Genomic DNA, 57,671 nt, shown 5'->3' with positions numbered 1-57,671 from the left:
AGCCAGCGAGCTAATACCACTCGCTCCAGTGCTGTCCAAAGCGTCGTGCAAGCCAGATAGATGGCAGCTGCCAAGGGCACGAAGAGCGCAGTGAGCAGCGTGAGATAGGGCAACCATTGCAGCAATCCACTGATTCTTGCCGGTGCGCTGGCGCTGAGCTGTTGCTGCTTAGCTCGACGTCGATTGAACTCGGCAACCGCAGCAATGATGCCGAGTACGACAAGAAAAATTCCGAGTGCTGGCCAGAGCCCTAGTGGATTGTTCGCTAGATGCAATAGTGACTGCCCGAGCGGGGCGCCAAGGAAACTTGTGCTGAGCAGCGCATTGCTATGGCCGGCGATCTGGTTGAGCACAAAGAGTCCATAGACCACCATGAGCACTGGAGCCTGAAGTAACGCCGGTCCGATGCCGGCGAACATCGAGACACCTTCAGCCTTATAGAGGGCTAGCGTTTTCTCACTGAGCTGGCTCGGATTCTTGCGGTATTTCTTTTGCAGTGCGGCGAGTTGTGGGGCAATTCTGCGGCGCCCCAGCTCTCCGCGCAGCTGAGAGACACCGACCGGGATGAGTAACAGGCGGATCAGCGCGGTGAGCAGCACGATGGCCAGGCCAGCTGAGGCTACTCCGCCTAGAGGCTGTAGCGCGCTGCTGAGCCAGTGCAGGAACTGGTAGCCGAGTTCTAGCGCCCAGGCAAGGGGCGCGAAGTCATAGATATTCATTTTTTTCCTCGCTAAATGATGGTGAGTGCCGAGAGATCCGGCGTGATCATTGAGCGCAGCGAGGAAGCTACTGAATATGTTCTGGCATTTTGTCTTAGCTTCCCGCTACGCAGCGCGGCAGGAAGCGGGCGCTCGCGGTCCGGGACGCCCGGAGAGCAGCGGGTCGTCGGCGACTCGGAAACGTTCCGGTCCCGGATAATCGGTGCGCGCCAGTCGCACAGCGGCAGGGCGTGCCGCAGAGCTGATCAGCACGAAGCTCAAAGCGCTGCTGAGGGCGGCGACGGTGGCAGTGGCAATTAATGCCGCGGACAAGTTTTGTTGCCCGAGCAGCGGCACCATCAGGAGTGAAAGCCCCAGTGGCAGGAGCAGGGTCAGAACGGCAACAAACCCTCGACGTTGGACACCCAACGTCATCTTGTTCTGTTGCGCTGTGTTGTATTGCGCTGTGTTTCGTTGCGCAATGCTGCGGCTCGCAGTGTTCCAGGACCCCACGTTTTTAGCGTAGCCAAGGGAATTCTTGGTAGCTAGCTTGTTCGCCGTGAGCACACCGGCAAACTGTCAGCTTTTTCCCGGGGTTTTTTCGGATAAGGCCCCCTATGCTGCTCTGAACCGGTTAAGTGAACCGTGATCCGTCGTTTGAAGAGGGAGTACTAATGCATTCTTACTGGAAATCTCGGGGCGTACGTCAGCTGGCAGCTGCGCTAGCCACCGGAGCGGTAGTGCTGGCGGCTGGGATGACCCCGGCGATGGCCGCTGGACCGCAACAGCCTGCCGGCTCACCACAGGCACTTTCATCACTGATGAAGTCGGTACTCAATCAGGCCGAAAATCAGCTGCGCAGCCGGACACCGGAAGCCGTGGGCGGCGTCATCGTCCCGGTGGAAATTTCCACCTCACCCGGAAAGCTCAACACCGTGAAGTCAGCCCTGATCAAGGCGGGTTTGACTGATGTTGAGGTGCTCGCCCAAGGCGCATTGCCAACTATCTACGGCAAGGTCAGTACCAGTAACCTGGCAAAGTTCACCGGCATCTCAGATATTCGCAGAATCAGTCCGGCGAACTGGGGCTCCTTTACCGACGCTGGCACGGTGCAATCTCAGGGCGACGCAGTGGTCAATGCTCCCGCGGCACGTACCGGAACGAGCAGTCAACCCGGGGTAACCGGTGCCGGGGTCAAAGTGGGAGTGATTTCGGACTCGATCAACCGAGTCGGTCAAGGCGTGGCGGGTTCACAGGCGACGGGTGACTTGCCCGCAAGCGTCGACGTGCTGACCGATGGTTCGGTCGGTTCCAGTGATGAAGGTCTGGCAATGTCTGAGATCATCTATGACGAAGCCCCCGGAGTCACCGAGATGGCTTTCTCAAGCGCGACTTCGCAGAAAAAGGCTCAAGCTATCAGCCAGTTGGTGAACGCGGGAGCCAAGGTGATTGCGGACGATATCTACGACATCACGGCTCCGGTCTATCAGAATGGCCCGGAAGCAATCGCCGTCAAGAACGCGGTGGCCTCGGGTGTCACTTATTTCTCTTCCGCAGGTAACCGAGGCTCAAAGTCGGCTTGGGAACAGGCTTCGGCTTTTGTTGCGGACGCCAGTAGCGGGATTGAGTATCAGAACTTCGGCAATGGCGTGACCAGCAAGAAGATCGCCACCATCGCCGCTTCGGGCACTCAGTATTTCGATTTCCAGTGGCAGGAAGCATGGGGGCACGCCAGCTCCGATCTTAACGTCCAGCTGGTCGACAGCACCGGCAAGGTGTTGACGCAGTCTAGCGATGACAATATTGCCTCGGGAATTCCGCAGGAAGATCTGTCCTACAAAAATACTTCCAGCTCGGCGAAGGACGTCTACCTGCGAGTGATCCACAAGGCTGGCACCACCCCCGCAGTCTTCCGGATCCGCTCCAACGGCAACCTCACCGCGGGCCTGGGGAACGTCACCACGGTCAACGCTGGAGCAAGCTCATCAGGAGCATCGCTACCGGTGGCGGCGTCGAACTGGTCGACCCCGACCGTCCCCGAGAGCTATTCTTCACGAGGCGCGGTGACTCACTACTTCGATGACGACGGCGCTGTTCTTGCGCAGCCCTGGGTAATGCCCGGGCCGGCCGTGATGGCGCCCGACTGCGTGGCAACCACCGTTCAGGGCTTCAGCTCCTTCTGTGGCACCAGCGCGGCAGCACCAGCCGCGGCAGGGGTAGCGGCACTGGCCATTTCTGCGGTTCCGACGACAACGCCGACAAAGATCCGCGCTGCCATCGCTAGCGGCAATGCCACCGTGGCGGCTGCCGCTGGGTATGGCGCCGATACTGTTGGCAGCGGCCTGATTCAGGCCGATAAACTCATTGCTCAGCTGAAGAGCGCTGGCTAGTCGAGCGGCTGCCCATTCAGCCGATGGACTGAGGGCTTAAAGCTGAAAGGGTGGTTCCGGGACATCCCGGAACCACCCTTTCAGCTTGTCTGGCTTAGAGAGACTTGAAGTCGTCCTCATTGACTGCCGGTGTTGCTGCCGGAGCGGCTGCTGCCGGGTTCGCTGCCGGAGCAGCCTGCGAAGCATTGATCGCAGCGGGGGAGCCGCCGGTCTTCAACGCCGCAAGTCGAGCCTCAACCTCGGTCTGCTCGCCCAGATCCTCAAGGCTATTGAACTGGGCGTCCAGACTGGAGGAAGCCAGTTCCTGCTGGCCACGGACCTTGGCCTCTTCGCGACGAATCTTGTCCTCGAAGCGGCTGACTTCGCTGGTTGGGTCCAGGATATTGATGCTGCCAATAGCGTCGTTGACTTGGGACTGTGCCTGCGCGGTCTTGGAGCGGGCAACCAGTTCGTTTCGCTTGGAGGACAGCTCGTTGAGCTTGCCCTTCATCTGGTTCAGGCCGTTCTTCAGCTGCTCGACGACGGCTTCCTGCGACTGGATATTGGGCTCTGCCGATTTAGCTTCGTTCTCCGAGGTGATCTGTCGCTGCAGAGCCACCTTGGCCAGATTGTCGAACTTCTGTGCATCGGCGGCATTGCCAGCAGTGCGGTACTCATCGGCCTTGCGGCTAGCGGCGAGTGCCTTATTTCCCCAGTCCTGGGCGTTCTTGATGTCTTCGTTGTAATCGTCCTGCAGCATCCGCAGGTTACCGATAGTCTGCGCAACCGCCGACTCAGCCTCGGCGATGTTATTGGTGTAATCACGAACCATCTGATCGAGCATCTTCTGCGGATCTTCGGCCTGATCAAGCAGCGCGTTGATATTGGCCTTGGCCAGCTGTCCGATGCGGCCAAAGATTGACTGCTTTACCATCGTGGTACCTTTCGTCCTGCTATTGATGAACAATCTCACCATCCCCATGGATGGAGTTCTGTTGTAGGTAGATTCTCAAAGTTCTACCGTCTTGGCTAGAGCTAAGCGGAAGTTAGAAACTTCCGTCGCCCCCGGAATCGCCCCCGAAGCCGCCGAAATCGCCGCCGCCACCGAAGCCGCCGCCGTCGCCTCCTCCGCCGTCGCTCCAACCGCCGAAGCCGCCGCCACCCCAGTTGGAGTTGTTGTGACCGCCACCGGAGAGCATGCCGCCCAGGATGCCACCCAAGATAGCGCCGCCGAAGCCGCCGCCGAAGCCGCCTCCGCCGCCACCCCCATAGCCGCCGCGACCGTAACCAGAATCGGCATAGCCAAAGCTATTGACGTCCGACTGGGCGTATTGAGCGGCTTGCTGAGCCAAGGCAATTGCCTGGTTAGCGTAGGCCAGGGCGCTCACCGGATCGCTGCTCTGAATGGACAGTGCGTAATCGAGATTGCGCTGTGCCTCGGCGATTCTGGTGCGAGCTTCGGCGCCCACCCCACCGCGGCGCGCAGCAATATAGTCCTGAGCCGAGGAAATCTGCGCCTGAGCACTGGAGATTGCCTGCTGCAAGGCAGCTTGCGCGCGTTGCGCTTGCTGTTGCTGATCGCGGATGCCGGTAAGTAACTGATCGAGATTGCTGTGGGCAGTCTCTACCTGTTGTAAGAGCGCACTCGGGTCTGTTTTCCCAGCGGCAAGCTGCCCCTGCACTTGGTTCAGTACTGCTTCGACGGCGGCGACCTGCCCACTCGCCGCTGCGTCCTGTCCCGAGGAGACCATTGCCTTGGCCTGTAGCAAATCGTTATTGGCTTCGGCCAGAGCACTGGGCAGCTGGCTTGCCGCCGCCTGGATATCGGCGGCGACCTTGCCAATCGCGTCTTCGAGCAATTTCGCCTGGTGCAGTGACTCTTCCGCGGCGCGGACTGCCACCGCCGCCCCGGCAGCGTCCTGAGAACTCAGTTTCTGAGTGGCATTTTGCGAGGCGGTGTCAACGAAGCTCAGGCGCTCCTCGGCCTGGGCAATATTGTCCTTAATGGTCGCCGTGGCGGAATCCGCATAGCGACTCTGGAGATCGGCCAGGGTGGCTTGAACGCCCGCCAAACCGGCTCGTACTTGCTGAGCTTCAGCACTCACCGAAGCGAGTGCTTGCGGAGCATTCTTCTCCAGCTCACGCAATGAATCAAAACTCTGCTTTTGCTCGGCTAGCGCCTTATTGGCGTCCTCGGAGCGACGGATGATCTCGCCGTACCAAGCGCGTTGCTGCTCAATGGTGTCGGGGATTTCGTCATCGAGTTGTTGTTGCAGCTTGAAGGATTCATTGAGATGATTCTTGGCCTCGGCCAGGGCAGCCTGGAATGGTTTGACCGAGTCATCGCCGTAGGCTGCCTGGGCGAAACTGATCTCCTGCTCGCTCGACTTAATCGCATCATCGGCGGCGATCAGCAAGGATCCGGCTCGGGTTTTGAGCTCCTCGACGCTGGTGCCAGCCATCGGATCGAGTTGCTCGCCGCTCGGGCCGATGCCACTGGCGGTATCGGCGACGGCTTTCTGTTTTTTGCGTCGGCGGAACACTAAGAATGCCACCACCGCCGCGGCCACTAGGACAAGGAAAATCACTGTGCCCACAATTCCTCCGGTCGGGTTGGGTACTGATCCGCTGCCGCCTCCGGCCGCGTCACCAATGGCCGCGGCAGTGTCTATTGCCGCTTGGGCATAGTCTTTTTTGCCATTGGCCAGATTTGGATTGATCGCATTCTGGATAATGCTGTCGCGCTGGGCGTTGGTGATCTTTGAGTTCTTTGCCTTCTGCAGGCTGAACTTGCCTTGATCGGTGGCGATGGCCAGCACCAGATCGAAATTGCCCATGCCCTTATTGGTGGCGACTTGGGTGGCCCAGTCGGTAGCCGAGCTGGGGTTCTCGAAGTTCTTCACCGTGACGAAATAGAAGTTGTACTTCTTATCGTTGAGCAACTTGGTAATGGCGGCCTGCACATCAGCTTTCCGGCTGCCGAGTACATTGGCGTCGTCAACGATGTTCTGGCCGGAGGGAATGCTCACCGGCGGCTCGGCCGGTAAAGGGGCGGCCTGCGCGGTTGCGGTAGGCAACACCAGCATGGCGCTGAGGCTGAGGGCGGTAAGAATCCGGCCGAGCGGTTTAGCCGCAGAGCGGGCGAATTGTGATCGCATGGACATCCTTCGTCAGTGCGAGATCGCCACGGCCGATTGGCCCCTGCATCCCGCGGTCAACCCTTTTTTCCATCCTATGGGTGTATCTGACAGACCGTCCAACCCCGGGGCTATGCTGTTGGCGAAACACAGCTCGGGCATAGGGTTTGTCACCAGCTTTCTCACAGCCTGCCTTCAGTAAATACACCTATCTGGCTTAAGTGTTGCGGCAATAGTTGAACCAAGAACAACCGATGAAGAAGCAGGAAGCGCAATGTCAGAGCAAACACCCGGTTCGCAGCCAGAACCGCAGAATCCTGAGCCACAACACAACGAGTCGCAGAGCATCGCGCCAGCAGGCCCGGTGGGTCAGCCGACGCCTAGTGAGGGTTCGACCGGCACCCCCACGCCGCATCCGCAAGGATGGTGGCAGAGCGCAACAGCGCAGGGCAGAGCGGCGCAGGAGAACCCCAATCAACGGACCCCCGGTCAACAGAGCCAGGGCCAGCAAACTCAGACCCAGCAATCTCAGGCCCAGTCCAGCGGGAATGCCGGTGAGACAGCGCCGATCTCGTTGAATGAGACTCAGCCGCTCACCACGGCACCGGGGTATCCTTCGCCAAACTTTCAGCCTTCGACGCCAGCAGCGGAACAGCCTCGTTATGCTCACCCGCAGAGCACCCACCCGGGTAATTCCTTTGGCGCCCCGACGCCGCTGCCACCCGCGGCCGGTGCTGCCAATGGCGCGACGGGAAGCGGTCGGAAGCGTTTCGGTACCGGTGCCTTGGTTGCCGGAATGGTGATCGCCGCGGTGATCGGAGCCGGTGCCTCGCTGGGCACCACCGGTTTGCTGGCCGGCGGTCAAAGCAACGCCGGATCGGTACAACAGAGCCAAAACTCGCCAGTCATTGTCAATAATGCCGAATCGGTTAATGCGATTACCGGGGCGGCGGCGAAAGCTTCACCCTCGGTGGTCACCATTGGGGTTAACTCGGGAAGCGCCGGTGGCACCGGTTCAGGCATCATTCTCGACAGCAGTGGCAATATCCTGACAAATACTCACGTCGTCACCCTTGACGGCAAAGCCGCTAATCCGACGATTCAGGTCAAGCTCAATGACGGCCGGGTCTTCAGCGCCAAAATCGTTGGTACCGATCCGCTCAATGACCTCGCCGTGATCAAAATTGATGCAACCGACTTGAAGCCCGCCGACTTGGGGGATTCCAGCAAGGTCAATGTGGGTGATACCGCAATTGCCATCGGTGCTCCACTCGGGCTCAGCGGCACGGTGACCGATGGCATCGTCTCCACTGCCAACCGGACAATTTCGGTGGCTTCCTCTGCGGTACCGAAGCAGCAAAGCGACTCCTCGCAGAGCGAGAACGGTGGTAACGGTGGCTTCAACTTCGCACCGCCGGATGGCTCCTCGCCCAACACCAGCGCCCAGGGGTCAATCAATATCAATGTGATTCAGACCGATGCGGCGATTAATCCGGGTAACTCCGGTGGTGCTCTGGTTAACTCTTCGGGCCAAGTCATCGGCGTCAACGTCGCTATTGCCGGTACCGGTTCGAGTTCGAGTGACAGCAGCAGCGGCGGGAACATTGGCGTCGGCTTCTCAATTCCGATCAACACCGCAAAACGGATTGCCCAGGAGCTGATCTCGAGCGGCAAAGCTAGTCATGGTCAGCTAGGGGTGAGTGTGCGACCCCAATCGGCTGGCAGCGACCAGGAGCAGCAGTCTAGTTCTTCCTTCACCGTCGGGGCGGTGGTGGCCCAGGTAACCAGTGGATCTGCCGCCGAAAAGGCAGGTATCAAGGTGGGTGATGTGATCACTAACCTCGGCAGCCGGGTGATTGACGATGCCTCCTCGCTGACCGCGGCGGTGCGCGAACAAGCTGCAGGCAGCACCGTTAAGGTGAGCTACCTGCGTGGCGGCAAAACTCAATCGGTGGACGTCACCCTGGGGGCGGCAAGCGAATAAGCACCGTGAGCGCTGACTAGTCGCTGAGTTTCAAACAGCAGAGCGCCCCGGCCCTATTCCCAGGGGGCCAGGGCGCTCTGCTGTTGCTCAGACTCTTTCGGCCGAGCTCAGGGTCTTGGACATCACCGGTGCAGTGGCCTTCAGGCTCAACCAGACCAGCAGGATGCCACCGAATAAGCAGGCTAGCACCAGCAGAATGGTGACCGGGTTCATAAAAACCGAGAGTGCAGTAAGCGGAAACACCAGCACCGCAGCAATCAGTGCTGAACCGAGTGAGACAATCCGCAGCGGTGACATGACAGCCCTGCTGCGGGCTGCTTCAATCACTTGCCGCGGCGCACCCAGACGATCCAAACTGACCAGGATTTCGGCTCGATCCAAGATCTGTGATGCTTGATTTACGCCAATCGAGCAGGCCACCATAATGAAGGAAATCACTAGCGTAATGATCACCCCGGTGCGGGTGTCACTAATCAGGAAAGCATCTTGTCCGCTCGCGCCCGAAGATTCAGCGTCACCCACTATCGATAAGCCGACCCCGCAGAATACCGCCATGAAACTTGTCATTGCCACCCCGGAGACCTGGCGCCAGGCGGCTTTCGGCGATTCAAGGATCTGTCTGCTGGCCAGTAGCTTGACCGGCGTTTGAGCACGTCGCCATTGTCGTTGGGCCAGCATCCCCAGGATTGCCGGTCCCATCAGGTTGAGCATCGCTATTACGCCACCGAAGCCCAGCAGCATTACCAAGGCGATGGCAGCGACCGAGCCGAAGGCGCCAATGTTCGACATCGCCAGGTAGACCCCCAGCAAGAAAACAGCACCGATAATGATTCTGAGCACCGCGACTTTAGGCGGATTCTGCCGGGTCCGTACTCCGAGCGGCGAAATATTGACTCGACGCAGACCAATTGCCGCGCTCACTATGGCCAGCAATACAACTGCCAGCACGACGGCGACGATCAGCAGCGGGCTGAGCCATAGTGCGCTAGCTCCTAAAGCCTCACCACGGAAGTGAATCAGACCGACCAGGGGAGTGAGCAGCAAATAGCCGAGTACGCCGATCACTGCTCCACCGAGTGCTAGCACGCTTGACTCCAACACCGTCATGGCGTTGACGGTGGCCGGAGTGGCGCCCAATAAGCGGAGCGTGGAAAGTTTATCGTCGCGTCGCCGCGCCGATAGCCGGGCTGCAGAGCCGCCCAAGGCCAGTAGCGGAACCACCAATAAGGCAACTGCAATTGCTGCCAGGGTCTGATAAAGGCCGCTGTATTCGTCCTGCCAGCGGAAGAAGGATAACGTTCCAGCGAGTACCACGAGCAGCAAGGTGGTGGTGAGCGCGAAGGCGACCACTGGTAGCACGAGAGTGCTACCCGCTATCCCGCCGCGCGCGGTCAAGAGGCTCAGCCGGATGACGGTGCGCAGTCCTGAAGCACCCCGTTGTTTGGTGTTCGGGCTTAGCTGGGGCAGCGGCGGATTGAGTATTGCACTCATCAGGCCACCTGCGTTGTACGCGGCTGAGCGTGCCCGGTCTGGGGCTGAGCCGGCTGCGGCTGGCTAGCTGTCTGCTGGTCGGAATGCCCGGGCTTGGCCGCGCTGTCGCTGATGATCCGGCCGTCTTGCAGCCGTACCAGCCGTCCACAGCGAGCGGCAACAGCGGCGTCATGGGTCACCAAAATCAGAGTCTTTCCCAGTCCAACTGTGCTATTGAGCAAGGCATCCATCACCTCCCCGGACGTCTGTGAATCGAGTGCCCCAGTGGGCTCATCGGCAAAGATCACGCTCGCTCCGGTGACCTGGGCGCGTGCTATAGCAACCCGCTGTGCCTGGCCGCCAGAGAGCTCGCCGATTCGGCGCTGTTCCATTCCGGCCAAGCCAAGACTGGCTAGCCACTGCTGAGCATAGTTTTCTGCCTGGCTACGAGGTGTGCCACCGAGCATCAGGGCGAGCGCCACATTTTCCAAGGCGGTTAGCTCGGGGAGCAGCAGGCCTTGCTGGAAGACGAAACCGAAAGATTCACGCCGCAATCGGGAGCGCTCGGTTTCGCGCATCACCGAGATTGTTTGGGCGCCGCGGGAGCTGGCAAAACCAACCATGCCGGCATCCGGAGTGATAATTCCGGCTAAGCAGTGCAGCAGAGTCGTTTTCCCAGAGCCCGAGGCGCCCATAATGGCCACGGATTCACCGCTGCGCAGATCGAGATCGACGCCAGCGAGGGCCATTGTGTTGCCATAGCTCTTCTGCAGGTTTCGGGTACTGAGGATATTTGTCATGTCTTCAGCATCGCGAATCAGCGCTTAGCTGGGCATCGGCCGCAGGCAGGATTCTTTCTTGGCATGACTCATACTGTGGGCTGAGCCAGCTTCATCAACTAAGCTCCAAGACAGGGCTTGCAGCAAATTTGCGGCCAAAAAGGAGTGTGGAAGTGAGCGAATCCGAATTGTCTCCGCTGACGATTGCGGTTTTGGTGAAATACGTGCCGGACACCCAGTTCGATCGGCATCTGGCGGCCGGGGACGGGCGCCTGGACCGGTCCGAAAGTATCTTATCTGAACTGGACGAGTACCCTCTGGAGGCGGCTTTACAGCTCGCCGAGGAACGAGGTGGGGAGGCGGCTGGGAATCGGATTATCGCCGTGACGATGGGGCCGGAGGCGGCGGTAGGCGCGGTGAAGAAGGCTCTCCAGATTGGCGCCTATGAAGGTGTCCATCTCACCGACCCGGCGCTGGCCGGATCGGATCTGGCCGCCACCTCCTTAGCCCTAGCCGCGTTGATCAAAAAGCTCGGTTCAGTCGATTTGGTGCTCACCGGAATGTCCTCCACCGATGGCGAAACCGCGCTGCTCCCCGCCCTTTTAGCCGGCCGATTAGATCTGCCGCAACTGACTTTGGCATCGTCAATCGAGATCTCAGAGCGCAGCATCACTGTGCACCGTGACGGGGATGCCTATACCGAGGTGATCGAAAGCGTGCTGCCAGCCGTGGTCTCGGTGACCGATCAGATTAATCAGCCGAGGTACCCCAATTTCAAGGGCATTATGGCGGCGAAGAAACGCCAGATCAGTGTGCTGTCGCTCGCTGATCTGGAACTGAGCGCTGAACAGGTCGGCAGCGCCGGGTCCTGGACTGAAGTTCAGCAGGCAAGGCCTCGACCGGCACGGAGCGCCGGAGTGGTGATCACCGATGACGGCGATGCCGGGCTGAAACTTGTTGATTTCCTCGCCGAACAGAACTTGCTTTAGGAAGGCCCGCTGATGAGCACAGTAGTTGTTTTTATTGATTTGCTGGTCGCAACTCCGGCTCCGAACGGAGGGCTGCCGAAGTCTAGTCAGGAGCTCTTGACCTTGGCCGCTACCCTGGGCGAAGTTGCTGCGGCGGTAGCCGGGGAACCGAGCAGTGAGCAACTTGAGGACCTCGGCCGTTACGGGGTTCAGCAGCTGGTAAAGAGTTCGCAGCCCGAGCTTGCTGACTATTCGGTGCTGCCGAAGGCCGAGTTTCTGGCGCAGGCAGCCGAGCAGCTGGCCGCCGATATAGTGCTGGCGGATAACTCCGGCGAAGCCAAAGAAGTGGCAGCTAGAGCAGCCTTGTTGCTGGACGCCGGGGTAGTGTCCGATGTGGTTGGCCTCAGCCCTGAGCTGATCGCTGAAAAATCGGTGCTGGCCGGTTCCTACTTGGTCTCGGCGCGAGTGACCTCTGCCCGGTCGGTATTCACCGTGAAAGCCAATTCACTCGAACCGGTGCCCGCAGGAAGTAGCGTTGAGCCGAAGGTACAACAACTCAGTGTGAACTTCTCCGAGCGGGCGCTCGCGGCGAAGGTAGTGCAGCGTATTCCTCGCGCGATCAGTAGTCGTCCAGAGCTTACCGAGGCACGTATCGTGATTGCCGGGGGCCGTGGGGTTAACGGTGACTTCGGGCCGTTGGAGGCGCTTGCGGACGTGTTGGGTGGCGCCGTGGGGGCATCCCGAGCCGCTACCGATGCGGGCTGGATCGAACATTCTCTGCAGATCGGCCAGACCGGCAAGACGGTTTCCCCTCAGCTGTATGTTTCTGCCGGAATATCGGGTGCAATCCAGCAGAAGGCTGGCATGCAGACCTCGAAAGTGATTGTCGCGGTGAATAAAGATCCGGAATCGCCGGTTTTTGAGATCGCTGATTTTGGCATTGTCGGCGATCTTTTCGAGGTGCTGCCGCAAGCCGTCGAGGAAATCAAGCGCCGTCGCCAATAAATGCTGGTCGAGTGTCGAGATATGGGGCTTAAAACCGTGAAATAAACCCGATATCTCGACACTCGACGCTGTAGTAGGTGGTTACTGGGTGGTGGGAAAGGAAGCGGAGGCGGGACGTTGGCTTAGAGATTTTCTGCTGCGTAGACCTTCATCGCCGCCAGCAGGTACTCCGGTGTGGCCCCCACCTTTTCGAAGTTCCTTCGGAACCGGTCGTCGTCAATGTAGAGCTGTCCTAGGCCGAGGTAGCTCTCAGCGGTTGGTGTCCAACTCAGCTTGATCCACCGATAGTGCCGGGCGACGGCAGCCTGCACTCTCTCGTCCTCGACGGCCAGCCCGGCCTGCTGGCAGTCAGCCAATTCGACATTGATCGCCTCGGCTTCGGCCAGCGCTGCCTCGCGCTCGTTGCCCGACATCTTGGCCCAGCTGGCATTGGCGCGTTCCACCGCTTCTTCTCCCCAGCGCTGAACTGCTTCCTCTTGATAGGGGTTCTTATCGAACCCTTCGAACATCTTCGCTGCGTTCATGATTCCTTCCTTACGGTAACTTTCCCCTCCGGTGAGGGAGGTCATCGTGCTCTGCACGGTCTGCGCGAGTTGAGACATCCGATCGCGCTCCGCAAGCAACCAGCGGTGGTGGGTGCCTAATGCCTCAAGCTCGTCAGTTTGCCCGCGCAGCACCTCGGCAATGGTTTCCAGCCCCAAGTCAAGCTCGCGGAGCAGTAGAATCCGCTGCAAGCGAATCAATTCTGGCTGCTGGTAGTAGCGATACCCATTGGCCGCCGTCCAGGCAGGTTGCAGTAAACCGATCTGGTGATAATGCCGGAGCGTACGCGAGGAGACCTTCGACATCTTGGCTAGCTCAGCAATTGACCAATCAGTTGCTGACATGATGCCCTCACTTCCTGAGCAACTAACTTCTTCCCAAAGGGGAGATGGTGTGCCGGGATTTCCGACACAGCATAAGCCTAAAAGTTGACGTTACGTCAAGGTCAAGTGAGAGTTTCTGCTTTCCTCAGAGGCTGATCGGGGCGACCATCACTGGCTTCGTGGTCGGCTCAGCGGAACCACCAGCGGGTTCGACAGTGATCGCCAAGGTCTCGCCAGTTTTCACGTTCTGCACCAAAGCCGGTTTACCGAGGTCATCGGCAGAACTCATCAGACCGAGTGATGAAGGCTTGCCACCACCGACCGGAATCAACCACAGCTGATAAGTACTTCCACTCTGCGGCGCTGGCACATCGCTCATTTGCAGCACGGCTGCCTGTCGCGAACTGGAAAGATTGATCTTCGCCTCGCCGCCACCCTGCACCGGAACTGTACTGATTCGGCTGTCTGCGGCACTGATCACCTGATGGATCGGATCCTGAGCCTGGATCAAAGAACTCACCCCGAAGCTGCCCGCCACGATCACTGCGGCTGCGGCAACCGCACCGATTAGCCAGCCCCGCAAGGACCGTGCGGTGCGTTTGCTGCGACGAGCGGCGAGTTCGTCAGTTGCGGCGGCGCGGCCCGGAATTGCGCCCTGGGCCGCATCGGCGTCCGAAAGCGAACCTGGAATTGCTTCTGATTTGAGTTGCTCCGGCGGCGTGGTCGCCGGATCTGGCAGTTGAACAGTATCTGCCTGCACCGAGTTCGCTTGGTCAGCGATCTTGGACTGAATTTGGTCCCATAGCCCTTGCGGTGGCTCTGCCTCGGCAGTGGCATAGGCCTCGGCTAGGGTCTCTTCTGTCTCACGAACCCTGCGCGCGAAGTCTTGACGTACGGCTTCATCGGCGGACTGCAAATGATCGTCAATCAATGCCCGTTCGGCGTCATCAACAGCGTTCAGAGCCACCAACTCAGCTAGTTCGAGTACGCGGCCTTCGGCGAGGTCGCTTCGAATCTCTTCAGCAAAATTTTCGTTCATCTCAGCGCACCTCCAAACATGACTTCAAGCGCTGCAATCCATCTCTAATTCGTGATTTCACCGTCGGCACGGCGGCCCCCAATTTTTCTGCGACCTCCCGGTAGGTCAGCCCACCGTAGTATGCCAATCTGACCGATTCTTGCTGCGTATCGGTCAGATTGCCAAGACATTTCAGCACTGCTTCGGCATCAAGACGATCGCTCACCGTTTCGGCCACTTCGTCGTGCTCCATGGATTGGCTGGCCGCGCCATAACGTGCTTCGCGATTGACCGCGCTCTGGTTTGAACGGACTTTGTCCACCGCTCGACGGTGCGTTATGGTCATCAGCCAGGCCATGGCTGAGCCAGAATTGCGGTCGAACCGGGCGGCGTTCTGCCAGACCTGAAGATAAACTTCTTGGGTGGTGTCCTCAGCGAGCTCGGCATCAATCAGTATCCGCCGAGCCAGACCAAAAACTTTACGCGAGGACACTCGATAAAGCTCAGCGAAGGCTTCCTCGTCTTGGCGCGCGGTGGCATTGATGAGATCCGCTAGCTGAGGCTGAGCGTGCTCAGCACCGTCGGGAACATCAACTTCTTGTGGGGTATCCATTAGCCTCAAGTTTAGGTGCATTCGGGCCTGGCTGCTTGGCAGCCGGACAGTGTCGATCATGATTGACACCCGGCCACCCCCTGACAGAATCACGACTAATGCCTGTAACACTTGGTATTCGGAGCCGTAGCCTGGCTGGATGGCTCAGTGTTCGCTGATTAGTTGCCGGTGAGTTCAGCCTTTGCCAGCATGGGTTTTGCTTGCGCTGGTTTTAGTCGCATTGGCGATCAACGCATCGGCGTGAATGCTAAGGCCTGCCAGCTCAGGGCTTAGTCGTTCGCGGAGCTTAGCTAGTGCGGCCGGCTGTTGAGGCAGTGAGGAACTCAGCAAACTGCCTTGTACGAATTGCCAGCCGGAGTCAGCGTCGAGCTCCAGACGGTGACGCACCGAAGTCAGTTGAATCTCGCCGAAACCTGCAACGTTGAGCAACTCGCTAAGTTTTGCGGCGGAATTCATTGCGCCGATATTGCGGACTTCAGGGCTGGCACGGACCGTGACGCCCTGCTCGGCCAAGGCCTCGACAACGATGCTGCTGAGCGGTTCGAACGGTCGGTTCTGCCAGCTGCTCATCACCAGCCGACCGCCGTTTCGCAACTGTGCGCTAAGCAGTGCCAACGCCTCGTTTGGGCTGCCCAGGAAGAACAGCCCGAACCCGCAGAGCACGGCATCATAGCTTCGGATGGCCGAGCAGCCCGTGAGGTCGCCGACCGCGAAGCTCAATTGCGGCAGCGGCGGCCAACTCTCTTGAGCTAGATCAATCATCGATTTCGACAGGTCGACCGCCTCAACCCGGCCCGATTCCCCAACCGCAAGTGCTGCCGGGTAAGCGGAGCTGCCGGTACCACAGCAGGCGTCGAAGACATGCTCGCCCGGTTTCAGTCGTGCTTGAGCCACTAGCTGATCCGCTAGCGGCTGCCATAGTTCGCGCTGCCAGTACGCGAAACCGCTAGAAGCCTGATCCCAGAGCGACATCACGTTAACTTGAGCGCTTAGGGCTTGATCGCGGTGGCGACTAAGGTGTCCGAGTTAAAGGCCACCGGTTCGCCTAGTTGTAGTACCGAGGAAATGAAATTCTGACGTACTCGAGCAATCGCCTCGGGGTCCCGGGGCAATAGGGTGCGCCAGCCGCTGCCCATTACCAGTGCCCAGGCCATCTCCGCGCTAACGCTGAGTTGCAGGGGGTGGGTGCTGACCCGCACCGAGTTCAGGCCGCGTTGCTCGAGCCAATTGCTCAGCAATTCGGCACTGGAAATCATCTCCATATTGTGGTTAGCCAACGGAACCACATTGGCCAATCGAGGGCGTTCGATCACGGCGGCCTGCAAGATGAGTTCAGCGAGCGGCGATAGCGCGCCAGCGACCCAGGTGTTGAGTACCAGCCGACCGCCGGGGCGCAGCAGAGATACTAGGTGGTCGACACCCTCGTCCATCGGGGCGAAGAAGAAGACCGAATAGGAGCACAGCACGGCGTCGTAGGTGCGGTGCCCGCGCCATTGGGTGACGTCGGCGTGGGTCAGCGTGCTGTTCAGGATCCGCTCTGCGGCGAGTTTTTTGCCGGCTAGGGCGAGCAAGCCGGAGGAGAGGTCAACGCCATCGACCGAACCTTCGGGGCCAACCGCCTGAGCGGCGGGAACGGTGACCGCGCCGGAGCCGCAACAGGCGTCGAGGACGGTTTCTCCCGGCTGCAAATCGGCTTGCTGCACGACGGTGCGAGCTGCCGGGTCCCAGAGTGTCTCCGACCAGGATTCGAATTGCAAGGCACCATCGGTGAAGGCAAGACCCGGATCGCGTGCTGACATGCTGATGGTTCCCTTCGAATGGGTTGTGGTGCTCATCGTTGGGCACCTCGAAAATCATTTTGCCGCCAGGCTTCGTAAAGCGCGATGGAGGCCGAATTGGCTAAGTTGAGGGAACGTAGACCGGGCAGCATCGGTAGCCGGACCCGGGCGGTAATCTGCGGCAGCTGCTTTACTTCGGCGGGCAAGCCGACTGATTCCGGGCCGAACATCAGCACATCGCCTTCCTGATAGGCGATATCGGTATAAGACTTCTCGCCGTCGGAAGTGAAGGCGAATACCCGTTCCGGGGCCAAGGCAGTCCAGGCGCTGGGCAGGTCCTGATGGACGTGTAGCGCGGCCAGATCGTGGTAATCCAGTCCGGCCCGGCGCAATTTGGAATCCTCCAAATCGAAGCCCAGGGGTCTCACCAAGTGCAGTTCAGCCCCGGTAATGGCCGCAAGTCGAATGGCATTTCCGGTGTTGCCGGGGATTTCTGGGGTGTAAAACAAGATGCGAAACACCAAGTCAGTCTACGGCTCTTGCCTGCTATCCCAGCCAATGTGACTGGATGGGCCGAAGATGCGGAAATGAGGTGACATTTGCACCACCAGCAACATTCGATGGGACATCCGGGAGGAATCCGGACATTGAACTGGGCTAGTAGATGGGGGGCTAGTACATACCGCCGAGCAGCCGGGAAAGCACCCGGAGATCGACCACATTCGGCTCGCTGCCCAGACTCAGGAAGGAGCCGAGTTCGCGGCCGAGCCGGGCAGCGCCCACCACGCTCAGTCCAGGGCCGCCGTCGGGCTCATTGCCACGACTGTGGTCGATCACCGGTTGGTAAGGGTTACCGCTCGGACTTTGCACCACTATCCAGCCAGAGACCGTGCAGTCGGGGAAAATTTTGCCTAGGGCGTGCACGGCGGAGAGGATCTTGGGTGGTTCCACCCCCCGGCTACCGTGCACCAAACTATTGCCGTTCCAGCGATAGGCACCCTCGGGAACCATCATCGAACCGAGTACGGCGAGTCGATGTCCCATCAGCACGACATGGTCGAGATAGCTGTTGTCCACCGGGGAATGTAGCCCATTGAGCAGTCGGGCAGCCGGGAAACGGTTGAGGATCTGCTGCTGGACCAGCTCAATGGTGCGGGCCTCCCGAACCAAGCGAGCTTGGGCACCGAAGAGTCCGCGTTTGCGCGGAGCGCCGTGGATTTGGCGGCTGGCTTGCTCGAGCGAGAGCAATTGCCCGCCGCCGGTTTCAAAGGGCGGCACAAAGACAGGTAGGTCGCTTGCTGTGTTTGCCGCTGGGCTGGGGCGGGCGGCGCTGCTCGGTTTCGTTGCCGGGCCGCTGGCAGCATAGGAACGGTCATAGCTTTTCCGGGCTGCCGGGTCGATCAGGATCTGATACGCCTCGGTGAGCTGCCGGAATTCTTCCGCACTGCCGCCGTGATCAGGGTGCGCGGTACGGACCGCTTTGCGGTAGGCGGTTTTGATCTCTTGCGGGGTCGCGGTGACCGCAATCTGCAACACCTCATAGTGCGTGCGGTACTGAGGGGTCACAAAAGGCCTTTCCACGCGTTAGCTGAGCGGGTCTTCAGCCCGTAATATGGTGCGTCATTGAAGCTGAGCTTGGCAATTCTGTCGGCGCCAGGACTTGAATCGTGGAGGAACATGCAGCGTCGGGAGAGGGCACGATGAAGATCGCGGTGGCGGTCAACCCGCAGGCGGCCTTCGGCAGCAGCCGGGGCAGCGGAGAGCGGGTGCTCGAATTGTTGCGCGCGGCTGGGCATCAGCCGGTGCTGCTGCGGGAAACCAACTATCAAGCGCTCACTGCCTCGGTGCGTCAAGCCGTGCAGCAAGGCGTCGACGCGCTGCTGATGGTGGGTGGCGACGGAATGGTTCATCTAGGCGTCAACGTGCTGGCCAGTGAGGCAGTTCCGCCGACCCCAATGGGGCTGATCCCGGTCGGCACCGGCAACGACGCAGCGCGTAGCCTCGGGCTGCCGCTGGGTGACATTCCGGCGGCGGTGCAGCGCTTCCTGGCTGGCGCGCAGCAGCCCCTCAGCATTGACCTGGGGAAAGTCTCCTCAGACCGCGAAGAAGAGTTTTTTGCGGTATCTTTTTCCGCTGGATTCGACGCCCGGGTGAATGAACGGGCGAACGGCTGGCGCTGGCCCAAGGGCAGGCAGCGGTACAACTTGGCGATTGTTCGCGAACTGGCCACTTTCCGGCCGATCCGCTATCGCCTGGTGGTCGACGGAGTAGCCGAGGAACTTGAGGCAATGCTGATTGCGGTCGCGAACGGGACATCTCTCGGCGGTGGCATGAAAATTACTCCCGACGCCCAGCTGAGCGACGGTGAACTCGACCTCTTCGTGGTGGCCCCAATGTCGCGACTGCGGCTCGTGGCGCTTTTCCCTAAAGTGTTCTCCGGACGTCATATCGGCGAGCCCGAGGTGAGCATCCGCCGGGTGCGTTCGGTGCGGATCGAAGCCGAACTTCCCGGCAACCAAAGCTTGGTGAGCTATGCCGATGGTGAACGTGTCGGCGCGTTGCCGAGGCAAATTGATCTGGTCCCGGCTGCTCTGACATTGTGGGTCTAGTGATTGACTTTAGACCCGCGCAGCCTGCTGATTATCCGGAGATCGCCAGAATCACCCGTGATTCCTACCTGAGCGCCGGCCATTTCGACTCAGCTGAGCATCCCTATATGCAGCAAATCCAACGCGTCGCAGAGCGGGCAGAGGCGGCACAAATCTGGGTGGCACTTCGAGAGGGCGAGTTGGTCGGCGCGGTGACGCTAGCTAGCTATGGTGAGCCCTTTGCCGATATCGCGCTGCCCGGCGAGTTGCTGATGCGTATTTTGGTGGTCGATCCGGCGGTGCAGCGTGGCGGAATCGGCCGGGCGATGGTCGCTGGGGTGATCGAAGTAGCCCGTTCGCTGCCGGGCATTGAAGCGGTCAGCCTGAGCACCGGCGACGATTGGACCAGCGCTCACGCGCTTTACCGTTCGCTCGGCTTCCAACGCGTCCCGGAGCGCGACTGGACGGTGGAGCGGGAAACCGAACCAAAAACGCTCGCCTGGCTGCGGGTTTACCGGCTGGAAGTGTGAGCTGACTTTCCGTATCGGTCGCAGCCCTCGGAGTTGTTTCCCGAGTCTAGCTAACTTGGTGATCTCGGATAACCAGGTTAGCTAGACTAGGGAAGAACCACTGCTGTTTTTTCCAGGGAGTCCCATGACTGAAATCAATCGTGACGACGTCGCGCACCTCGCGCGGCTGGCGCATATTGACATGTCCGATGCCGAATTGGACCGGATGGCTGGCGAGCTCGCCGTCATCGTCGATTCGGTTAAATCCGTGAGCGAGATTGCCGGGCCAGAAGTACCGGCGACCTCACACCCGATTCCGCTCAGCAATGTGCTGCGCGAGGACGTGGTCGGTCAACTGCTCAGCCAAGAGCAGGCCCTCTCCGGGGCACCGGACGCCGAGGACGGCCGCTTCAAGGTTCCGGCGATTCTGGAGGAGGACTAATGAACGAACTGACAAAACTCTCCGCCGACGCGCTGGCCAGCAAGCTTGCTGCCGGTGAAGTCTCCAGCGTCGAGGCGACTCAGGCGCAACTGGATCGGATTGCCGAAGTAGACGGTGATATTCACGCTTTCCTGCACGTCAATACCGAAGAAGCGCTCGCCGTCGCCCGTGGCATCGATGAGAAGCGGGCCGCTGGTGAAGAACTGCATCATTTGGCCGGCGTGCCGATCGCGGTCAAGGACATGATCGTCACCGTCGGTCAGCCGACCACCGCTGGTTCCAAGATCCTTGAGGGCTGGCACAGCCCCTACGACGCCACCGTAGTGAAGAAACTGCGCGCCGCCGGGATGCCAATTCTGGGCAAGACAAACCTCGATGAATTCGCAATGGGTTCCTCAACCGAGCACTCGGCCTACGGACCGACCCGCAATCCCTGGGATCTGGAGCGCATTCCCGGTGGTTCCGGCGGTGGTTCGGCGGCCGCCGTCGCCGCCTTTGAGGCTCCGCTAGCCCTCGGCACCGATACCGGTGGCTCGATTCGGCAACCTGGTGCGGTGACCGGCACGGTCGGGGTGAAGCCGACCTATGGCGGGGTTTCCCGTTACGGTGCGATCGCGCTGGCGTCTTCGCTGGATCAGATCGGCCCGGTCTCGCGGACCGTGCTGGACGCGGCGCTGCTGCACGAAGTGATTGGCGGGCACGACCCGCAGGATTCCACCTCGTTGACTGACCCGTGTACCGGGCTGGTCGATGCCGCTCGGCAGGGTGCTTTGGGCGATCTCTCCGGCGTCCGACTCGGTGTCATCAAGGAACTCGGCGGCGAAGGCTACCAGGCCGGCGTTGAGGCTCGTTTCCAGGAATCTCTGGAGTTATTCCGCAGCGCTGGTGCCGAGATCGTGGAGGTCTCCTGCCCCAGTTTCAGCTACGCGCTGGCCGCTTACTACCTGATTCTGCCCTCCGAGGCTTCCAGTAACCTGGCAAAGTTCGACGGCGTCCGGTTCGGCCTGCGCGAGCTGCCCAAGGATGGCCCGCTGACCATTGAGCGAGTGATGGGAGCGACCCGCGCTGCCGGCTTCGGCGAGGAAGTGAAGCGCCGCATCATCTTAGGTGTTTATGCACTTTCGGCCGGTTACTACGACGCTTACTACGGTTCGGCGCAGAAGGTTCGGACGCTGATCCAGCGCGACTTCGACGCCGCCTTCAGCCAAGCCGATGTACTGGTTTCGCCGACCGCCCCGACCACCGCCTTCAAGTTCGGTGAGAAGATGGCCGATCCGCTGGCGATGTACCTCAATGACGTTGCCACTATCCCTGCGAACCTGGCTGGTGTGCCCGGCATGTCGCTGCCCAATGGCTTGGCCGAGGAAGATGGACTGCCCTCCGGTATTCAGCTGCTGGCTCCGGCCCGCGAAGATGCCCGGCTTTACCGGGTCGGTGCTGCTTTGGAAGCCATGCATGAAGCAGCCTGGGGCGGCTCGATCCTTGATAAGGCACCGCTTTTGAACGGCGCATCCGCCGGAAACACTCCTCAGCTGCACACCCCTGATTTGGGAGGCAAATAATGACAGAGACTTTGGTTCCCTTCGACGAGGTGCTGGAACGTTACGATCCGGCACTCGGTTTTGAAGTTCACGTTGAACTGAACACCGTGACCAAGATGTTCTCCTCGGCACCGAATGCCTTCGGTGATGTGCCGAACACGAATGTCAACGAGGTCGATCTGGGCTTGCCTGGCGTGCTGCCGGTGGTGAACAAGGCCGCTGTCGAAAGCTCGATCAAAATCGGGCTGGCGCTGAACTGCAAGATTGCCGAGTTCTGCCGTTTCGCCCGGAAGAATTACTTCTACCCGGACACCCCAAAGAACTTTCAGACCTCACAGTTTGATGAGCCAATCGCTTACGACGGGTACCTCGATATTGAGCTCTCCGATGGCACCGTTTTCCGGGTCGAAATTGAGCGTGCGCACATGGAAGAGGACGCCGGCAAGCTGACTCACCTGGGCGGCGCGACTGGCCGAATTCAGGGTGCTGACTACTCGCTGGTGGATTACAACCGGGCTGGTGTGCCGCTGGTGGAGATCGTTACCAAGCCGATTCTCGGTGCGGGGGAGCGGGCTCCGGAACTGGCCAAGGCATATGTTGCGGCAATTCGCGAGATCGTGAAGAACCTGGGTGTTTCGGATGCTCGAATGGAACGCGGAAACGTGCGTTGTGACGCTAACGTTTCGCTGATGCCGAAGGGCAGCTCGACGCTAGGCACCCGGACCGAGACTAAGAATGTGAACTCGCTGCGTGCCGTTGAGCATGCTGTGCGCTTTGAAATGGAACGCCATGCCGGGGTGCTTGATGCCGGCCAGAAGATTGTGCAGGAGACCCGGCACTGGCACGAGGACACTCGTTCCACCACCTCCGGTCGGCCTAAGTCCGATGCCGATGATTACCGTTACTTCCCGGAACCAGATCTGGTCCCGGTGGTGGCGTCCCCGGAGTGGGTCGAGGAATTGCGCGCTCAATTGCCCGAACCGCCGGCCGAACGTCGCAAGAGACTGAAGGCTGAATGGGGTTATAGCGATCTGGAGTTCCGTGATGTGGTGAACGCCGGAATCCTTGACGAAATTGAGGCGACCATCACCGCCGGGGCCTCTGCTGCGGTGGCTCGTAAGTGGTGGATGGGCGAGATTGCCCGCCGCGCCAAACTGGCCGAGGTCGAGCCCGCTGAGCTGGGCATCAGTCCCGCTGTGGTGGTCGAACTGCAGGGCTTGATCGACTCGGGCAAGATCAATGACAAGCTGGCGCGCGATGTACTCGATGGTGTGCTGGCTGGTGAAGGCAGCGCCACCGAAGTGGTCGCCGCACGTGGCCTGGAGGTTGTCTCCGACGATGGCGCACTGCAAGCCGCTATTGACGAGGCGCTGGCTGCTCAGCCGGACGTTGCCGAGAAGATCCGTGGCGGCAAGGTGCAGGCCGTTGGTGCGATTGTCGGCGGCGTGATGAAGGTGACCCGCGGCCAGGCCGATGCCGCTCGGGTGCGAGAACTGATCCTCAAGACGCTCGGCGTCGAGGGGTAGTTGAGCAGAAACAGCACCTTTCGCGTTCCGCGAGTGTGCAGCTCTACATCTTTGTGAGTGGTTTTAAGATGTAGAACTGCACACTCGATGGTTATCTTTGAGGGTTCCAGGAGAGGCGGTGCCCATGCGCTGGCGGCATCTCGTTCGGGTGCAGACCGAGGGTGATAATCATCCAATGGAGGACGCTTGCGGCTTTGCCGGTGGCCTGGCCTGGATGATTGACGGTGCCACCTCGGTACTTGAACCGCTCGGCTTGCCGGCCTCGACCGATCCGGCCTGGCTGGCGGCCGCGTTGAACATTGAATTGGCCGCTGCGGAGAGCTCGATAGGGCCGGTTGCAGGCCAAGAATTCGGCGCCCGCGAGCTCCTAGGCCGAGCCTTGCAGGGCATCGATCGGCAAGCCGGATCCCTGGTAGGCTCCGAGTCGATTCGGTTTCCTTCGGCAGCGCTCTCGCTCGCTCAGCTCCGTCCGGACGGTGTCGAAGTGCTCTCACTCGCCGATTGTCATGTCGTGGTCCAGGAGCGGGGCGGTGGCCTGCGGCATGTCATTTCTTCTCTGGCCGACCCTGGGGCGTCCTGGACGCTCGAAGAGCTGGCCGCCTCGCGACGTCGGCGGAACAGCCCGGAGGGGCTCTGGGTGGCGCGGCGCGAACCTGAGGCAGCTGACCACGCCTTGGTAGTGCAATGTGGTTTTCCGGAACGTCTGGTGATGGCGAGCGACGGAGCCTGGCGAGCAGTGGATCTGGGCTTGGTCGGCGGTCCGGCAGAGTTTTTGGAAACCGCGAGCGATCCGCTAGCCGCGCAACAATTGATGACTGAGCTGCGCCGCCATCAGCGTGAGATCGGCGAAAAAGCCGACGACGCTAGCCTGCTCGTGCTGGCCCCGGAGTCTGACTGACCGCACCGAGCTGCGTCACTTTCCGCTTCCACGTCCCTTTCTCGCCGAGTGTGCAGATCTACACCTTCTGAGGTCGTTTTAAGGTGTAGATCTGCACACTCGGCGAGATCGCGGGATGGATGTCTTGGTATACCGGCGGCAGGGGCAGCTCCGTCGAATTCGGAGGTCTGCACGCTATCAGGTGCTTATACGGTGCTTATCTCCGAACTTGATGGGAGGAGTTCCCGGATTCAACCGCACTGGTTGACCTCCCTCACGCCTGGCTTTGGGCTCGCCCGCGTCTAAGAGGTCCGAGCCCGGCTTGGACGCGGCAAGAGCCTGAAGTTCGGTCTGGTTTGCCCTGAGAAGTCAGAATCCCGGTCCTCGTTACCGAGCTGAGCTGCGGGCACGCCGCCTGAAATCATGATGAAACATGATCGTAACGGTCAATTTCAATCAATATCTTGCAATCTTCCCCAAACTTCTTTATGGTTTGTTAAACGATTAACAGACTGTGAGCTGAGTCACTACGGCTGACATCTAGCAGAGAGGGGACCGGCCCGAATGTCGACCGCCGCCCTGAGGAAGCGCGAAAAACCCAGCAAGCTGCCATTGCGAACCAGATTCAAACGCGATTGGCGGATGCTCTTGCTGATGGTGCCGGGGCTGCTGTTCCTGCTGCTGTTCTTCTATGTCCCGATCCTGGGCAATGTGATCGCCTTCCAGGACTACCAACCGTTCCTCGGCATCGGCAATAGCGATTGGGTGGGCTGGCAGAACTTCATCGATCTCTTCGATAACCCGGACTTCTGGACGGCGCTGCGGAACACCCTGGTGTTAGCGGTCTGGCAGCTGGTGCTCTTCTTCCCAGTGCCGCTCGGCTTGGCCTTGATCGTGGACTCGCTGATGAGTTCGAAACTGCGCCGCTGGTTCCAGAGTGTGGTGTATTTACCGCATTTCCTGTCTTGGGTGCTGGTGATAGCGCTCTTCCAACAAATGCTTGGCGGCGCAGGCCTGGTGAATAATCTGCTCCGACAATGGGGTCTCGACGTCGTCCCGTTCATGACTAACCCGGACACCTTCCCCTTGCTCTCCACCATTCAACTGGTTTGGAAAGACGCCGGCTGGGCAATGATTATCTTCCTGGCCGCACTCGCCCAGATCGATACCTCGCTCTACGAGGCGGCCGCGGCCGACGGCGCAGGGCGTTGGCGCAGAATGTGGCACGTTACCCTGCCGGGGCTGCGTGCGGTGATCATCTTGCTGCTCATCCTGCGAATCGGAGATATTCTCAGCGTCGGATTCGAACAGTTCCTCTTACAACGAGACGCGGTGGGCCCGGGAGCTGCTGAAGTGCTCGACACCTTTACCTACTTCTCCGGAGTGGTTGGCGGTGGTTGGAGTTCTGGAGCCGCGGCCGGTCTGGCTAAGGGCGTCGTTGGTGCGATTTTGATCTACATCGCCAATAAGGTCGCCCATCGCTTCGGTGAGTCGGGCATCTTCCAATCAGCACCCAAGATCGCCAAGAACAACTCACGCAAGGCCCGCCGCTTGGCGAAGGAGAACGCACGATGAGCACGCTGACAGAAATCACAAAAATGACCGCGAAGCGCCGAGCCCGTAGCGAAGGCCTGACTTACAACTCAAAGCGGCCGGCGTGGAAAGAGAAGCCATCAATCGGCTACCAACTGCTCAAGTCAGTCATCATTGGCCTGATTTCGCTTTCTATTTTGGTGCCGTTGCTGCTGGTGGTCTCCACCTCGCTGGCGGATGACAAACAATTGATTTCTTCTGGCGGCTACGTGCTCTGGCCGGAGCGACCTACCTTTCAGGCTTACCAGACCATTTTCAGCAGCGCTTTCATGATCCGCGCGCTCGGCGTCAGCACCTTTGTGACGGTGATCGGTACTGCGCTCGCGCTCTTCGTCACCATTACGATGGCCTATGCCACCAGCCGCCCGGTGCTTTTCTCGCGGCCCGCACTGCTCTTAGTGCTCTTCACCCTGCTGTTCGCGCCCGGTCTGATCCCGATGTTCCTGATGATCAAACAGCTCGGGCTGCTGAACACCATTTGGTCGCTGATCCTGCCCGGCATCTTCGTCGCCTTCAACTTTGTGGTGATGCGTTCCTTCTTCATGGGGCTGCCGCAGGAACTGATCGAAAGCGCCAAGGTGGACGGGGCCAGCGACTTCACCATTTTGTGGCGAATCGTGCTGCCGCTCTCCAAAGCCGTGATCGCCGTCGTTGGGCTGTTCTACGCGGTCGGCTTCTGGAACGCCTTCTTCAACGCCCTGCTCTACATCAATGACAAGACGCTCTACCCGGTGCAACTGGTGTTGCGGAACTTCGTGGTGCAGGGCGGCTCGCTGGCCGATCAACTCGGCGTCAGCACCGCTCCGCCGCCGCAGTCCATGCAGATGGCCGTGGTGGTGGTGGCGCTGGTGCCCATTCTGCTGATTTATCCCTTCATCCAAAAACACTTCAATAAGGGCGTCATTACCGGCGCTATCAAGGGCTAGCCCCGGCTAGCGATAGCAATTTCACTCGCAGTTCCATCAGAAGAAAGGGGTTGCCATGGCGACCGACAAGATAAGCCAAGGTTCCATTAGCTCAGCTGGCTTTAATCGACGAGGTTTTCTGGGCCTAGCCGGGCTTTCGGTGACCGCGCTGACCCTGGGTGGCACGTTGACCGCCTGTGGCAGCGGTGGCAACGGTGGCGGTGGCGCGGATGCCTCCGCTAAAGTCACGCTGCCGACCTATAAGGAATTCACCAAGGTCACCGCGGATCTGCCGGGTAATGCGCAGGGCTTGCAGGCGGGCTTTCTCAAGGCTCCGGGCGAGTTGGTGACTTCGGTCTCTGGGCCGCCTTTGAAGGGCAAGGTCACCGGTCTCACCGAGACCTTTGAAACCATGTCGCCGGCCATGGTGGACAACCCCTTCTGGGGCCGACTCAATACCGCGCTCGGCGGCACTCTCGATCTGCAGATTGCCGAGGACGTCGGCGATGGCTACCCGGCGAAGTTCGCAACCATCCTGGCCAGCGACACACTTCCGGACATGATGTGGGTGCCACCGAACCAAGGCATCCCGAACGTCGGTCCCATGTTGGAAGCGAAATTCCAGGACTTGACCAAGTATCTCTCTGGCGATGCCGTGTTGGAGTACTCTAACCTCGCCGCGCTCAAACCGGATTCCTGGAAAACCGCTGTGGTCAACGGCAAGATCTGGGGTGCCCCGATTCCGAGCACTCCTTTCGGTCAAGTGATGGCAGGTAATAAGGCGAGCTGGGCAGCGGTCGGTGGGCTCACCGCTAACGACGCCGACGAGTTCTTCGCCAAGGTCAAGGAACTCACTCGGCCGAAGGAAGGCAAATATGCCTTGGAGCCGGCCTATATCAATATGCTGCATATGTTCACCGAGTGGTACGGTGCACCGAACAGCTGGGCGGTGAATAAGGACCGCACCCTAACTCACCTCTATGAGACCGATGAGTACCGTGCCGGTTTGGAATATGCGGCCAAGCTTTTTGCCGCCGGGGTTTTCTATCCGAATGTGAATGCCACCGATATTTCGAACCGCATTGTTAGCGGCTCGGTAGCGGCCCAGGTCATTGTCGGGCCGCACGACATCCGACGCTACCGGACATTGAGCGCGGCCGCGCAAACCGAAATCTTGGTCCCATTTGCAGCCGTTAAAGGTGGTAAGCCGACCTACGATATGGGTTATGGCACCGTCGGGTTCACTGCTTTCAAGACCGCTGATGAGTCGAAAATCCGAGAATTGCTTTCGCTGATCAATTACCTCTCCGCGCCTTTTGGTACGGTGGAATATATGCAGAAGAACTACGGTGAGAAGGGCAAGGACTATACCCTTGATGCTGGCGGAAATCCGGTGCTCACCGCGAGTGGTCAAACCGATATCCCCGGTCTGGCGAGTGCTTTGAATATTATGTCCAGTCCGGAAAATGTGGTGTTCAATCCGGCCTTCCCTGACGATACAAAGTACATTTATGAACAAGAAAAGAAATTACTCGAATTCGCGCAGCGGAATCCAACTAATGGCACCTATTCGGATACCAACGCCAAGGTTGGGGCGAAAATTCAGACGGCTTTCCGAGACAAGATCGTAGATATTGTCACTGGTCGATCGAAGGTTTCCGATTTGGCTGAGGCGGTGAAACGCTGGAAGGCTGACGGCGGCGACAAGATTCGTGAGGAGTATCAGAAGGCGTTGCCCGCTGACGTTCCAGTGACCGGCAAGTAACGGCTCGATGCTGACGATTGCCGGAGAGGAGGGGGATATGGAGTTGAACAGTGCTTCCGGTGCGCCGCGGAGCGGCCGGGTAACGATTAAGCAGGTTGCTCAGCGGGCCGGAGTTTCCACCGCTTCTGTTTCCTATGTCCTCTCCGGCAGGTCAGGTATTGCGGGAAGAAACGGCGGCGTCGCGAGCGAGACGGCGGTGCGGATCCGGGAAGCTGCTGAGGAGTTGGGCTACGCGCCTGATCTGGCCGCCCGGAAAATCCGTACCGGACGAACCGAGACCATCCTGCTCTCGCTTACGATGCTTTCGGACCCCTGGGCGCTCGCCGTAATTGAGGCGGTACAGCGCCGGGCGATGCCCTTGGGCATTACGCCGATGATTCTCGCTGACGCTGACTGGGCCCGAGTGCTGAAAACCCATGACGCGGACGCGATGTTCATTGATGCAGTGGCGGATGGACAGCAGGGCGAACTTGAGGCACTTGCTCGGCAGGGCAAGAAGCTGGTGGTGTTCCATGAGCAGATTGAGCCTAGGGGTTTCGAGGTGATTCGCTCGCTGGCCGGCCCGGGCTGTGTTTTAGCGATGGAGCACCTGCTGGCGAAGCATCAGAAGATAGCGATTTTGACCACTGAACGGGCGCGGGAAAATCGTGACCCGGCTCGGTTCCTGCCCTATCTCGACGGGCTGCGTAGGGCCGGACTGCCGCTTCGGGAAGAGTACCTGGCAACCTTTGATCGATCGCCGGTGAGTGCCTATGCAGCAGCTATGCGCTTACTTGATCGGCCAGACCGGCCGACGGCGATTTATGCCACCACCGACTTTGCCGCGATGAGCGCGATTAATGCGGCGCAACGCCTCGGCATCACGGTGGGTGAAGATCTTGACGTAGTCGGGGTCGGTAACACCTTGGAGGGCGAGGCGATGGCTCCCAGCCTGACCTCGGTTGGCCCGGTGGGGTTCTTCGATGAGCTGGCGCGCATTCTGGTTGAACGCGCCCTCGGCGGTTCGGAGAACTCGGTGACAGGCGGCGTCGTGGAATTCCCCTGGCAGCTCTTTATTAGGGACAGCGCGAGGTAAATCAGCTACGCTGCCCGCCGCCGAGTGTGCAGATCTACACGTTATGAACCGTTCAAAACCTGTAGATCTGCACACTCGGCGGCGGGGCGCGAACGAATTGTGAACGAATTGTGAACGATGTGGAACGACGGAATGAAGTTGGAGAGAAAGTTACACCATGACTGACAAAGATCTCAGTACGGAAAAAGATCTGAAAATAGGAATTGTGGGATTCGGCTTGAGGGCCGGGCTCTGGCGTTATTTGGAACGCCCGGGCGAGGGCTCCACGGTGAGCGTGGTGTGTGACATTAGCGAGCGTGGCCAGGCCGATGCAGCGAAAAAACTGCCGCAGGCTAAGGTCACCGCCGAGCTAGCGGAGTTCATCGCCTCCGGCGTCGACGCCGCCCTGGTAACGGTTCCCGATTTTGCCCACGCCGAGGTGGTGATCCCGCTGCTGGAGGCTGGAATTCCAACGTTCTGCGAGAAGCCGCTGGATATCTCCCTGGAAGCCGCCGACGCGATTCTGGAAACTGCATACCGGACCGGCACTCGGCTTTATGTTGGCCACAATATGCGGCATATGCCGGTAGTTCGGCAAATGCGCGAGGTGATTGAATCCGGTCGGATTGGCGAGGTCAAGGCGGTCTGGTGCCGTCATTTCGTTGGCAATGGTGGCGATTATTATTTCAAGGATTGGCATGCCGAGCGCGCCAATGTGAACTCGTTGTTGCTGCAAAAAGGTGCCCACGATATTGACGTGATCCACTGGTTGGCTGGTGGCTACACCCGTTCGGTTTCGGCCATTGGCTCGCTCAGTGTCTATGGTCAGGTGTCTTCACGGCGAGACAATTCCGATCGCCGGATGGGGGATTGGTTCTCGGCTGAGAATTGGCCGCCGGAGGCGCAAACTGATCTCAACCCGGTAATCGACGTCGAGGACATCTCGATGATGCAGATGGTGCTCGATAACGGCGTGCTGGCCTCCTATCAGCAGTGCATGTTCACCCCCGATTACTGGCGGAACTACACGGTGATTGGTACCAAGGGGCGGATCGAGAACTACGGCGATGGCCCAGAGGAACTGATCAAGGTGTGGACTAGTCGGCACACTCATAGCCTGCCGGAGCCGGACGAGGTGATCGAGATCGCCGGTGACGACGACGCCGGACATGGCGGCGCGGACCCAGCACTGATCGCCGAGTTCTTGCGCTTCGCTACCGACGGCGGTGTCACCGAAACGAACCCGGTGGCGGCGCGCGAAGCGGTAGCGGCCGGGATCCTGGCCGCCGAATCGCTACGATCTGACGGCGGAGCTCGCACCGTGCCAGCGCTGTCGGCCGAATTGGTGGAGTACTTTGCCGCCGGTCAGCAACACGAATCCTCGGTGCCCACCGTCTAACGACGAGCCGGCCGAAGATCACCCACCTCACAACATCTCAGGAGCTTGCTATGCGGATTGGAATTGTTGGTTATGGTGCTCGGTCGAAATTTGCCGAGCTGTTCGACGACGCCCAGTTGGGGTCCGAGGTGGTTGCGGTCTGCGATCCAGACCCGCAGCGGCAGCGGCTGGCGAAAGAGAGGTTTGGCAGCGAACTGATTGTGGTCTCGGCGCTGCCGGAACTGCTCAAGCTGGAACTGGACGCCGTGGTGATCCTGACCCCGGACGATCTACATGCCGAACACGCCGAGCTGGCGCTCAACGCCGGGAAAGCTGTCTATGTAGAGAAACCCTTGGCCATTACGGTGCCGCAGGCCGAGGCAGTGCTGGCGGCCTCGGCGAAGAATCAGAAGCTACTCTTTGTCGGTCACAATATGCGGTACATGCCAATAGTTGAGGCACTCAGGAAGGCCATTGACGATGGGTTGATTGGCGAAGTGAAGTCCGTCTGGTGCCGTCATTTCGTCGGCCACGGCGGGGATTTCTTTTTCAAGGACTGGCACGCTGATCGGAGCCGGGTGAACTCGCTGCTCTTGCAAAAGGGCACCCACGATTTAGACGTCATCAACTATCTTTCTGGTTCCGAGCCGGAGCGAGTGAGTGCCTTCGGCAATCGCACCGTGTACTTCCCGAATCCGCAGGCACAACCCAAAGCCTCCATTGACCACGATTGGGATGCCTATCTGCGCAGCTGGCCGCCGGTCGATCGGGAGGACCTAGCTGCCGTGATCGATGTCGAAGATCTGAGCATTGTGAACCTGCAGATGCGCAACGGCGTGCTGGCGACTTATCAGCAGTGTCATTACACGCCGGACTACTGGCGTAGTTACACGGTGATTGGCGATCGGGGCCGGTTGGAGAACTTTGGCGACGGCCCGGGCTCGGAGATCCGAGTCTGGAACCAGCGAATTATGGGTTACTCCGAGCAGCCGGATCTAACCCTCAGGGTGCATCACCCCGCGGGTAGTCATGCCGGTGCTGATCCGCGCATTGTGGCAGCCTTTCTGGAGGCCTTGGCCGCCGGGAACCCTGAGGCCGGGAATGGCCGTTCAGCGCTGGCCGCCGTGCAGGCCGGGGCCGGCGCCACCGAGTCCTTGCGGAGCGACGGTCAGCCGGTGGTGTTCTGATGAGCGCGTCGATGCAGGGTGAGATTGCGCTGGTCACTGGAGCCGCTGGCGGTCTTGGCCTGCCGGTGGTGAAACGTTTAGCCGCGCAGGGAGCAGTGGTGGTGGCAACTGACATCTCCGCCTCGGGCATTACCGAAGCTAAACGCAGCACAGATCGGTTCGAGCTCGGGGCGGCGCAGGGCACTGCTGCGGGCAACGGAACCGTATATTGGCGTGAGCTGGATGTCGCTGACGAAGCGGCGGTCAACGAGGTCTTCGACTGGATCGCCGCCGAGCTCGGTGCTTGCAGCATCTTGGTGAATAACGCGATCAAGCCGTGCGCTATCCCGCACAGCTTTATTGACACCGGGCTCGAGCAATGGCGCAGCGACTACAGCATTATTGTCGAGGGCGCGGTGAGTTGCAGCCGGGCAGCCCTGCGTCAGATGGTGGCGGCGGGCCGCGGCAGCATCGTCAATATTTCCTCGGTGAACGCTGTCGGTTTTTATGGTCATCCGCCTTACAGTGCTGCCAAAGCCGCGCTGCTCTCACTGACTAGGAGCATAGCGGTGCAGTACGCGCCCCAGGGCATCCGCTGTAACGCCATTGTTCCGGGCACCATTAAGACCCCGGCTTGGGCGGAACAAGTGGCGGCGAATCCGCAAACCTTTGAGATTCTGCGCCAATGGTATCCCTCCGGGGATGTCGCCGAGCCGGAGCAGATCGCTGAGCTGGCGCTTTTCCTTACTTCCGAGCAGTCTCGGGCAGTGAACGGGGCCTCCTTGGTGGCCGACGGCGGGCTGACCGCCGGTAACCTGGCGATGTCCCGCTTCGTCGAAGGTGTCCCGGATCCGGCATGAGCGGAGACATAGGCGGAGAGCAGCCGGGCGAGCTCGGGGGCACAGTGGCTAGCGGGAGCCACCCGGGCCAGCCCGAACCGAAGCAGGTTCAGCCGGGCGAACAGCAACCAGGCCTCAGCCGAGCCGCAGTGCTAGCGATGTGCTGCGCGCTGGCGCTGCTATTGGCCGCCACCTGGATCCTCTCCGGGGTCCTAGTAGAACACAATGAGGCACAAACGGTGGCCGCCGGACGATCACTTTTTAGCTGCCTCGGACTGTTATTGATTGCGCTGCGCAGCCGGGGAGCGCTGCAACGTTCGGTAGCCATGGTGGTGCATCGCCCGCTCGCCTTGCTGATTTCGGGTCTGCTCGGGGTATCGATCTATGCGCTGTTCTCGCTCTACGCGATTTCCTCGGTGGGCACTTCGGTGACAAACCTCGTAATCGCGATGGCACCAGCGCTCTCCTTGGTCTTCGGGGTGCTGTTCTTCCGGCAGCGCTCGGGTTGGATGGCCGTAACTGCGGTCCTCGTGGCAGTGGCCGGGGCAGCGATTTATGTTTTGGGTTCATTTGACAGCTCGGCGACCGATCAGAGTACCTGGCTTTGGGGCGTGGCTGCCGCGCTGCTCGCGGTGTGCTCAATCGCGCTCTACGGCCAGCACTACGCGGGCATTTCGAAGGGACACAAGCCGAGCGATCTGCTGCTTGGCATTTTCTGTTTTGGCACCGTCGTGCTGCTGTTAGTGATGGCGGTAAACGGTTCACTGGCCGGATTCCTGAGCATAGCGCCAATCGATTGGCTATGGTTTTTTGTGCTTGGCGTGCTGATCTACGTTCCGGTGTACATCATTCAGCACCGGCTGATTCATGAAAAAGGTGCGGTCTTCACCGCTACTGTCTCGCTTGCGGTGCCCTTTGTGGTGCGAGCCGCCGAAGTGCTGATCTTCGGCAAGCCGTGGCCTAACGGGGCGGAAATAGTGGGGCTCTTGCTTTGTGTAGCGGGCATTGCCGTGGTGGTGCGCCTGGGCACCAGCAAACCTAGTCGTGGGGAGCCCGGCTCGCCACCAGCTCGGTAACCACCTCTTGTAAGGCCTCGGCGACGATCTGTACCGACCGGCGAGCCAGGCTCTCCGGGCGGCTGAGTAGGTCGATCTTGCGCCGTGTGGTGATCCCTTCCAGCGGGCGCAAGGTCACTCCGGCGGGTAGTGCAGAGGTGGCCAGATATCGGGGGAGTAGGCCCAAAACGTCGCTCCCAGCCACAATGGCGGCTACTGTGGCGTAGTCGTTCACCCGATGGATGACTTCGGGTGCGGTGCCGGCCAGCATCGCAATCACGCCGAGCAACTCAGCTGGAGAGTAGCCTTCTCGTGAGGTAGCCCAGGGCTCATGAATCAGATCTCGGGGCCGCAAGGAGGCTCGAGAGGCAAGCGGATGGCCCGGCGGCAGCGCGACGTCGAAAGGTTCCTCGGCGAGGGTCTGCACCGTGGTATTGGCCGATTTCCAGGGTTCGGCATGGGACATTCGATGCGCCAGCACCAGATCGTAACGGCCGGTCAACGCTGGAAAGTCCTGCTCCGCTACGTCCTCATCGGCGAGTAAGAGTTTTGGCCCTCCGGCCGAGCGAACCTTGGCAAGTAACGGTCCGTAGAGGGTTTGCCCAGCGCTGTGGAAGGCGGAGATAGTCACCGTTCCACTCGGCGCTTCCAGATGCGCGCCGAGTGCCGCTCTGGCCTGAGCCATTGCCTGAATCACCTGTCCGCCAGCCTCGGCGAGAGCCTTCCCGGCTTCGGTGAGCACTAGGGTCCGCCCTTCCTTGCGGGTGAGCGGAATACCGGCGCTGCGTTGCAGCTGACTGAGCTGCTGAGAAACCGCGGAGGGGGTAACAAAAAGTGTCTCGGCGACGGCGGTCACACTACCCAGTTCGTCGAGCTCGCGGAGTAGCTGCAACTGATGAATCTCCATGTAGTAAATACTAAAGGGATCTTTCATATATTTGAGATGGTGCTAATGCAAAATCGGGCATCTAATGGAGAAAGCAACCGTTCATTTCTCCAGCAAAGGCATAGCCCGCGTGAAAGCCTTATACAAAGCCGGTGCGCAACCGGGTTTCGAACTCGTCGATCGTCCAGAACCGAAAACCGGTGAATTCGACGTTAAGATCCGGGTGATGACCACCGGGATCTGCGGCACCGATCTGCATATTTTGAACTGGGACGCTTGGGCTCAGTCCACCATCGAGGCGCCCTTGATCCCCGGCCACGAGTTCTACGGCGAAGTAGTGGAGATCGGTGCTGAGGTGCGCGACGTCAAGGTGGGCGACCGGGTTTCCGGTGAGGGGCACATTGTCTGTGGCACCTGCCGCAATTGTCGAGCCGGTCGACGTCAGATGTGTATTCGTACCCAGAGTGTCGGCGTCCAGCGCGACGGCGCCTTTGCCGAGTATGTGGTGATCCCAGAGACTAATGTTTGGGTGCACCAGGATCCCTCGATCACTCCCGAGCTGGGCGCGGTTTTCGACCCACTGGGTAACGCCACGCACACCGCGCTGGCCTTCCCCGTGCTCGGTGAAGATGTTTTGATCACCGGTGCCGGGCCGATTGGTCTGATGGCGATTGCCGTCGCCCGCCATGCCGGGGCGCGCAAAATCGCGATCACCGACGTCTCCGCACCGCGGCTGGAACTGGCCCGACAAATGGGAGTTGACTACGCCATTGACGTTTCTGCAATGCGGATCAAAGACGCCCAGAAGGAACTTGGCATGCGCGAGGGATTCGATATCGGCCTGGAAATGTCCGGCCATCCCACCGCCTTGCCGGAGATGATTGAAAACATGAACCACGGCGGTCGGATCGCCATGCTGGGCCTACCCGCGGCGAAAATTGACATTGATTGGGCCAAGGTGGTCACCCATATGCTGACGCTCAAAGGTATCTACGGTCGGGAGATGTACGAGACCTGGTACGCCATGAGTGCCATGTTGACCTCCAACCCGGCGCTTCACGCCGGAATCTCCTCAATTGTCACCGATGTGCTGCCAGCCACGGAGTGGGCAGCGGGCTTTGCCGAAGCGAAGTCCGGAGTGGGCGGCAAAGTGGTCCTAGACTGGACAGTTTTCTAAGCCACCCTCGCCGTCTAGGCTGACAGTAAATCTCATACCTAACCTGAACCCGAACGAAGGACCGCTAATGTACTCGACCATGAAGGACCAGCTCAGCGCGGAGCTAAACGACATTCGGCAAGCCGGCCTGTTCAAGACCGAGCGTAAAATCGGCTCAGCGCAAAGCGCCCACATTTCAGCGGGTCCGCTCGACGGTGAGGCCAAAGAGGTGCTGAACTTTTGTGCCAATAATTATCTCGGCTTAGCCGATAATCCGGCGTTGATTGAAGCCGCCAAGGGTGCTTTGGACGAGCGTGGTTTCGGCATGGCCAGTGTGCGATTTATCTGCGGCACCCAAGATCTGCACCTTGAGTTGGAGCAGCGAGTTTCAGCCTTCCTCGGCACCGAGGACACCATTTTGTTCTCCTCCTGCTTCGATGCCAACGGCGGGGTGTTCGAATCGCTCTTCGGCGCCGAAGACGCGATTATCTCTGACGCGCTGAACCACGCCTCGATCATTGACGGCATCCGGCTCTCCAAGGCGGCCCGTTACCGCTATGCCAACCAGGACATGGCCGATTTGGAAGCCAAGCTGCAAGAAGCCTCCGGTGCTCGCCGCAAGATCATCGTCACCGACGGGGTGTTTTCGATGGACGGCTACCTTGCACCCCTGGAAGCGATCTGCGATCTGGCGGATCAGTATGATGCGCTGGTGATGGTTGATGACTCGCACGCCGTCGGCTTCATGGGGGCGACCGGTGCCGGTACCCCGGAACATGCCGGCGTGAGCGAGCGGGTAGACATCTACACCGGTACTTTTGGTAAAGCCCTGGGCGGCGCCTCAGGTGGTTATGTCTCAGGTCGCGGCGAGATCGTTGCGATGCTGCGGCAAAAGGCGCGCCCTTACTTGTTCTCAAACTCGCTCGCCCCCGCCATTGTTGCGGCCACGCTGACCGCCCTGGACTTAGTACGTGAAAGCGGCGAGCTGCGTGAGAAGCTTTTTGCGAACGCCGAGTTGTTCCGTCGAAGGATGTCCGAAGAAGGTTTCGAGCTGCTCGAGGGCGAGCATGCCATTGTGCCGGTGATGTTCGGTGACGCCGCGCTGGCCGCGAAAGTCGCCGACCAGATGTTGCAAAACGGCGTATATGTCACCGCCTTTAGCTTCCCGGTGGTGCCCCGCGGCGCGGCTCGGATTCGGGTGCAGCTTTCTGCCTCGCACTCGGCGGACGACGTCGAAGCCTGCGTGCAGGCCTTTGTGGCCAGCCGGGCGGCGGTGGCAAACTAGCCTGATGGAGCCATCGGCGTTTTACACCGGCATCGTTGCTGAGATCTATCAACCGCTCAAGTCAACGGTTCAGGATTGGCGGCCATATCTGGAATTCATCCGGAGATATGGTGAACCTGCGCTGGAACTGGGCTGTGGTGACGGCGAGCCGATGTTGGATCTGCTCCGACGGGGGATCGATGTGGAAGGCGTAGATTCCTCGCCGGATATGCTGGACCGGTTTCGGGGTAAAGCCAGTGGCGAGGGAGTCAGAGTCACGCTCTATGAGCAGTCGATGGAGGCCCTGGAATTACCAAAGCTTTATCGTTCGGTGTATTTGGCTGGGCCAACCTTCACCTTGCTACCCGATGACTCAGCGGCGCAGCGCACGCTGCTTGCCATTCGTCGGCATCTAGCCCAGGACGGGGCTGTGCTCATTCCACTTTCAATTCCCGTTCCAACGCCGCTGCACCAGCTGGGTGAGGTCAAAGAAGTAGTGTCGGCAGACGGCGCAGTGCTGCGAGTTTCCTGGGTTGCAGAGGAACGAGATGAAGAGCTCCGCAACCAGACTGCGCTGCTGCGATACCAAAAAATATCCGCCGATCAAGACACCACAGTGGAACGTTCTTGGCGACTTCATTGGTATACCCAGGAAGGATTTCGAGAGTTGGCCGTTCAGACCGGATTTAAGGTCCAGGCCGTTCTTAGTGAGGATGGAATGTCCGCAGCCGTTGAGGCAACTGACTTCACTTTCCTGCTCAGGGCAGTCTGATGACCGCAGCGGCCAGTGAGAACATAGCGGTTTGCTCGGCTGAACCGCCGCGCAAACTTATTACTGCTGGAAGCTGGCGGCCCACTCCTCGACGCGTCGATTGCTCTCTGCCTCGGAAAGATCCTCGACCCGGGTCATGATCGACCATCGGACGCCGAAGGGGTCCCGGATGCTGGCGAAGCGGTCGCCCGAGACGAAATTGCTCGGCGCTTCGCGGATGGTCGCTCCGGCCTGCTCTGCGCGCTCCACCAGCTGATCGGTATCAGAGCAGTACAAGCCCATCGAGTAACAGTCGTCTTCGCCCTCGGGTGAGGGCACCAGATGATAGTCGGGACTTGGCTCGCCGAGCTGCAGGTGACCTTGGCCGAAATCTAATTCGGCGTGTGCCAAGACCCCGCCCATTTCTGTGGCGCCCACTAAACGTGCGCCGAACACCTGCTGATAAAACTCCAGTGCTGCCTTGGCATTGGGGATGGCCAAGAACGGAGTCAGGCTGCTCAGGCCGTTGGGGACGCCATGGCGAGTGTGTTCGCCGTCGGCTGCTGTGGTTGCTTGAGGATCTGGATCAGTCGTCATAGCACCGAGTGTAGGCGCCCCGGGGTGAGCCGGGCTTGTAGAAAGGCGACAGCATCGGCTACAGCTTTCCGGCCCGGGTTTCTACACTGGTGCTGTGAGCGTTTCGAATAAAGGAGTTCTTTACCCTGCGAGGCTGCCGGAATTCCACCGGATCGCGGTTTCCGAGGAGCTCGCGGATCTGGTGCGCTGGTTGTGGATTCCGGAGTGGAACCTCGAACCCGGCGTCAGTTCCCGCCAGATGATGATTGCCTTTCCGGCGCTGAACGTGGTGGTTGAAGCGGATTCGGTGACCCTGATCGGCCCGACAACACGTTGTTCGGAGCGGGAGTTGAGCGGCCGGGGGTGGGCCGTGGGGGCCTTACTTCGTCCGGCTGCGGTGCCTTTCTTTACCGACGAACCCGGGGCCTTGAAGAACAGCCAGCTTGCTCTGTCATTGCCGGATGTTCAGTCAAGGGTGGCGGCAATCATGCGAGCCTCGGACAGCGACAGCCCAGAAGGGCGCCGTAGTCGGGCAGCAGGTGTACTGACCGACTGGTTCATCAGCAGAGCGACCGAGCTTTCTGAGGAAGCCAAGCTGGCCAATGCGATGGCCGAGTTGATTGAGAGCGATCAGGAGATCGTGAGACTCGACGATGTTGCTTTAAGGCTGGAGATCTCAAAACGCGGTGTGCAGCGTCTCGCCGAAAAGTACATCGGGCTCTCACCAACGGCGATGATCCGCCGACGCAGAATCCAGGAGGCTGCGTACCGGGTTCGCACCGAGCCAGAACTCAGTCTTGCCGACATCGCGGTGGACTATGGCTATGCCGACCATGCGCATCTGACTAAAGAGTTCCAGAGCATCCTCGGCCTTAAGCCGAGTGACTATCGACGCTCCGATTAGCCGATACGCACACCGCTAGTCCTCACTCTCGGAAATTGTTGGGCTTCGCCGTAGCCGTCAGTGCGGACGGCTACGGTGGAGACCGTCAGTAGTTGACGTCTCTGAGAGAAAGGAAACGCGATGAACATCGTTGTTGCCACTCCGACCGGCCACGTTGGTTCGCACGTTGCGCGGTCGTTGATTCAGGCCGGGGTCAAGCCCACATTACTAGCCCGGAAACCAACAGTGCTGGACCCTGAGTTGCTGGAGCGGAGTAGGGTCTTTGAGGTTGATCTAGCGAATCGTGAAGCGGTTCTTGCTGCGACAGAGAAAGCAGATGCGCTTTTTTGGGTTAGCCCGCCGACCGATGACGATGACCCCTTGCAGGGCTACGCTCGGATGGCTAATAATGCCGCCGCAGCGGTCACCACACATCGAATTCCGCGAGTAGTTTTTCAGAGCAGCGTTGGAGCGGAAGCTCGGCACGGTTTCGGCGAGATCGATGGACTAGCTCACACCGAGGTGTTACTTGATCAAACCGGAGCCTCGGTTGCTCATCTGCGCTGCGGGTATTTTTTCAGTAACCTCTTATTTGATCTGGAGAGTCTTCGGCAGGGGAAACTGATCACGCCGTGGCCGCTGGACTATTCGATGGCCTGGGTGGCCCCCCGAGATATTGCTGGGGTAGCGGTGGGTCGTCTGCTCTCACCTTATTGGCAGGGCAGAGTGGTTCAAGCGGTACACGGTCCGGAAGATTTGAGTTTCACCGAGGTAGCTGCCTTGTTGAGCGAGGTGCTGGGGAGGCCCATCCACGCCGAGCGAATATCCGAAGCCGCCTTGGCCGATACCCTCCGGGCGATCGGGCGTAGCGACCGACAAATCGAAGCTACGGTTGGAATGTCGAGGGGGTTCTTGACAGGCTTTGAACCTGAGCTTCCGCGCAATTTGCTGAGCACCACCTACACCACCCTGGCGGCGTGGGCTTATCAGGAACTGAGGCCCTTATTTTGATCGCGCGATACTAAGAATCCAGTATGGCGGAAACGCCAACCCCGAGGCCCAGCCCAGCCAGAATGCCGCTTGTGCTGCGCTCCAGCACTTTGGTGACTTTGGGCTTCTTGAACCAGGAGACCATTTTCGCCGCAGCAAAGGCCAGTACCCACAGATACGCTATGCCGACGACGGCGTTAATGAAGCCAAGCAATAGTGCGGTCGGCACTACGGCACCATCGTGAGGGAGGAACTGCGGCACCACGGCCAGGTAGAACAGCCCGACTTTGGGATTAAGGATGGTGGAGAGCAGGCCAGCAGCGAAACCGGAGCGAAGGCTGAGGCTGCCGTTACCGGTGGAAGCTAGCTCAGGGGCCTTTGCTGCTTTGCGAGCCTTAATGAACGAGGAAACTCCTAGGTAGATCAGATAGGCGGCACCGAGAAGTTTGATTCCGCGATACAACTCCGCAGATTGTTCTAGCACCGCCGCGATACCCAAGCCAGCTAACAGCGACCAAATAATGACCGAAATGCTGCAGCCCACTGCAACGGCTAGGCCCGCGCCGACCCTGGACATCGAATAGCGGAGCACTAGGAAGGAATCAGGGCCGGGGGTGATGACCAGCAAGGCGCAGAGGCCGAGGAAGGCGAAAACCGAGGGGAGAGTCACGGTTCAGAGTAACACCGGAATCAGCACATTCCGCACCGGATTTCAGCACATTTCTGGAGCAAGTATTTGCCCTAGTTGAGCGGGCCGCCAAGCGCTTCTTCGACAGCGGCCAACAAAGAGCCGTCGTCGACGAGTTTCCGTACCGCTTCGATCTCTGGAGCGAGGTAACGATCGGTGCCCGGACCTTCGACGTGTTGCCGGACCAAGGCCCGAGCCGCCGTGGTTGCTGCCGAACCCTTCGAGGTGGATACTCCGCCGTCGCGGAAGTCCATGGCCCGTGCCGAGGTGAGAATTTCAATGGCCAGCACCCGAGTCAGGCCGTCCAAGGCCTTGCGCAGCTTCAAGCCGGCTGCCCACCCCATCGAGACGTGATCCTCCTGCATAGCGGAAGAAGGAATCGAATCTACCGAAGCAGGAGCGGCCAGTCGTTTTAACTCAGAAACGATCCCTGCTTGGGTGTATTGGGCGATCATATGGCCCGAATCAACGCCCGGATCGTCAGCCAAAAAGGCGTTGAGACCGTGGCTACGAGACTTGTCCAAGAACCGGTCGGTGCGGCGTTCGCTCATCGACGCCACATCGGCTACCGCGATGGCCAAGAAATCCAGTGCGTACCCCACCGGGGCGCCATGGAAGTTACCGTTAGATTCCACTCGACCGTCGATGGTGACCACCGGATTGTCCACGGCGGAAGCTAATTCATAACCAGCCACCGATTCGACATGCGCCAAGGTGGCCCGGGCGGCGCCATGCACCTGCGGGGCGCAACGCAAGGAGTAAGCATCCTGCACTCGGGTGAAGGAACCCTCAGCCCGGTTCTCGGCAATCAGCGCTGAACCGGCCAGCACCCGTCGAATGTTAGCGGCGGCTGCCTGCTGGCCCGGATGCGGACGGAGCGCATGCAAATCTTCGGCGAAGACCGAATCGGTGCCGAGCAGTCCCTCGACGCTCATTGCGGCAGAAATATCAGCCAGCGCGAAGAGTCGGTGCAGATCATGGGAGGCAAGAATCAGCATACCGAGCATGCCGTCAGTGCCATTGATCAGCGCCAAACCCTCCTTTTCACGGAGTTCAATTGGTTCCAGACCGGCGGCTTTAAGCGCCTCTGCAGCGGGTAGCTTCACGCCGTCGGCATCGCGTACCTCGCCTTCACCCATCAGTGCCAAGGCGCAGTGCGAAAGCGGAGCGAGGTCACCGGAACAGCCCAGCGAACCGTATTCGCCAATCACCGGAGTGATGCCGGCGTTCAGTAGATCTACATAAGCAGCCGCAGTACTCGGACGGACACCGGTGCGGCCGGTGGCCAGGGTGGAGAGCCGGTTTAGCATCAGGCCACGGACCACTTCGCGATCGACCTCAGCACCCGAGGAAGCGGCGTGCGAACGAATCAGCGAACGTTGCAATTGGCTGCGCAGCTCAACCGGAATGTGCTTGGTCGCCAGCGCGCCGAAACCAGTAGAGACGCCGTAATGAGGCTTGCTGTCGCTGACCAGATCGTCAATGACCGCCCGGGAGGCGGTCATTGCGGCCAGCGACTCATCGCTCAATGACACCTTTGCGTTGTGCCGGGCAACGGCGACAACTTGCTCTGGGAGAAGAGCTCCGACGCCAATTTCCACGACCGTTTGCATGATGATCCTTCCGCCCCGCACAATCCAGGGTTTCGTTGGGGCTAGCCCTTCTGGCCCATCGAAACCGGTGTCTCGGTGGAGAAGAACAATTCACCCTCTTGCCAATTGGTGAAATACACGTTTCAATAAGTGAAATACATAACCACTGGGAAAGCAAGAGCAGAAGCGGGAAGGAGCGGAATTATGACCGAAACTTTGGCGGCCCCCTCGACCAAGACCGTTGAACGCGCCCTCGCATTGCTCGGCGTCGTCTGTGACCGAGGCAGTATTTCGCTCGCCGAGGCCTCTCGTGAAGTCGAGCTTTCCGCCTCCACCGCGCTGCGGCTACTGCGCACTCTCGAGGGTGCCGGTTTTGTCCGCAAGGACGACGACGGCTACCGGCCCGGAATGCGGATCGTCCAGCTCGGTGCCCAAGCCTTAGCGCATGAATCCTTGGTCTCGATGGCTGAGGAGCCAATGAAGCGCTTGGTCGCAGCCACCGGCGAATCGACCTACTTGAACGTGCCCTCCCGCGGCGGCAATGGCATCTATATAGCCGTTCAGGAGGGTACTCACTCGGTACGTCATTCCAGCTGGGTGGGGCGCAGCATTCCCTTGGAGGGAACCGCAGCCGGTGCGGCTCTGAAGGGAATCAGCCCCAGTGACTACATTGTGGTGACCGATGGGGTCGAGGCCGATGTGACGGCTATTGCGGCGCCAGTCGTCGTCGGTGGTCGTATTGTGGCAGCGCTCAGCGTGGTCGCACCCAGTTACCGAATCACCTCAGCAGAAGCCAACCGCATCGGCGCCTTAGTCGCCGCTGAGGCAACCTCCATTTTGCACATCCCCGAACGAGTCTGAAGTAAGACTCAAACAAGACTGAGACAAGACTGAACAGAAAGATTGAATCCATGAGCAACGCGGCTATCCCCGGTTTCACCCAACACGATCCGTCTCGTTACAGCGATGGGAATACCATCCGTGCGGCCCGCGGTACCGAGCTAACCGCCAAGTCCTGGCAGACCGAGGCACCGCTGCGGATGCTGATGAACAATCTGGACCCCGAGGTGGCCGAACGCCCCGAGGATTTAGTGGTCTACGGCGGCACCGGCCGAGCGGCTCGCAGCTGGGAAGCCTACGACGCGATCGTGCGTAGCCTAGAAACGTTGGAAAAGGACGAGACCCTGCTAGTGCAGTCCGGCAAGCCGGTGGGCATCTTCCGCACTAATGAGTGGGCACCCCGGGTGCTGCTGGCGAACTCCAATCTAGTGGGGGACTGGGCTAACTGGCCGGAATTTCGCAAGCTAGAGGCTGAGGGTCTGATGATGTACGGCCAGATGACCGCCGGTTCCTGGATCTATATCGGTACTCAGGGCATCTTGCAGGGCACCTTTGAGACTTTCGCCGCAGTTGCCGCGAAGCTCTTCGGCGAGGGAAGAATCGAGACTCCCACACTGGCTGGAACCTTGACGCTGACCGGCGGTTGCGGCGGGATGGGTGGCGCGCAGCCCTTAGCCGTGACCCTGAACGGCGGTGCCTGCCTGATCATCGACGTCAGTGAGGAGCGGTTGCGACGCAGACTGGGCAAGCGTTACTTAGACGAAGTGTACGGAGCGACCGACTTGGAAGCCGCGCTGGCCAAGGTACTTGCCGCGAAAGCAGAGAAGCGACCGCTTTCGGTGGGCTATGTCGGCAACGCTGCTGAGATTTTCCCCGCGCTGCTAGAGCGGCATCGGGCCGGGGAATTCCATATTGACGTGGTGACCGACCAAACCAGCGCTCATGACCCGCTGAGCTACTTACCGGAAGGCGTTTCGCTGGAAGAGTGGCAGCGCGAAGCGGAGGGCGATCCGGAAGGCTTCACCAAGAAGTCACAGGTTTCGATGGCGCGGCACGTTGAAGCCATGGTCGGCTTCCAGGACGCTGGTTCCGAGGTGTTCGACTACGGCAACTCGATCCGTGACGAAGCCCGCAAGGGCGGCTACGAACGGGCTTTTGCTTTCCCAGGCTTCGTGCCAGCTTATATTCGTCCACTATTCTGCGAAGGCCTCGGCCCGTTCCGTTGGGTGGCGCTTTCGGGTGACCCGGCAGATATTGCGGTCACTGACGCTGCTCTCAAGGAACTCTTCCCGGAGAATGAGCACCTGCACCGCTGGCTGGACGCCGCCGCGGAGCACGTCGAGTTTGAGGGACTTCCGGCGCGGATCTGCTGGTTGGGATACGGAGACCGGGCGAAAGCCGGAGCGCTCTTTAACCAACTGGTGGCCGAAGGCAAAGTCTCCGCACCGATCGTGATCGGGCGTGATCACCTCGATTCTGGTTCGGTCGCCTCACCTTATCGGGAGACCGAATCAATGGCGGACGGCTCAGATGCGATTGCCGACTGGCCGCTGCTGAACGCCCTGATCAACACCTCCTCGGGGGCCACCTGGGTGTCCATTCACCACGGTGGTGGCGTCGGCATTGGTCGTTCCATCCACGCCGGTCAGGTCTCGGTGGCCGACGGCACCGCGCTCGCTGCGGAAAAGCTGGAGCGGTTGCTCACCAACGATCCCGGCATGGGGGTGATCCGGCACGTCGACGCCGGCTACCAACGCGCCAGCGAGGTCGCCGCCGAACGCGGCGTGCGGATTCCGATGCAGGAAGCGTAACCGTGGGACAACGTGGAGCCTCGTGGGGCTCGATTGCTTGCGCGAAGATTTTCCCGGCTCGGCAAAGATTTTCCGCGCCGGCACCTTGTGCTGCGATTCTCGGGGAACGAGAGGCGCGAAAAATCCAACTCGCCTACAGAAAATCCACGCTCCAGCAATCGAGCACCTATTCCCTGAAGCCGCGTCGATGAGCAAGGTAACCTCACTGCTCGGAGCGATTTCCGAGGTCGGGCGGGACGCCAGCCGGGGTGGCTACAGCCGACCGGTGTATTCGACCGCAGAGCTGGATCTGCGCTCCTGGTTCATTGCGGAAGCGGAGCGCCGTGGGCTTGCCGTGAACACCGATCGGAACGGCATTATTTGGGCCTGGTATGGGCCGGAGCAGGACGATTCTCTGGTCACCGGCAGCCACCTGGATTCGGTGCCCGGTGGTGGCGCTTTTGACGGCCCGCTCGGGGTGGCCGCTGCGCTCGCCGCCGTCGATGAATTACGCGCTCGAGGCGTCGAGCCTGGCCGAAATGGCAAGCGGTCGCTCGCTGTGACTGTCTTTCCGGAAGAGGAAGGGTCCCGATTCGGCATTGCTTGCCTGGGTTCACGGCTGCTGACCGGCGCAATTGACGCGGATAAGGCCCGTAACCTGAAAGATGCCGAGGGTAATAGCTTTGCCGAACTCTCTGCCCGGAACGGACTGTCAGCTGAGCGTTTAGGCGCTGATCCGGAGGGGCTCGCCCGGATTGGCCAATTCATTGAACTTCATGTTGAGCAGGGCCGCGGGCTGATTGAATTAGACAGCCCCGTCGCGGTTGCCGGTTCGATCCTGGGTCACGGCCGGTGGAAATTCACCATCTCCGGGCAGGGCAACCATGCGGGCACCACATTGATGACGGACCGGGCCGACCCGATGGTAGCTGCCGCTCAAATTATTCTTTCGGCCCAGAAAGTGGCGGCCGCGCAGTCGGAAGCACGTGCCACGGTCGGTCGACTACAGCCGATTCCCGGGGGCACTAATGTGATTGCCTCCCGAGTGGAGCTCTGGCTTGATGTGCGGCACCCGGACGATGCGGTGACCGCGGCAGTGGTGCAGAAGATCCATGGACAGGCGCAGATCGCGGCGGCAAATGAAGGCTGCACAGTGACGCTGACCGAGGAATCGCTCAGTCCCACCACCGGCTTCGACCAGGGCTTAGCTGCCGAACTGCAACGCTTGCTGCCAGCCGCCCCGGTGCTTGATAGTGGCGCCGGCCACGACGCCGGCATCCTGGCCTCCTATTTACCAGCCGGGATGCTCTTCATTCGTAACCCCACAGGTATTTCACACTCGCCGGAGGAAGCAGTGGAAGATCGTGACGCAGATTCAGCAGCCGCGCTGCTGGCCGACGTATTGCAAGGCCTGCTATGAGTCCTAGAACAGCTAAGCAGCCATCGCAGAGCCAACCGAATGAGCCGCTCAGCTACTGGTTTCCAGCGGCTGTCAATGCGCATTCGCATGCTTTTCATCGGGTGCTGCGAGGCCGAACCCATGCCAAGACCGGTGATTTTTGGACCTGGCGACAGCAGATGTACGCCGCCGCCAAGGTACTCAGCCCGGAGCTTTATGAACAACTCGCAACAGCTGTCTACGCCGAAATGGTGACCGCAGGATATAGCGCGGTGGGCGAATTTCACTACCTGCATCATCAGCCGGACGGCAGCCCGTATCCTCACCACGATATGGAATTCGCCCTCGCCCGGGCGGCCCAGAACGCCGGAATTCGACTGACGCTGCTTGACACTTGTTATCTGGACGGCGGTTTTGACCTCGGTGCAGCAGCAGCTTCGGCGCCGGTTGGTGCGCGGATTCCGCCGAACTCGGTGCAGCGTCGGTTTAGCGATGGAGATGCGAAGAGCTGGCTGAAACGACTGGACTCGCTGCGCGCCGCCGTCGCGCAGGAGTTCGACCCGGAATACGTTCAGATTGGCGCGGCCGTGCATTCGGTGCGTGCAGTGGCGCCTGAACAGCTGCGTATTATTGGCGCAGAGCTGGACCGGCAACTACCGTTGCACGTGCATCTTTCTGAGCAACCGCAGGAGAACGCGGATTGTCTGGCTGCGACCGGTTTGACGCCGACAGCCTTGCTGGCCGAGGCTGATTTGCTGTCGCCGCGACTTTCAGCGGTGCATGCCACTCATTTGACCGAGCAGGATATTGCGATGTTGGGATCGGCCGAAGCCACCGTGGTGATGTGCCCGACCACGGAGGCAGATTTGGCCGATGGGATCGGTCCGGCCCTGGAGCTGATGCAGGCGGGGGTTCGACTCGCGATCGGCAGTGATCAGCACGCCGTGGTTGACCCCTGGTTGGAGATCCGGGCACTGGAATATGGCGAGCGTTTGCGCAGCGGGGTGCGCGGCCGGTTCACTTCCTTGCAATTACTTGAAATAGCCCATCATGGCGGCCTCCGTTCGCTCGGGCGGAGTGAAGACAACGATATTCAACAGATCTCTGGGGATTCGGTGCGGACCGTCGGCAGCCGCTCCGCGCAGTTGGCGATGAGCGCTACCGCGCAGGATGTGCTGAGCGTCAGAATTGCTGGCAGCGAAATCGCCAGCAACGGCAGCCACACCAGCTTAGGGGATCCGGCGAAGCTGCTACGGACAGCCTTGGAAGCGATTGAGCAGGCCCAAGAATGAACCAGGCCCAAGAATGAACCAAGGAGAGGGAAACTGATGAGCGTCACGACCCAAACCGCAACCGAGTCCGACTCGTCGGCGGGCAGCTGGCTGATCACCAATATCGGTGAATTGGTCACACAGGATTTGCAGCGCGAGGACACCGACACCGGTGTGCTGCGGGACGCCGCTGTGCTCTTCGAAGGCGAACGGATTTCTTGGATCGGCTCTGCTAAGGCCGCTCCGGCGGCCGATCAGTTGATTGACGCGGCGGGCCGAGCGGTGCTGCCGGGCTGGGTTGATTCACATAATCACCTGATCTTCGCCGGGGATCGGACCGCTGAGTTCGAAGCCAGAATGTCCGGGCAGGGTTACGCGGCTGGCGGTATCGCGGTCACCGTCGACGCTACCCGCGGGGCGAGTGATCAAGAGCTAGAAGAACTGGCCAGCGCCCGGGTGCTCGAAGCGCGCAGCCAGGGCAGCACCTATCTGGAAACTAAAACCGGCTACGGTCTCGACCTGGCTCATGAGGTGCGTAGCGCCCAGATTGCCAGCCGGGTGGCTGATCAGGTGACTTTTCTGGGTGCGCATTTGGTGCCCGCCGGGATCGATCCTGATGACTACACCGCGCTGGTCAGCGGGCCAATGCTGCAGGCAGTTTTGCCTTGGGTGCAATGGGCCGACGTGTTTTGTGAACGCGGTGCTTTTACCGAAGAGCAGTCCAGGCAGGTGCTTCAGGCCTGTCAGCAAGCCGGGCTGGGCTTGCGGGTGCATGGCAACCAGCTTGGGCCCGGAGCTGGGGTCAAACTGGCAGTTGAATTCGCCGCCGCCAGCGTCGATCATGTCAACTATCTTGATGATTCCGATATTGACGCCTTAGCGGCGAGCTGGTCGCCCGACTCTTCCGTCAGGGCCGATCACCTAGGAACCGTCGCGACCTGTTTACCGGCCTGCGATTTATCGACTCGGCAACCGCTCGCCCCGGCACGCCGGTTGTTGGATGCCGGGGTGCAGATCGCGCTGGCAAGTAACTGCAACCCGGGCACCTCCTTTACTACCTCAATGCCGTATTGCGTCACCACTGCGGTGCTGCAAATGGGGCTCAGTGTGCATGAGGCGGTGCGGGCTGCCACCTGGGGCGGTGCGCTCGCTCTGCGCAAGCACCGTGGTGAGGACCGGGATGGCGCTCGAGCGGTCGGCTCTCTTGCAGTCAGTCATCGGGCCGATCTGCAGCTGCTCGAGGCACCCTCGGCAACCCATTTGGCGTACCGGCCCGGGATGCCGCTGACCCGGGCGGTTTGGCGAGCCGGCCAGCTGGTCGCCGGTCAACCTCGTAGCTAGGCGCTGGTCCCGCCATCGAGCACGAAGTCGGCGCCGACCGTGAAAGCCGAGTCCTCGGAGGCTAGGAAGAGCGTTGCAGCTGCGATTTCCTGCAGACTACCGATCCGGCCCAGCGGATTCGTCTTGGCTACCCGTGCCGCCCGGTCATCACTGCTCTCCCCGCTCCGGAAAGACATCTCGGTGTCCGATGCGCCGGGGCTAATCACCGCAATCCGAATGCCTTCGCGAATATGGTCGAGCGCCGCTGCCCGACTCATGGCGCTGACCGCTGCCTTGGAGGCACCGTAAGCGGCGAAGCCTGGCACGGTGCGGTGCGCCCCGATGGTGGAGGAGAAGTTAATAATCACTCCACCGTGACCGCGGCGCAGCTGCTGAACCTCTGCGCTCATCGCGTTCCAGGTGCCCAGAACGTTGGTGTTGAACAGTGCCGCGGCTTGCTCGGCAGCGACGTCGCCGAAGGGAGCGGGCTGTAAAAGTGCGCCCGCGGTGTTGACCGCGACGTCCAGGCCACCCAGCGTCTCGCTTAGCTCTGCCACGGCTGTAGAAATTTCCGCCGCATTGGTGATATCCGCGGTCAGCAGCGCATGACCGTCTCCGGCCAGTGCCGCCAAGCTCTCCCTCAGGGTCTCTTCGGTACGTCCAATCAAACCAACCTTGGCGCCCTCTGCAGCAAAGGCAATTGCTACCGCCCGGCCCAAACCCGAGCCACCGCCGACCACTAAGACCTGCTGATCAATGAATCGAGGAGTCATGATGTAATACTTTCCGGTTCGGGGATAGCAGCGCTGGCGGATGCCGGCGCTGGGGTCTTTTCAACGCGGCGCGAAATCAGCGCAACGCCAATCGCCAGTAAGGCTAAGGCAATCGAGATCCAGATCGGGGCCCGCAGGCCTAACCCCAGGCCGATGACCAGGCCACCTAGCCAGGGTCCGAGTGCATTGCCAATGTTAAAAGCCGAGGTACTCACCGAGGCGGCCAAGGTTGGCGCCGCGCCGGCAAAACCAAACACCCTGGTGTTCAAAGCCGCTGCAATGGAGAAGCCAGTCAGCCCGAAGAAGAAGATAGCGATCACCAGGCCCCAGGGTTGGTTGGCGAAAAGCAAGAGAGCGGCAAGCGCCAGAGTCATACTGCTGAGACTGAGCAGAATATTCAACAGCGGATTTCGGTCTGCGTAGCGCCCACCGAGGGTGACCCCGATCAGCGAGCCGAGACCGAAGACGAACAACACTCCGGCAACCGCGGATTCGGGAATGCCGGCGATCTCAATCATTAACGGGGCCAGGTAAGAGAAGGTTGCAAATACCGCGGCCTGAAAGAGCATTGTGGTCAGCAGGGCAAGCCAGATGCGGCCCTGCCGGAAGGCTTGCAGCTCGGCGCGAACCATCACCGATAACTTTGGTTTGGCCTGGTTATCGGTGCGCGGGATCAACACCAGTAAGGCCACTGCGGCCAGTGCGGTGAGGGCCGCCACTGCCCAGAACGCTGATTGCCAACCGAAGTGGGAGCCCAACCAGGTGCCTGCGGGGACACCAATAATGTTGGAGACGGTGAGCCCACCGACAGTGACTGCCAAGGCTTGTGCGGTTTTTCCCGGGCCAGCAATGGTCACTGCGACCACCGAACCCACCGACCAGAAGGTTGCGCAGGCGATGGCGGCGAGCCCCCTGCTGATCAGCAGCAGGGTGAAGTTAGTTGTGGTGGCGCCGATCAAATGGCTCAGGATGAAGACCAGGCAGGCAGCTAATAGGGTGATCTTACGGGGCAGTTTGAGGGTAAGCAGGGTCATCGCGGGTGCGCCGATTAACATGCCAATTGCGAAGATGGTGATAAGCCAGCCCGCCTGCGGGATATCGATACCGAGGTCGGCGGTGATATCGGGAAGTAAGCCGGCGATCATGAATTCCGAGGTGCCGAGGCAGAAGATGCCCAGGCCGATAAGAAAAACCGCAAAGGGCAGTCTTGTTCTGCTGGTGGTCATTGTGGGGCACTCCTTGTGCTAGAGCAAAGTCATCACTGTGTTGATGGTGCTGCGAGTGTTTTCGTCCGTTTCAGCTACTCTTTGGTGGACTTGCAGACCGTTGAGCACTGCATGCACCAGTCGGGCCAGTTCGCGGGGAGGTTGGCTGTTCCGCAGCGAGCCGTCGGCTTGGCCGCGTTCCACAATGCTGCAGATCAAATCCTCGAAAACGGCCAGGTTTTCTCTGGTCAGCTCGGCGATATCGGCTTCTTTCGTGCCGATCTCAACACAGGCATGCAGTACCAGGCAGGTGCGACGATCAGCTTCAGCGAGCTGCCCGGTGATCACATCGTGTAGTAAAGCTGTGAGAGCCTCGCGTCCGGTGGAGCCGTATTCGGCGTAAGGCGACCGCTGGGCGTCCTTGAGTTTGCCGTAGTGGTCCAGGGCATGACGATAGGCACCCGATTTATTGCTAAAGGCGTTATAGAGGCTACTTCGCGACAGTCCGGTGCGCTGGCAGAGGTCATCGGTGGAGGTTCCGGAGAAGGAGTTAGTCCAGAATTCGTCGAGTACTTGGTCGCTGACCAGATCGGCATCGAACTTCTTGGGGCGAGGCATAAACCGAGACTACAAGTATTGGACAGATCTGTCCAATACTCTGTTTGGGTCCGTCACAATGCTTATTCTGTGCCGGGTTCTCCGGCTTAGTGAGAAATTGATCGGCTCTTCGCGGCGGGCTGTAGATGTTCGAAGATCAGTGTGGTTTGGGTATTTATAAAGGCTGGGTTACCACCCAGCTGCTTCTCAACAAATTTTCGCAAATCAGCAGTGGAGCCGCACACCACATGTAGCAGCAGGTCGTACTCTCCACCGAGCACGAACACATTGAGCGTCTCCGGTAGATCGCGCAGTGTTCTAGCTAGCTCCAGCATCTTCTTGCGGGCTTGTGAGTGCACTCGGATTGAAATCATCGCTGCCACGTCGAGGCCCAGGCTAGAAAGATCAAGATCTGCATGGAAGCCCCTGATGACACCGGCCTCTCGAAGTGTCCGAACCCGGTTGAGACAAGTCGAGGGGGCCAGACCAGCACGTTGGGCGAGTATGTTGTTAGGCACTCTGGCGTCCTGGGATAGTTCGCGAAGGATCACCAGATCCGCTTCGTCGAACCGAATTGGCTTCGATTCAGGATGTGGTTCACGAATCGCATCCGAATTCAACATAAAAAACCACCCTAATATTTAGCTAATATTCAAAACTGGCAGACTCTTCTTGTTGAATATTCTATCCTGGCACTACTCGTACTATTAGTGGATTTCAGCCGCAGAGGAACCCAAATGGCCCAGTCACCAATCACCGGCGCGCTCAGTCGTGAGTCCTGCGTGGTCGCAGATCGAAGCGATCCATTGGCGCTCTTTAAGAACCGTTTTTTGCTTCCGGAGGGTGTGATTTACCTTGATGGTAACTCGCTTGGTGCGCGGCCGGCGGGAGCGCTGGAGCGGGTTCAAGAAGTAGTGAGCGCTGAATGGGGAGAGGGGCTGATTCGGAGTTGGAACACCGCGGGTTGGTTCGATCTTCCCGGCAAGCTGGGCGATAAGATTTCGCGCCTGGTCGGGGGCCGGCAGGGCGAAACAGTTGTCACCGACACCACTAGTTTGAACCTTTTCAAAGCGCTTGCCTCGGCGATCAGGATCCAGCAAGTCGATCACCCGGAGAAACGGGTGATTGTCACCGAGCGGGACAACTTCCCCACAGACGTCTATATCGCCGAGGGAATCACTGATTTTTTGAATTCGGTGGCGGAAGAGTCCGGGGTCCGCTACGAGGTGCGACTCATCGACGAGGACCTGCCGCTAGCGGAAGCGCTCGATGATTCAACGGCGGTGCTGGCGCTTTCGCATGTCAACTACCGAACCGGGGCGATGTGGGAGATGGCTGACGTCACGGCAGCCGCTCACCGGCATGGTGCCTTGGTTATTTGGGACCTCGCGCACGCCGCGGGCGCCGTCGAGGTTGATCTCAATGCTGCCGACGCTGATTACGCGGTGGGTTGTACCTACAAATACCTGAACGGCGGACCGGGTTCACCGGCTTTCATCTGGGTCAACGCCCGTCATCAGGGACGTTTCTGGCAGCCACTGACCGGCTGGTGGTCGCACGCTAAGCCGTTTGAGATGGCCGATAGTTACACCCCCGCCAATAACATCGGCAGATTTCTCTGCGGCACTCAACCCATCTCGGCACTAGCGATGGTCGAAATAGGCCTCGACATTATGCTCGACGCCGACGCTGCTGCGGTCCGCGCGAAGTCGCTCGAACTGACCGATCTTTTCATTGCGCTCGTCGAACAACGATGTGCCGAGCATCCGCTGGAGCTCATTACTCCTCGCGAGCACGCAAAGCGCGGCAGCCACGTCAGCTTCCGGCATCCGGAAGGCTACGCGGTGATGAGTGCGCTGATCGCGCGCGGAGTGATTGGAGATTACCGGGAGCCCGAGGTGCTACGCTTCGGCATCACTCCGCTTTACCTCGGCTATGCCGATGTTTGGGACGCGGTAGAGGTACTGCGGGAAATCCTGGACACCCGGTCTTGGGACCGTGACGAATTCAAGCTGCGCAACGCCGTCACCTGAACAATTGTCAGCTGAACAATGGAGGGTGGTTTGGCCCGCGGTCCAAACCACCCTCCATTGTTCTTCGCTGACTAAGTGGCGACTTTAGCTAGTGATTAGCTGCCGCACTGGAACTGTGCGTCGGCCCAATCCGCCCAGTCATTACCGTTGCTTGGCGTTGAAAAACCAACTTTGAGATCCACGTACTTCACTCCGCTCAGTGGAACACTAATGCTGACCGGAGTGCCGCCGCCCTTCAAGGTGGGGGAGGTGTAGAGCACTTTGCCGTCGCCGACTACTGAGAACTCCACCGCACCCTTGGTCTTTTGGATGTCGTCAATGCCGATCACCGAGCTGAAAGCCGTGCACTGCGCACCCAGATAGTAGCGAACGCTCGAAGCCGCATGCGCACCAAGTCCTTTGGCATAGACCTTCCCGCCCAGGGTCAGCGGCGGGCCGTCACCTTCACCTTGCTCACCATTTGCCTGGTCCTTTTCTAGCGGACCCCAGCCGTTGCTCGGGGTGCCGATCCACTGCAGATCAGAGGCATAGGTGTTCTTGCTCGGCGGCTGAGGCAGCGTGTAGACCTTAGCCTCAGCTGAGGCATTGCGCTGTCCGAGCGGGGCCACCGTGGTGCTGTACCCAGCGTTGGCCTGCACCGAATAGTTGCCGTCTGCACTAGCTGGCACCTTGACCTTCCACTGTGTGGTCAGGGTGCCGCCGGAGGGCAGCGTGGCTGCCGTGGCTGGTGTGCTGGCGATCGCCGTCCAACCTTCGGGCAGTTTCAGCGCCACCGAGAGATTGCTGATCGGTGCGGCCTCGGTGCTCTTGAAGGTAGTGCTGAAGCTGTTCTCGGTGCCCTGCTCGATCACCGGCTGATTCGAAACTACCGAAAGCGAGGCGCAGGCTGGAGTTTCGCTGGACGCTCCGAGGTCCTCGACCAGGAAATTATCCAGGGTGAATTCGGCGCCAGCGCTGCTACCAGTACGGGAAAGCCCGACCCAATTGGGTCCGCAACCGCTGGCGGTAAAGGTCTGATTCCAGCGAGTAGTTTCGGTGGCGACCGGGATAGCGTTGCTCGAGGTCTGCACGGTGCTGCCGCCGTTGTCGTAACCGCTCACCCAGGCGTATTGATTCGCTAGCGAGGACTGGTAATCGAAGGAAACCTTGTACTGGTGGCCGGGCTGCAGGGGCAGCGTGTAGTTGCTGGTGCGATACACCAAACCCTGATTCTCTTCATGCGAGTGCAGGGAGTACTGACCGGCCAGAGTGTCGGAGGTGGTCTTAGCATTCCAGCCCGACTGGGTATACGGAGCGTTCAGTTTGGCAATGTGGGTGCGCGGATCGGTGACGCCACCGGCGTCGCCCTTAACAAAAGGCCCCCAACCTTGATCGACACCCTCAAAGTCTTCGGAAAGCACGCCGGAGGTTGGCACCCTGACCGTTTTCACCATTCTGACATCGTCGATACGCACAGCGGCATCGCCAGCCCCAGCGGAGATGCTGAGCTTGGCGGTTTGGCCCGGGCGTAAATCGACGAGAACCCGGATTCGTTGGAAGTAACTGCCCGATTTATCATCGGCAGCAACTTGGTTCTTCGCCCCGGAGCTGTCGACGATGACGCTGACCGGCTTGCCGCCGCTCGGCGTCACGCTTAGCGTGGTGGCCCGTTTCTTGCCCGGCTCAATTTCCAACCAAGCGCTGACCGAATAGGTTCCGGCCTGCTGTACGGGCTGCAGGGTCTGCGAGATGCTGGAGGCATCCTGACCAAGTTTGGCCACCAGCAGCCCCTTAGCGGTGCGTTGCACGGCGGCACCGCCGGTAGGCTTCCAGGCTTTGAGCGTGTTGGCGTCAAAACCAGGATCCTGAATCGGTGTGCCAACACCATACTTCACCGCCGGAACCGTTTTCCGGGCGCCCTCCGGAACCAGCACATACGCCTGATTGGCAGCCGAGCTGAGGGTGACCTGACCATTGACCACCGGAACGCTGCCGACCAACTCGCGGCCAGTATCGGTCAGCTTGTACTGCAGCAGGTGGTCAGCATTGGCAAAATCAGGAGTGAGCTGCCAGCTAGTGCTACCGCCCTTCAAGCTGTAGTGGTACAGCTTGTTCTGCTGTGTGCTGTTCTTCGCGCCGGGGCCAAATTTGACGGCTGCGGCTGACCAAGGCAGCAAGTAGTCATTGCCTTTCAACACGGCGACACCGTTCTGGCTGATCACCCGATCAGCCAGTGAGGTGCCGTTAATGCTGAGGCCACCGGTCAGGGAGATATTGCCGGGTGTCCAGGAAGTGATTTCTTGCTGCTGCAGGAATTTCACCGGGACATTGTTGTTCCACACGTTCTTCAGGAAGGCATTGTAGTCATTCTGGCCGGTCCAACCCTCCCATTCCACGATGTGGCTGGTGCCCAGCAACGGGTCTGGGTTCCAGATATCGCGCTGCGAGTTATCGACAAAACGCAGGATCTGTGAGTTCCAGCCCTTATTATCGCTGCCGCCGTAGTTTTCATCGTTGGCCCAGTGTGACCAGGTGTTGTTCGCGGTCATCGCGGTGCCAAATTCACTAGCCACCGAGAAACCGGCATCACTCAGGCTCTTTTGTAGCCGATACGATTTCCAGCCGCTCTCATAGAACACATCGACGTAGGCCATGGTCAGGTTGGCATTCGTCTCGGTGCGTAACTGTTGTACCCGGGCATTTTGGCTGCCGGAGAGGATGTCCTTTTGCTGATCGATGTAATAGGACTGATCCAGCCAGTTCCAGCCCTTCTTGGTCTTATCGACGAAACCGTCATTGAAGGAGTTCGCCTCAGGGTAAGCCTCGGTGTTGTTAATGTGCACCCCGAAGGTTGCCCCATAAGCCGCGCCACCTTGCAGCAGTTGATTGAGATCGCCCAGGCCACCGGCTCGCGTGTTGTAGTTTCCGCCGAAGTCAGAATTGGCCGAGTCGTGACCCTCCGAGGTGTAACCCTTGAGGAGCGCCATTTGACCGAGACCATCGGTGGCGAGCGAAATATGCTTCACATCATCGAGTGTTTTGAGGAAGGGGTGAGTGGCTTGCGAGGCGAAATTGAAGGGAATATGGGTAATGACGCGGTTCTTCACATCAGCTGCGCCAGCGGGTTTGGTTTCGATGCCGCGATAGGCAATCGCGCCGTCTTGCCAGTCGACCCTGCCATCGGAGTTTGCATCACCGGTGATCACGACCTTGCTCCAAGGTAGTTCTTCGGTCTGCTCGGAGCCGTTAGCGCGGTATAGCCACGCCCCCGAGGAAATTCCCATTTTGACCCCGCCTGCGCCGTCCGAAACGGCCTGCCGCCAGAACTTGCCGCGCTCCGAGGGTGCACTTGGGCTACCAGAATCGTAGAGCGAATTGTTCTCGAAACCAGCCGCTAGCTGACCGTTGCTGGCAAGGGAGAGTTTCGCCGATTTCGCACTGGCATCTAGCGGGGTGCTGGCATTGATGGCGGTGATGGTGTCTCCGGAAACAGCACGGTTGACCGAGACGACGGCCGAGGCGACGCTAGCCTGCGGGTCCTTGGAAGAGACAGTGACAAGATCTTGGTTCTTGATTTGCAGGTTATTGACCCGGTTCTCCGGGGTGTCGGTGATCTTGGTGATATTGAAACTCACCGTTTGGGCCTGCACGCTGAGCTGGGCTGAGAGCGAAACGCCGCTCAGCTTGCTGGGAGTCAGTTCGTACTCCATGGTGCGAGCATCGATCTTTTTGCTGCTGACCGTGACCGGTTGATC

Annotated in this window: 51 protein-coding genes (2 of these 51 only partly in view); 29 read left to right on the top strand and 22 right to left on the bottom strand. The window is 59.9% G+C overall.

Going from position 1 to position 57,671, the window contains the following annotated elements:
* Positions 1-719 carry the 5' portion of a YidC/Oxa1 family membrane protein insertase gene (locus tag UM93_RS08270; RefSeq protein WP_045074935.1) on the bottom strand. Its footprint begins 31 nt before the window's first position, so 719 of the gene's 750 nt are visible here — the first part of the coding sequence; it begins with the start codon at positions 717-719; the stop codon falls past the left edge of the window.
* A 105-nt stretch (positions 720-824) separates the two neighbouring features.
* Complete coding sequence (locus UM93_RS08265; RefSeq protein WP_045074934.1) at positions 825-1,265, bottom strand: hypothetical protein; 441 nt, start codon at positions 1,263-1,265, stop codon at positions 825-827.
* 107 nt (positions 1,266-1,372) lie between these two features.
* Here UM93_RS08265 and UM93_RS08260 point away from each other — a divergent pair, with 107 nt between their 5' ends.
* A complete protein-coding gene (locus UM93_RS08260) occupies positions 1,373-3,088 on the top strand; it encodes a S8 family serine peptidase (protein ID WP_045074933.1) in 1,716 nt (571 codons plus the stop codon).
* A 94-nt stretch (positions 3,089-3,182) separates the two neighbouring features.
* On the opposite strand, the gene UM93_RS08255 is transcribed toward UM93_RS08260, so the two are convergent.
* Together UM93_RS08255 and UM93_RS08250 are read right to left on the bottom strand one after the other, a co-directional pair.
* Positions 3,183-4,001 (bottom strand): PspA/IM30 family protein, encoded by an 819-nt coding sequence (locus UM93_RS08255; RefSeq protein WP_045077103.1) that lies wholly within the window; start codon positions 3,999-4,001, stop codon positions 3,183-3,185.
* A gap of 112 nt (positions 4,002-4,113) precedes the next feature.
* On the bottom strand, positions 4,114-6,225 hold the full coding sequence (locus tag UM93_RS08250; RefSeq protein WP_045074931.1) for a TPM domain-containing protein: 2,112 nt from the start codon (positions 6,223-6,225) through the stop codon (positions 4,114-4,116).
* 253 nt (positions 6,226-6,478) lie between these two features.
* On the opposite strand from UM93_RS08250, the gene UM93_RS08240 reads away from it, so the two are divergent.
* On the top strand, positions 6,479-8,188 hold the full coding sequence (locus UM93_RS08240) for a S1C family serine protease (protein WP_045074929.1): 1,710 nt from the start codon (positions 6,479-6,481) through the stop codon (positions 8,186-8,188).
* Positions 8,189-8,275: 87 nt separating this feature from the next.
* Here the strand turns inward: UM93_RS08240 and UM93_RS08235 are convergent, their stop codons facing one another.
* Both UM93_RS08235 and UM93_RS08230 read right to left on the bottom strand, forming a co-directional pair.
* Positions 8,276-9,679 (bottom strand): FtsX-like permease family protein, encoded by a 1,404-nt coding sequence (locus UM93_RS08235; RefSeq protein ID WP_082057064.1) that lies wholly within the window; start codon positions 9,677-9,679, stop codon positions 8,276-8,278.
* A complete protein-coding gene (locus UM93_RS08230) occupies positions 9,679-10,458 on the bottom strand; it encodes an ABC transporter ATP-binding protein (RefSeq protein WP_082057063.1) in 780 nt (259 codons plus the stop codon). The genes UM93_RS08235 and UM93_RS08230 overlap by 1 nt, the downstream gene beginning before the upstream one ends.
* A gap of 176 nt (positions 10,459-10,634) precedes the next feature.
* Here UM93_RS08230 and UM93_RS08225 point away from each other — a divergent pair, with 176 nt between their 5' ends.
* Positions 10,635-11,426: an electron transfer flavoprotein subunit beta/FixA family protein gene (locus tag UM93_RS08225; RefSeq protein ID WP_045077098.1), complete on the top strand. Its 792-nt coding sequence runs from the start codon at positions 10,635-10,637 to the stop codon at positions 11,424-11,426.
* Between the two features lie 12 nt (positions 11,427-11,438).
* Entirely contained in the window at positions 11,439-12,410 is a 972-nt protein-coding gene (locus UM93_RS08220) for an electron transfer flavoprotein subunit alpha/FixB family protein (RefSeq protein WP_045074928.1), read from the top strand.
* A 122-nt stretch (positions 12,411-12,532) separates the two neighbouring features.
* Here UM93_RS08220 and UM93_RS08215 read toward each other — a convergent pair whose 3' ends face one another.
* From UM93_RS08215 to UM93_RS08185, 7 genes are all read right to left on the bottom strand, one after another.
* Complete coding sequence (locus UM93_RS08215) at positions 12,533-13,297, bottom strand: MerR family transcriptional regulator (protein WP_045074926.1); 765 nt, start codon at positions 13,295-13,297, stop codon at positions 12,533-12,535.
* A gap of 124 nt (positions 13,298-13,421) precedes the next feature.
* Positions 13,422-14,315 carry an anti-sigma factor gene (locus UM93_RS08210; RefSeq protein WP_045074924.1) on the bottom strand — a complete coding sequence of 298 codons (894 nt, stop codon included), beginning with the start codon at positions 14,313-14,315 and terminating at the stop codon, positions 13,422-13,424.
* A 1-nt stretch (position 14,316) separates the two neighbouring features.
* A complete protein-coding gene (gene sigK / locus UM93_RS08205) occupies positions 14,317-14,907 on the bottom strand; it encodes an ECF RNA polymerase sigma factor SigK (protein ID WP_045074923.1) in 591 nt (196 codons plus the stop codon).
* Positions 14,908-15,081: 174 nt separating this feature from the next.
* Positions 15,082-15,879 (bottom strand): class I SAM-dependent methyltransferase, encoded by a 798-nt coding sequence (locus UM93_RS08200; RefSeq protein ID WP_045074922.1) that lies wholly within the window; start codon positions 15,877-15,879, stop codon positions 15,082-15,084.
* A 17-nt stretch (positions 15,880-15,896) separates the two neighbouring features.
* On the bottom strand, positions 15,897-16,742 hold the full coding sequence (locus UM93_RS08195) for a class I SAM-dependent methyltransferase (protein WP_052663691.1): 846 nt from the start codon (positions 16,740-16,742) through the stop codon (positions 15,897-15,899).
* Positions 16,739-17,206: a tRNA (cytidine(34)-2'-O)-methyltransferase gene (locus UM93_RS08190; RefSeq protein WP_045074920.1), complete on the bottom strand. Its 468-nt coding sequence runs from the start codon at positions 17,204-17,206 to the stop codon at positions 16,739-16,741. Before UM93_RS08190 ends, UM93_RS08195 begins: the two co-directional genes overlap by 4 nt.
* A gap of 151 nt (positions 17,207-17,357) precedes the next feature.
* Complete coding sequence (locus tag UM93_RS08185; RefSeq protein WP_045074918.1) at positions 17,358-18,251, bottom strand: J domain-containing protein; 894 nt, start codon at positions 18,249-18,251, stop codon at positions 17,358-17,360.
* 101 nt (positions 18,252-18,352) lie between these two features.
* Between UM93_RS08185 and UM93_RS08180 the strand changes: the two genes are divergently transcribed.
* The 14 genes from UM93_RS08180 (at position 18,353) to UM93_RS08115 (ending at position 33,944) form a co-directional block, all read left to right on the top strand.
* Positions 18,353-19,294, top strand: coding sequence for a diacylglycerol/lipid kinase family protein (locus UM93_RS08180; protein WP_234399408.1), 942 nt, complete (start codon positions 18,353-18,355; stop codon positions 19,292-19,294).
* The gene (locus tag UM93_RS08175; RefSeq protein WP_234399407.1) at positions 19,294-19,803 is read left to right on the top strand and encodes a GNAT family N-acetyltransferase; all 510 of its coding nucleotides are present in this window, start codon (positions 19,294-19,296) and stop codon (positions 19,801-19,803) included. The genes UM93_RS08180 and UM93_RS08175 overlap by 1 nt, the downstream gene beginning before the upstream one ends.
* Positions 19,804-19,927: 124 nt before the next feature.
* Positions 19,928-20,224, top strand: a complete 297-nt coding sequence (gene gatC, locus UM93_RS08170; protein ID WP_045074913.1) for an Asp-tRNA(Asn)/Glu-tRNA(Gln) amidotransferase subunit GatC — start codon at positions 19,928-19,930, stop codon at positions 20,222-20,224.
* Positions 20,224-21,786, top strand: coding sequence for an Asp-tRNA(Asn)/Glu-tRNA(Gln) amidotransferase subunit GatA (gene gatA, locus UM93_RS08165; protein ID WP_045074912.1), 1,563 nt, complete (start codon positions 20,224-20,226; stop codon positions 21,784-21,786). Before gatC ends, gatA begins: the two co-directional genes overlap by 1 nt.
* The gene (gene gatB, locus UM93_RS08160; protein ID WP_199921821.1) at positions 21,786-23,291 is read left to right on the top strand and encodes an Asp-tRNA(Asn)/Glu-tRNA(Gln) amidotransferase subunit GatB; all 1,506 of its coding nucleotides are present in this window, start codon (positions 21,786-21,788) and stop codon (positions 23,289-23,291) included. Before gatA ends, gatB begins: the two co-directional genes overlap by 1 nt.
* A 124-nt stretch (positions 23,292-23,415) precedes the next feature.
* Complete coding sequence (locus tag UM93_RS08155) at positions 23,416-24,189, top strand: hypothetical protein (protein ID WP_045074908.1); 774 nt, start codon at positions 23,416-23,418, stop codon at positions 24,187-24,189.
* A 543-nt stretch (positions 24,190-24,732) separates the two neighbouring features.
* On the top strand, positions 24,733-25,743 hold the full coding sequence (locus UM93_RS08150; RefSeq protein WP_045074907.1) for an ABC transporter permease: 1,011 nt from the start codon (positions 24,733-24,735) through the stop codon (positions 25,741-25,743).
* Complete coding sequence (locus UM93_RS08145) at positions 25,740-26,687, top strand: carbohydrate ABC transporter permease (RefSeq protein ID WP_082057062.1); 948 nt, start codon at positions 25,740-25,742, stop codon at positions 26,685-26,687. Before UM93_RS08150 ends, UM93_RS08145 begins: the two co-directional genes overlap by 4 nt.
* Before the next feature lie 55 nt (positions 26,688-26,742).
* Positions 26,743-28,431 carry a type 2 periplasmic-binding domain-containing protein gene (locus UM93_RS08140; protein ID WP_045074906.1) on the top strand — a complete coding sequence of 563 codons (1,689 nt, stop codon included), beginning with the start codon at positions 26,743-26,745 and terminating at the stop codon, positions 28,429-28,431.
* Between the two features lie 37 nt (positions 28,432-28,468).
* Complete coding sequence (locus UM93_RS08135) at positions 28,469-29,506, top strand: LacI family DNA-binding transcriptional regulator (RefSeq protein ID WP_045074905.1); 1,038 nt, start codon at positions 28,469-28,471, stop codon at positions 29,504-29,506.
* A 157-nt stretch (positions 29,507-29,663) separates the two neighbouring features.
* Complete coding sequence (locus UM93_RS08130) at positions 29,664-30,884, top strand: Gfo/Idh/MocA family protein (protein ID WP_045074903.1); 1,221 nt, start codon at positions 29,664-29,666, stop codon at positions 30,882-30,884.
* Between the two features lie 50 nt (positions 30,885-30,934).
* The gene (locus UM93_RS08125) at positions 30,935-32,050 is read left to right on the top strand and encodes a Gfo/Idh/MocA family protein (protein WP_045074901.1); all 1,116 of its coding nucleotides are present in this window, start codon (positions 30,935-30,937) and stop codon (positions 32,048-32,050) included.
* Positions 32,050-32,889, top strand: coding sequence for an SDR family oxidoreductase (locus tag UM93_RS08120; RefSeq protein WP_052663690.1), 840 nt, complete (start codon positions 32,050-32,052; stop codon positions 32,887-32,889). Before UM93_RS08125 ends, UM93_RS08120 begins: the two co-directional genes overlap by 1 nt.
* A complete protein-coding gene (locus tag UM93_RS08115) occupies positions 32,886-33,944 on the top strand; it encodes a DMT family transporter (protein ID WP_045074900.1) in 1,059 nt (352 codons plus the stop codon). Before UM93_RS08120 ends, UM93_RS08115 begins: the two co-directional genes overlap by 4 nt.
* Here the strand turns inward: UM93_RS08115 and UM93_RS08110 are convergent.
* A complete protein-coding gene (locus UM93_RS08110) occupies positions 33,907-34,830 on the bottom strand; it encodes a LysR family transcriptional regulator (protein ID WP_045074898.1) in 924 nt (307 codons plus the stop codon). The two genes, UM93_RS08115 and UM93_RS08110, sit on opposite strands and share 38 nt — an antisense overlap.
* Positions 34,831-34,939: 109 nt before the next feature.
* On the opposite strand from UM93_RS08110, the gene tdh reads away from it, so the two are divergent.
* The 3 genes from tdh (at position 34,940) to UM93_RS08095 (ending at position 38,001) form a co-directional block, all read left to right on the top strand.
* Complete coding sequence (tdh, locus tag UM93_RS08105; protein WP_045077092.1) at positions 34,940-35,986, top strand: L-threonine 3-dehydrogenase; 1,047 nt, start codon at positions 34,940-34,942, stop codon at positions 35,984-35,986.
* 67 nt (positions 35,987-36,053) lie between these two features.
* Positions 36,054-37,250, top strand: coding sequence for a glycine C-acetyltransferase (locus tag UM93_RS08100; protein WP_045074897.1), 1,197 nt, complete (start codon positions 36,054-36,056; stop codon positions 37,248-37,250).
* Positions 37,251-37,254: 4 nt separating this feature from the next.
* Positions 37,255-38,001 carry a class I SAM-dependent methyltransferase gene (locus UM93_RS08095; RefSeq protein ID WP_045074895.1) on the top strand — a complete coding sequence of 249 codons (747 nt, stop codon included), beginning with the start codon at positions 37,255-37,257 and terminating at the stop codon, positions 37,999-38,001.
* A 60-nt stretch (positions 38,002-38,061) separates the two neighbouring features.
* On the opposite strand, the gene UM93_RS08090 is transcribed toward UM93_RS08095, so the two are convergent.
* Positions 38,062-38,577, bottom strand: a complete 516-nt coding sequence (locus tag UM93_RS08090; RefSeq protein ID WP_045074894.1) for a VOC family protein — start codon at positions 38,575-38,577, stop codon at positions 38,062-38,064.
* 94 nt (positions 38,578-38,671) lie between these two features.
* Between UM93_RS08090 and UM93_RS08085 the strand changes: the two genes are divergently transcribed.
* Entirely contained in the window at positions 38,672-39,460 is a 789-nt protein-coding gene (locus UM93_RS08085) for a helix-turn-helix transcriptional regulator (RefSeq protein ID WP_045074893.1), read from the top strand.
* 120 nt (positions 39,461-39,580) lie between these two features.
* Complete coding sequence (locus UM93_RS08080) at positions 39,581-40,450, top strand: NAD(P)H-binding protein (RefSeq protein ID WP_045074892.1); 870 nt, start codon at positions 39,581-39,583, stop codon at positions 40,448-40,450.
* Positions 40,451-40,460: 10 nt separating this feature from the next.
* On the opposite strand, the gene UM93_RS08075 is transcribed toward UM93_RS08080, so the two are convergent.
* Complete coding sequence (locus UM93_RS08075; protein ID WP_045074890.1) at positions 40,461-41,099, bottom strand: LysE family translocator; 639 nt, start codon at positions 41,097-41,099, stop codon at positions 40,461-40,463.
* Positions 41,100-41,170: 71 nt separating this feature from the next.
* Positions 41,171-42,730, bottom strand: coding sequence for a histidine ammonia-lyase (gene hutH, locus UM93_RS08070; protein ID WP_045074888.1), 1,560 nt, complete (start codon positions 42,728-42,730; stop codon positions 41,171-41,173).
* Positions 42,731-42,913: 183 nt separating this feature from the next.
* Between hutH and UM93_RS08065 the strand changes: the two genes are divergently transcribed.
* The 5 genes from UM93_RS08065 (at position 42,914) to UM93_RS08045 (ending at position 49,350) form a co-directional block, all read left to right on the top strand.
* Positions 42,914-43,570: an IclR family transcriptional regulator gene (locus UM93_RS08065; protein ID WP_045074887.1), complete on the top strand. Its 657-nt coding sequence runs from the start codon at positions 42,914-42,916 to the stop codon at positions 43,568-43,570.
* 50 nt (positions 43,571-43,620) lie between these two features.
* Positions 43,621-45,360, top strand: coding sequence for a urocanate hydratase (gene hutU / locus UM93_RS08060; protein ID WP_045074886.1), 1,740 nt, complete (start codon positions 43,621-43,623; stop codon positions 45,358-45,360).
* 187 nt (positions 45,361-45,547) lie between these two features.
* Positions 45,548-46,759, top strand: a complete 1,212-nt coding sequence (locus UM93_RS08055; RefSeq protein ID WP_045074885.1) for an allantoate amidohydrolase — start codon at positions 45,548-45,550, stop codon at positions 46,757-46,759.
* Entirely contained in the window at positions 46,756-48,030 is a 1,275-nt protein-coding gene (locus tag UM93_RS08050; RefSeq protein ID WP_045074884.1) for a formimidoylglutamate deiminase, read from the top strand. The genes UM93_RS08055 and UM93_RS08050 overlap by 4 nt, the downstream gene beginning before the upstream one ends.
* A 36-nt stretch (positions 48,031-48,066) precedes the next feature.
* Positions 48,067-49,350, top strand: a complete 1,284-nt coding sequence (locus UM93_RS08045; protein ID WP_045074883.1) for an amidohydrolase family protein — start codon at positions 48,067-48,069, stop codon at positions 49,348-49,350.
* On the opposite strand, the gene UM93_RS08040 is transcribed toward UM93_RS08045, so the two are convergent.
* The 4 genes from UM93_RS08040 to UM93_RS08025 all read right to left on the bottom strand — a co-directional run bounded on the left by UM93_RS08040 (position 49,347) and on the right by UM93_RS08025 (position 52,527).
* Positions 49,347-50,102, bottom strand: coding sequence for an SDR family NAD(P)-dependent oxidoreductase (locus UM93_RS08040; RefSeq protein WP_045074881.1), 756 nt, complete (start codon positions 50,100-50,102; stop codon positions 49,347-49,349). The two genes, UM93_RS08045 and UM93_RS08040, sit on opposite strands and share 4 nt — an antisense overlap.
* Positions 50,099-51,328 carry a Cmx/CmrA family chloramphenicol efflux MFS transporter gene (locus UM93_RS08035; protein WP_199921820.1) on the bottom strand — a complete coding sequence of 410 codons (1,230 nt, stop codon included), beginning with the start codon at positions 51,326-51,328 and terminating at the stop codon, positions 50,099-50,101. Before UM93_RS08035 ends, UM93_RS08040 begins: the two co-directional genes overlap by 4 nt.
* Before the next feature lie 18 nt (positions 51,329-51,346).
* Entirely contained in the window at positions 51,347-51,925 is a 579-nt protein-coding gene (locus tag UM93_RS08030) for a TetR/AcrR family transcriptional regulator (RefSeq protein ID WP_045074879.1), read from the bottom strand.
* Between the two features lie 86 nt (positions 51,926-52,011).
* The gene (locus UM93_RS08025; protein WP_045074878.1) at positions 52,012-52,527 is read right to left on the bottom strand and encodes an Lrp/AsnC family transcriptional regulator; all 516 of its coding nucleotides are present in this window, start codon (positions 52,525-52,527) and stop codon (positions 52,012-52,014) included.
* Positions 52,528-52,641: 114 nt separating this feature from the next.
* Between UM93_RS08025 and kynU the strand changes: the two genes are divergently transcribed.
* Positions 52,642-53,937, top strand: coding sequence for a kynureninase (gene kynU / locus UM93_RS08020; RefSeq protein WP_045074877.1), 1,296 nt, complete (start codon positions 52,642-52,644; stop codon positions 53,935-53,937).
* A 95-nt stretch (positions 53,938-54,032) separates the two neighbouring features.
* On the opposite strand, the gene UM93_RS08015 is transcribed toward kynU, so the two are convergent.
* A protein-coding gene (locus UM93_RS08015; protein ID WP_045074876.1) for an endo-alpha-N-acetylgalactosaminidase family protein crosses the window boundary here: on the bottom strand, positions 54,033-57,671 show its 3' portion. It continues 276 nt past the right edge of the window; 3,639 of the gene's 3,915 nt are visible here — the last part of the coding sequence; the start codon falls outside the window, past its right edge; the stop codon is at positions 54,033-54,035.

The organism is Psychromicrobium lacuslunae (genome assembly GCF_000950575.1).
GTDB classification, from domain to species: Bacteria; Actinomycetota; Actinomycetes; order Actinomycetales; family Micrococcaceae; genus Renibacterium; species Renibacterium lacuslunae.
This window is presented reverse-complemented; position numbering and strand designations above follow the sequence as displayed.

Coding starts and splice junctions, on each gene's coding strand:
- UM93_RS08260 (WP_045074933.1), top strand. CDS start 1,373: ATGCATTCTTACTGGAAATCTCGGGGCGTACGTCAGCTGGCAGCTGCG.
- UM93_RS08255 (WP_045077103.1), bottom strand. CDS start 4,001: ATGGTAAAGCAGTCAATCTTTGGCCGCATCGGACAGCTGGCCAAGGCC.
- UM93_RS08250 (WP_045074931.1), bottom strand. CDS start 6,225: ATGCGATCACAATTCGCCCGCTCTGCGGCTAAACCGCTCGGCCGGATT.
- UM93_RS08240 (WP_045074929.1), top strand. CDS start 6,479: ATGTCAGAGCAAACACCCGGTTCGCAGCCAGAACCGCAGAATCCTGAG.
- UM93_RS08235 (WP_082057064.1), bottom strand. CDS start 9,679: ATGAGTGCAATACTCAATCCGCCGCTGCCCCAGCTAAGCCCGAACACC.
- UM93_RS08230 (WP_082057063.1), bottom strand. CDS start 10,458: ATGACAAATATCCTCAGTACCCGAAACCTGCAGAAGAGCTATGGCAAC.
- UM93_RS08220 (WP_045074928.1), top strand. CDS start 11,439: ATGAGCACAGTAGTTGTTTTTATTGATTTGCTGGTCGCAACTCCGGCT.
- UM93_RS08215 (WP_045074926.1), bottom strand. CDS start 13,297: ATGTCAGCAACTGATTGGTCAATTGCTGAGCTAGCCAAGATGTCGAAG.
- UM93_RS08210 (WP_045074924.1), bottom strand. CDS start 14,315: ATGAACGAAAATTTTGCTGAAGAGATTCGAAGCGACCTCGCCGAAGGC.
- sigK (WP_045074923.1), bottom strand. CDS start 14,907: ATGGATACCCCACAAGAAGTTGATGTTCCCGACGGTGCTGAGCACGCT.
- UM93_RS08200 (WP_045074922.1), bottom strand. CDS start 15,879: ATGTCGCTCTGGGATCAGGCTTCTAGCGGTTTCGCGTACTGGCAGCGC.
- UM93_RS08195 (WP_052663691.1), bottom strand. CDS start 16,742: ATGAGCACCACAACCCATTCGAAGGGAACCATCAGCATGTCAGCACGC.
- gatC (WP_045074913.1), top strand. CDS start 19,928: ATGACTGAAATCAATCGTGACGACGTCGCGCACCTCGCGCGGCTGGCG.
- gatA (WP_045074912.1), top strand. CDS start 20,224: ATGAACGAACTGACAAAACTCTCCGCCGACGCGCTGGCCAGCAAGCTT.
- gatB (WP_199921821.1), top strand. CDS start 21,786: ATGACAGAGACTTTGGTTCCCTTCGACGAGGTGCTGGAACGTTACGAT.
- UM93_RS08155 (WP_045074908.1), top strand. CDS start 23,416: ATGCGCTGGCGGCATCTCGTTCGGGTGCAGACCGAGGGTGATAATCAT.
- UM93_RS08150 (WP_045074907.1), top strand. CDS start 24,733: ATGTCGACCGCCGCCCTGAGGAAGCGCGAAAAACCCAGCAAGCTGCCA.
- UM93_RS08145 (WP_082057062.1), top strand. CDS start 25,740: ATGAGCACGCTGACAGAAATCACAAAAATGACCGCGAAGCGCCGAGCC.
- UM93_RS08140 (WP_045074906.1), top strand. CDS start 26,743: ATGGCGACCGACAAGATAAGCCAAGGTTCCATTAGCTCAGCTGGCTTT.
- UM93_RS08135 (WP_045074905.1), top strand. CDS start 28,469: ATGGAGTTGAACAGTGCTTCCGGTGCGCCGCGGAGCGGCCGGGTAACG.
- UM93_RS08130 (WP_045074903.1), top strand. CDS start 29,664: ATGACTGACAAAGATCTCAGTACGGAAAAAGATCTGAAAATAGGAATT.
- UM93_RS08125 (WP_045074901.1), top strand. CDS start 30,935: ATGCGGATTGGAATTGTTGGTTATGGTGCTCGGTCGAAATTTGCCGAG.
- UM93_RS08120 (WP_052663690.1), top strand. CDS start 32,050: ATGAGCGCGTCGATGCAGGGTGAGATTGCGCTGGTCACTGGAGCCGCT.
- UM93_RS08115 (WP_045074900.1), top strand. CDS start 32,886: ATGAGCGGAGACATAGGCGGAGAGCAGCCGGGCGAGCTCGGGGGCACA.
- UM93_RS08110 (WP_045074898.1), bottom strand. CDS start 34,830: ATGGAGATTCATCAGTTGCAGCTACTCCGCGAGCTCGACGAACTGGGT.
- UM93_RS08100 (WP_045074897.1), top strand. CDS start 36,054: ATGTACTCGACCATGAAGGACCAGCTCAGCGCGGAGCTAAACGACATT.
- UM93_RS08095 (WP_045074895.1), top strand. CDS start 37,255: ATGGAGCCATCGGCGTTTTACACCGGCATCGTTGCTGAGATCTATCAA.
- UM93_RS08090 (WP_045074894.1), bottom strand. CDS start 38,577: ATGACGACTGATCCAGATCCTCAAGCAACCACAGCAGCCGACGGCGAA.
- UM93_RS08080 (WP_045074892.1), top strand. CDS start 39,581: ATGAACATCGTTGTTGCCACTCCGACCGGCCACGTTGGTTCGCACGTT.
- hutH (WP_045074888.1), bottom strand. CDS start 42,730: ATGCAAACGGTCGTGGAAATTGGCGTCGGAGCTCTTCTCCCAGAGCAA.
- UM93_RS08065 (WP_045074887.1), top strand. CDS start 42,914: ATGACCGAAACTTTGGCGGCCCCCTCGACCAAGACCGTTGAACGCGCC.
- hutU (WP_045074886.1), top strand. CDS start 43,621: ATGAGCAACGCGGCTATCCCCGGTTTCACCCAACACGATCCGTCTCGT.
- UM93_RS08055 (WP_045074885.1), top strand. CDS start 45,548: ATGAGCAAGGTAACCTCACTGCTCGGAGCGATTTCCGAGGTCGGGCGG.
- UM93_RS08050 (WP_045074884.1), top strand. CDS start 46,756: ATGAGTCCTAGAACAGCTAAGCAGCCATCGCAGAGCCAACCGAATGAG.
- UM93_RS08045 (WP_045074883.1), top strand. CDS start 48,067: ATGAGCGTCACGACCCAAACCGCAACCGAGTCCGACTCGTCGGCGGGC.
- UM93_RS08040 (WP_045074881.1), bottom strand. CDS start 50,102: ATGACTCCTCGATTCATTGATCAGCAGGTCTTAGTGGTCGGCGGTGGC.
- UM93_RS08035 (WP_199921820.1), bottom strand. CDS start 51,328: ATGACCACCAGCAGAACAAGACTGCCCTTTGCGGTTTTTCTTATCGGC.
- UM93_RS08030 (WP_045074879.1), bottom strand. CDS start 51,925: ATGCCTCGCCCCAAGAAGTTCGATGCCGATCTGGTCAGCGACCAAGTA.
- UM93_RS08025 (WP_045074878.1), bottom strand. CDS start 52,527: ATGTTGAATTCGGATGCGATTCGTGAACCACATCCTGAATCGAAGCCA.
- kynU (WP_045074877.1), top strand. CDS start 52,642: ATGGCCCAGTCACCAATCACCGGCGCGCTCAGTCGTGAGTCCTGCGTG.